A 55738-nucleotide genomic window follows, 5' to 3' on the forward strand; every position below is an offset into this window, starting at 1 on the left:
ATGAGGCGAAGCTCGTCGGCAAGGACAATGTCAACGGCTGGCCGTTCGACATCTACGTCGCGCACGGCGCCGGCGCCTATATCTGCGGCGAGGAGACCGCGCTGCTCGAAAGCCTCGAAGGCAAGAAGGGCCAGCCGCGCCTGAAGCCGCCGTTCCCGGCCAATGTCGGCCTGTTCGGCTGCCCGACCACCGTCAACAACGTCGAGTCGATCGCGGTTGCGCCCGACATCCTGCGGCGCGGCGCGGCCTGGTTCGCCGGCATCGGCCGTCCGAACAATGTCGGCACCAAGCTGTTCTGCATCTCGGGTCATGTCGAGCGGCCCTGCAACGTCGAAGAGGCCATGGGCATTCCGTTCCGTGAGCTGATCGAGAAGCATTGCGGCGGCATCCGCGGCGGCTGGGACAACCTCAAGGCCGTGATCCCCGGCGGCTCGTCGGTGCGCATGGTACCGGCCGAGCAGATCATCGACACGCCGATGGATTTCGACAGCTTGAGCAAGCTGCGCTCGGGCCTCGGCACAGCGGCCGTGATCGTGATGGACAAGTCGACCGACCTGATCCGCTCCATCGCTCGCATCTCCTATTTCTACAAGCACGAGAGCTGCGGCCAGTGCACGCCGTGCCGCGAGGGCACCGGCTGGATGTGGCGCGTCTTGACCCGCATGGCCGATGGCCGCGCCCACAAGCGCGAAATCGACATGCTGCTCGAAGTCACCAAGCAGGTCGAAGGCCACACCATCTGCGCGCTCGGCGACGCAGCCGCCTGGCCGATCCAGGGCCTGATCGCGCATTTCCGTCACGAGATCGAAGCGCGCATCGACCAGTATTCGCACAAGGCTGACATCGACGATATCGGCGTCCGCGATCCCGTGAACATGGTCGCGGCGGAGTAGAGAGAATGACCAAGCTCATCATCGACGGCAAAGAGATCGATGTCCCCGCCGAGTACACGCTGCTCCAGGCGTGCGAAGCCGCGGGCGCCGAGATTCCGCGCTTCTGCTATCACGAGCGGCTGTCGATCGCCGGCAATTGCCGGATGTGCCTCGTCGAAGTGAAGGGCGGCCCGAAGCCGGTCGCAAGCTGCGCCTGGGGCGTGCGCGATTGCCGTCCGGGCCCCAAGGGCGAGCCGCCGGAAATCTCCACGCGTTCGCCGATGGTGAAGAAGGCACGCGAAGGCGTGATGGAATTCCTTCTCATCAACCATCCGCTGGACTGCCCGATCTGCGACCAGGGTGGCGAGTGCGACCTTCAGGACCAGGCGATGGGCTATGGTGTCGACACCAGCCGCTTCGCCGAGAACAAGCGCGCCGTCGAGGACAAGTACCTCGGCGCGCTGGTCAAGACCTCGATGAACCGCTGCATCCAGTGCACGCGCTGCGTCCGCTTCTCGGCGGAAGTCGCCGGCGCGCCCGAGATGGGCGCCACCGGCCGCGGCGAGGACATGGAGATCACAACCTATCTCGAGCACGCGCTGACGTCCGAATTGCAGGGCAATCTCGTCGACATCTGCCCGGTCGGCGCGCTGACCTCGAAGCCCTATGCTTTTGCGGCTCGCCCGTGGGAGCTCGGCAAGACCCAGTCGATCGACGTGATGGACGGCCTCGGCTCGGCGATCCGCGTCGACACCCGCGGTCGTGAGGTGATGCGCGTGCTGCCGCGCATCAACGAGGCCGTGAACGAGGAGTGGATCTCCGACAAGACCCGTCACGTCGTTGACGGCCTGCGCACCCAGCGCCTCGACCGGCCCTATATCCGCGAAGCCGGCAAGCTGCGGGCGGCGAGCTGGCCCGAAGCCTTTGCCGCGATCGCTGCGAAAGCGGCGCGCACCGACGGCAAGCGCATCGGCGCGATCGCCGGCGACCTCGCCGGCGTCGAAGAGATGTTCGCGCTGAAGGACCTGCTGGCCAAGTACGGCTCGAACAATCTGGCAGTGCAGGGCGGCGACGCCTTCGATCCCGCGCTCGGTCGCGGCTCCTACATTTTCAATCCGACGCTGGTCGGTGTGGAGCAGGCCGACGCGTTGCTCATCATCGGCGCCAATCCGCGCAAGGAAGCGGCCGTGTTCAACGCCCGCATCCGCAAGCGCTGGCGCGGCGGCGGCTTCAAGGTCGGCGTGATCGGCGCCAAGGTCGATCTCACTTACGACTATGACCACCTCGGCGCAGGCACCGAGACGCTCGGCGAGCTCGCGGCCGGCAAGCATTCCTTCATGGATGTGCTGAAGAACGCCAAGCACCCGATCATCCTGGTCGGCGCAGGCGCAGCCTCGCGTCACGACGGCGCCGCCATTCTCGCCGCCGCCGCCAAGCTCGCGCTCGATGTCGGCGCGGTGAAGGACGGCTGGAACGGCTTCGGCGTACTGCACGAGACCGCCTCGCGCGTCGGCGCACTCGACATCGGCTTTGTCGCCGGTGCGGGCGGGCTGAACGCCGCGCAGATGACGACCTTCGGCACGCTGGACCTGCTGTTCCTGCTCGGCGCCGACGAGATCAAGCCGTCGGACGGCACCTTCGTCGTCTATATCGGCACCCATGGCGACCGCGGCGCGCATCGCGCCGACGTCATCCTGCCGGCGGCCGCCTACACCGAGAAGTCCGCGATATACGTCAACACCGAAGGCCGCGTGCAGATGACCGGCCGTGCCGCGTTCCCGCCGGGCGAAGCCCGCGAGGACTGGGCGATCGTGCGGGCGCTGTCGGAGGCGCTCGGCAAGAAGCTCGGCTACGACTCGCTGTCGGCACTCCGCCAGGCGATCTTCAAGGCCGCGCCGCACCTGATGCGTCTCGACCAGATCGAAGCCGGCGCCGCCGACCAGATCAAGAAGCTGGCGGGGAAGGGCGGCTCGCCGGAGAAGGCGCCGTTCAAGCCGGCGATCGAGGACTTCTATTTGACCAACCCAATCGCGCGTGCATCCGCCGTGATGGCGGAATGCTCGCGGCTTGCCTCCGGGCAGATGCTGACCGCAGCGGAGTGAGCCGATGGAATTCTTCGAAAGCGCATTCTGGACCGGTTTCCTCTGGCCGCTGATCATCATGGTCGCGGAGAGCGTCCTGGTGCTCGTCGTCCTGCTGGTCGCGATCGCCTACATCCTGCTCGCCGACCGCAAGATCTGGGCGGCGGTGCAGATCCGCCGCGGCCCGAACGTGGTCGGCCCCTGGGGCCTGCTGCAGTCCTTCGCGGACCTGCTGAAGTTCGTGCTGAAGGAGCCGATCATCCCGTCCGGCGCCAACAAGGGCGTGTTCCTCCTTGCTCCCTTGGTCTCATGCGTGCTCGCGCTCGCGGCCTGGGCGGTGATCCCGACCAATCTCGGCTGGGTGATCTCCGACATCAATGTCGGCGTGCTCTTCATCTTCGCGATCTCGTCGCTGTCGATCTACGGCATCATCATGGCCGGCTGGTCGTCGAACTCGAAATACCCGTTCCTGGCCGCGCTGCGCTCGGCGGCGCAGATGGTGTCCTACGAGGTCTCGATCGGCTTCGTCATCATCACCGTGCTGCTCTGCGCCGGCACGCTGAACCTGTCGGCCGTGGTCGAGGCCCAGCATGCCCGTGGCCTTGCCAGCCTGATCGGGTTGCCGCAGCTCACCATCCTGAACTGGTATGTGTGGCCGCTGTTCCCGATGTTCGTGATCTTCTACGTCTCGGCGTTGGCGGAAACCAACCGTCCGCCGTTCGACCTCGTGGAAGCTGAATCAGAGCTCGTCGCCGGCTTCATGGTCGAATACGGCTCGACGCCGTATCTGCTGTTCATGCTCGGCGAGTATGTCGCGATCGTCACGATGTGCGCGCTGGCGACGATCCTGTTCCTCGGAGGCTGGCTGCCGCCGGTGGATCTGCCGCCCTTCAACTGGGTGCCGGGGATCATCTGGTTCTCGCTCAAAGTGTTCTTCATGTTCTTCCTGTTCGCGATGGCAAAGGCGATCGTGCCGCGCTACCGCTACGACCAATTGATGCGCCTCGGCTGGAAGGTGTTCCTGCCGCTGTCGCTGGCGATGGTGGTCGTGGTGGCCGGTGTGCTGCATTTCGCCGGCATCGCGCCGAAGTGAGGGCCGTCATGGGTATCAATGTCAACGCCACTGCACGCTCGCTCCTGCTGTCGGAATTCGTCTCGGCGTTCTTCCTCGCCATGCGCTATTTCTTCCAGCCGAAGCCGACGCTGAACTATCCCTTCGAGAAGGGCCCGATCTCGCCGCGCTTCCGCGGCGAGCATGCGCTGCGCCGCTATCCGAACGGCGAAGAGCGCTGCATCGCCTGCAAGCTGTGCGAAGCCATTTGCCCGGCGCAGGCCATCACCATCGAGGCCGGCCCGCGCCGCAACGACGGCACCCGCCGCACCGTGCGCTACGACATCGACATGGTGAAGTGCATCTATTGCGGCCTCTGCCAGGAGGCCTGTCCGGTCGACGCCATCGTCGAAGGTCCGAACTTCGAATTCGCGACCGAGACCCGCGAGGAACTGTTCTATGACAAGGCCAAGCTGCTCGCCAATGGCGACCGCTGGGAACGCGAGATCGCGAAAGCGATCGAGCTCGACGCGCCGTACCGGTGAGATGAGAGCATGATCCTTCCCGCGCTGTTCTTCTATCTCTTCGCCGGCGTTTGCGTCGCTTCGGCGGTGATGGTGATTGTCTCGCGCAATCCCGTGCACTCCGTGCTGTACCTGATCCTGGCCTTCGTCAACGCCTCCGGCCTGTTCGTGCTGATGGGCGCCGAATTCCTCGCGATGATCCTGATCGTCGTCTATGTCGGCGCCGTCGCGGTGCTGTTCCTGTTCGTGATCATGATGCTCGACGTCGACTTCCTCGAGCTGCGCGAGGGCTTCATCGAGTACCTGCCGGTGGGCCTCGTGATCGGCGGCATCTTCCTGTTCGAGCTGCTGCTCACCGTCGGCTTCTGGGTCATCAACCCCGGCGTCTCCAAGACGATCACGGCGGCGATCCCGACCAATGTCAGCAACACCGAGGCGCTCGGGCTCGTGCTCTATACGAAGTACATCCACTACTTCCAGCTCGCGGGCATGGTGCTGCTGGTCGCCATGATCGGCGCCATCGTGCTGACGCTGCGCCACAAGGCGAACGTGAAGCGGCAGGACATCAACGTTCAGAATGCACGCACGCCCGAGATGGCGATGGCGATGCGCAAGGTGGCGTCGGGGCAGGGGCTCCAGGACAGCGACGCGGCGGAGTGGGTGAAATGACGATCGGGCTCGGACATTATCTGGCGGTCGGCGCGATCCTGTTCACGCTCGGGATCCTCGGCATCTTCCTGAACCGCAAGAACATCATCGTCATCCTGATGTCGATCGAGCTGATCCTGCTCTCGGTCAACATCAACCTCGTGGCATTCTCGACCTTCCTCGGCGACATCGTCGGCCAGGTCTTCGCATTGCTGGTGCTGACGGTTGCGGCTGCGGAAGCCGCGATCGGTCTCGCCATCCTGGTGGTCTATTTCCGCAACCGCGGCTCGATCGCGGTTGAGGACGTCAATCTGATGAAGGGCTGAGCTCAGTCATGGTTCAGGCAATTGTCTTTCTGCCTCTGCTGGGCGCCATTCTGGCCGGGCTTATCGCGCTGTTCGGCGCCCATGCCCGCAACCCCTCGGGTGACGAGGTCGAGCATCACGGCGATCATGGCCACGGCGACGCCCACGCGGCGGTCGCCCATGATGATCATGGCCACGACGATCACGCGCATGACGACCATGGCCCGGTCGAGCCGCCGGCCGCGGGCTCGCGCGGCGCCGAGCTGATCACGACCGCGCTGCTGTTCGTCTCGGCAGCGCTGTCCTGGATGACGCTGGTCGATGTCGGCTTCATGCACCACGACATGCGGATTCCGCTGTTGCCCTGGATCATGTCGGGCGACCTCCAGGTTTACTGGACGCTGCGGGTCGACACGCTCACCGCCGTGATGCTGGTGGTGGTGACGACCGTGTCCTCGCTCGTGCACCTCTATTCCATCGGCTACATGGACGAGGATCCGTACCGGCCGCGCTTCTTCGGCTATCTCTCGCTGTTCACCTTCGCCATGCTGATGCTGGTGACGGCCGACAACCTCGTGCAGCTGTTCTTCGGCTGGGAAGGCGTCGGTCTGGCGAGCTACCTGCTGATCGGCTTCTGGTACCAGAAGCCGTCGGCGAACGCGGCGGCGATCAAGGCCTTCGTGGTCAACCGCGTCGGCGATTTCGGCTTCGCGCTCGGCATCTTCGCGATCTTCATGCTGACCGCCTCGACCGATTTCGAGACCATCTTCCACCAGGCGCCGAGCCTGACCGGCAAGACCATCGACTTCCTCGGCTGGCATGCCGATGCGCTGACCCTGACCTGCCTGCTGCTGTTCATGGGCGCGATGGGCAAGTCGGCGCAGTTCCTGCTGCACACCTGGCTGCCGGACGCGATGGAAGGCCCGACCCCGGTCTCCGCGCTGATCCACGCCGCGACCATGGTCACCGCCGGCGTGTTCATGGTGGCGCGGCTGTCGCCGCTGTTCGAGCTCGCCCCGAACGCGCAGGCCGTCGTGATGTTCTTCGGCGCCACCACGGCGTTCTTCGCCGCGACCATCGGCCTCGTCCAGAACGACATCAAGCGCATCGTCGCGTACTCGACCTGTTCGCAGCTCGGCTACATGTTCGTGGCGATGGGAGCAGGGGCCTATTCGGTCGGCATGTTCCACCTGTTCACGCACGCCTTCTTCAAGGCGCTGCTGTTCTTGGGTTCCGGCTCGGTGATCTACGCGATGCACCACGAGCAGGACATCCGCAACATGGGCGGCCTCTGGCGCAAGATCCCCTACACCTATGCGGTGATGGTGATCGGCACGCTGGCGCTCACGGGCTTCCCGCTCACGGCGGGCTATTTCTCCAAGGACGCCATCATCGAGTCCGCCTACGCCTCGCATAATCCGTTCGCGATGTACGGCTTCCTGATGACGGTCGTCGCCGCCGGCCTGACCTCGTTCTACTCCTGGCGCCTGATCTTCAAGACCTTCCACGGCGAGCCCCATGACGAGCATCACTACGAGGCCGCGCATGAGGCTCCGCTCTGGATACTGATCCCGATCGGCGTTCTCGCGGTCGGCTCGATCGTCGCGGGCTTCCCGTTCAAGGAGCTGTTCGCCGGTCACGGCGTCGAGGAGTTCTTCCGCGAGTCCGTGAAGATGAACCCGCACATCATCGAGGAGATGCACCACATCCCCGAGACCATCGCCATCCTGCCGACGGTGATGATGGTGCTGGGCTTCCTGGTGTCGTACCTGTTCTACATCCGCCGGCCGTATCTGCCGGTCGAGCTCGCGAACACGCAGCCGATGCTGTACCAGTTCCTGCTCAACAAATGGTACTTCGACGAGCTCTACGATCTCATCTTCGTCCGCCCGGCGAAGTGGATCGGCTATCAGCTCTGGAAGAAGGGTGATGGCTTCATCATCGACGGCCTCGGCCCCGACGGTATCTCGGCCCGTGTGCTGGACGTCACCCGCAACGTGGTGAAGATCCAGACCGGCTATCTCTATCACTACGCGTTCGCCATGCTGATCGGCGCCGCCGGCCTGATCACCTGGTTCATGTTCGGCTTTGGAGGCCAGTAAATGACAACCTGGCCAATCCTTTCGGTCACGACGTTCCTGCCGCTGGTTGGCGCGCTGATCGTCTATCTCAGCCGAGGCGATGACGAGGCGGCCCGGCGCAATGCGCGCTGGATCGCGCTGTGGACCACGCTGATCACCTTCGCGGTGTCGGTGATCCTGGTGATGCGCTTCGATCCGTCGAGCGCCGACTTCCAGTTCGTCGAGAAGGCGAACTGGCTCGCCACCGGCATCACCTACCACATGGGCGTCGACGGCATCTCGCTGCCGCTGGTGATCCTGACCACCGCCATCATGCCGTTCTGCATCATCGCGAGCTGGAAGGCGATCACCAACCGCGTCCGCGAATACATGATGGCGTTCCTGATCCTGGAAACGCTGATGATCGGCACCTTCTCGGCGCTCGATCTCGTGCTGTTCTACCTGTTCTTCGAGGGCGGCCTGATCCCGATGTTCCTGATCATCGGCGTCTGGGGCGGTCCGCGCCGGGTCTACGCGTCGTTCAAGTTCTTCCTCTACACGCTGCTCGGCTCGGTGCTGATGCTGCTCGCCATCATGGCGCTGTACTGGAATGGCGGCACCACCGACATCCCGACCCTGATGCACACCGCCGTGCCGCGCTCCCTGCAGACCTGGGCGTGGCTCGCCTTCTTCGCCTCGTTCGCGGTGAAGATGCCGATGTGGCCGGTGCACACCTGGCTCCCCGACGCCCACGTCGAGGCGCCGACCGCGGGCTCGGTGGTTCTGGCTGCGATCCTGCTGAAGATGGGCGGCTACGGCTTCCTGCGCTTCTCGCTGCCGATGTTCCCCCTGGCCTCGCACGACTTCGCGCCGCTGATCTTCACGCTCTCGGCCATCGCCATCATCTACACCTCGCTGGTCGCCCTGATGCAGGAGGACATGAAGAAGCTGATTGCGTACTCGTCAGTGGCGCATATGGGCTTCGTCACCATGGGCATCTTCGCCGGCACCATGCAGGGCGTCGCCGGCGGCATGTTCCAGATGATCTCGCACGGCATCGTCTCCGGCGCGCTGTTCCTCTGCGTCGGCATCGTCTACGACCGCATGCACACCCGCGAGATCGCGGCCTATGGCGGCCTCGTCAACCGGATGCCGCTCTACGCGCTGACCTTCATGATCTTCACCATGGCCAATGTCGGTCTGCCCGGCACCTCCGGCTTCGTCGGCGAGTTCATGACGCTGCTCGGCACCTTCAAGGTCTCGATCCCGACCGCGTTCTTCGCGACCTTCGGCGTGATCCTGTCGGCCTGCTACGCGCTGTGGCTGTACCGCAAGGTCGTGTTCGGGGCGCTGGTCAAGCCGTCGCTGGCGAGCATGAAGGATCTCACTTTCCGCGAGTGCGTGACGCTGTTCCCGCTGATCGCGCTGACGATCCTGTTCGGCGTCTATCCGAAGCCGGTGCTCGACATGTCGGCCGTCTCGGTCCAGCAACTCGTCAATAATTACAACACCGCTGTGACGGCCGTGAAGGCCGCCGCACTGCTCCAGTGATCGGGCAGGTCAGGATATCGCCATGAGCTTTGAGACTGCAGGTTATCAACTGGCGCCGGTGCTGCCCGAGATTGTGCTCGCGGTCGGCGCCATGGCACTCTTGATGCTGGGGGCCTATCGCGGGCAGGAGACCACCAAGACCGTCACGACGCTTTCGGTCCTGCTGCTGGTCGTGGTCGGCGTGCTCGTCTACGCACAGCCTGCGGGCAAGCACGTCACCTTCGGCGGCAGCTTCATCGTCGACGATTTTGCCCGCTTCATGAAGATCCTGGCCCTGATCGGCTCGGCGGTGACGCTGGTGCTGTCGACCGAGTTCCTGTCGGACCCGTCGCGCCGGATCTTCGAATACGCCATCCTGGTGCTGCTCTCGACGCTCGGCATGATGGTGCTGATCTCGGCCGGCGACTTGATCTCGCTCTATCTCGGCCTCGAGCTGATGTCGCTCGCGCTCTATGTCGTGGCGGCCTCGAACCGCGACAACGCCAAGTCGACCGAAGCCGGCCTGAAGTACTTCGTGCTCGGCGCGCTGTCCTCGGGCATGCTGCTCTACGGTTCCTCGCTGGTCTACGGCTTCACCGGCACGGTCAGCTTCACCGGCATCGCGGCGGCCGCGACGGTCTCGAATATCGGCCTGGTGTTCGGCCTGGTCTTCCTGCTCGCCGGCCTCTGCTTCAAGGTCTCGGCCGTGCCGTTCCACATGTGGACGCCTGACGTCTACGAGGGCGCCCCGACCCCCGTGACTGCCTTCTTCGCCTCGGCGCCGAAGGTGGCCGCGCTCGCGGTCTTCACCCGCGTCACGCTGACCGCATTCCCCGGCATCGTCTCGCAGTGGCAGCAGATCCTGGTGTTCGTGGCGATCGCCTCGATGGCGCTCGGCTCTTTCGCCGCGATCGGCCAGACCAACATCAAGCGCCTGATGGCCTATTCCTCGATCGGCCACATGGGCTTTGCCCTGGTCGGCCTCGCCTCCGGCACGGTCGAGGGCGCGCAGGGCGTCTTGATGTACATCGTGATCTATGTGGCGATGACGCTCGGCTCGTTCTCGGTCATTCTGGCGATGAAGCGCAACGGCCAGGCCGTCGAGAAGATCAGCGATTTCGCCGGTCTGTCGCGGACCAATCCGCTGCTCGCCTTCATGTTCGCGATGCTGCTGTTTTCGCTCGCCGGAATCCCGCCGCTCGCCGGCTTCTTCGCCAAATGGTACGTCTTCGTCGCCGCCATCAAGGCGAACCTGTTCACGCTCGCCGTCATCGGCGTGTTGACCAGCGTCGTGGGCGCCTACTACTACCTGACCATCGTCAAGACGATGTACTTCGACGAGCCGGCCGGTCAGGTCGATCCGGTGCGCGTCGAGGTGAAGACTGTGCTGGCTGTCTTTGGCCTGTTCAACATCCTCTTCGCGCTGTTCGCGGGCCCGGTGGTGAGCGTCGCCTCCGCCGCGGCAAAGTCGCTGTTTTAGGATGGGGTTCGCGCTCGGTCCTCGCGCACTCTCGGCGGGCTACAAGCTCGCGGCTTTCGAACGGACCGGCTCGACCAACACCGACGCCATCGAGCACGCGCGGGCCGGCGAACGCGGCCCGATGTGGTTCGTCACCTCCGACCAGACCGCCGGTCGTGGCCGGCGCCAGCGCGCCTGGATCGCGCCAAAGGGCAATCTCGCCGCGAGCGTCCTCGAGGTGCTGGATATTGCGCCTGCAGTTGCCGCCACCATCGGGTTTGCGGCGGGGCTTGCGGAAGAGGCGGCGCTGGAGAAGGTCAGCCTCGAGGCCGCGCTCCGGCTTGGTCCTGAGCGACCCAGATACGCCCTGAAATGGCCGAATGACGTCCTCGCGGGCGGCAAGAAGCTGGTCGGCATTGGCCTCGAAGCCGAGGCCGTCGGCGATCGTCTCGCCGTCGTCGTCGGCATCGGCACCAACGTCGTGGCGGCGCCGGAGAGGACGCCGACGCCGGCCGTGTCGCTGGCCGCACTCGGCGTCCAGATCAGCGCGGAAGAGCTGTTCTCGGCGCTGTCCGACGCCTGGGTCGAGTTCCTCGGCATCTGGGACAATGGCCGCGGCTTTGCGGAGATCCGCAAACTCTGGCTAGAGCGCGCCTGCGGCCTCGGCGAACGGGTCGCGATCAACACGGGAACGATGACGCTGGAAGGCATTTTCGACACCATCGACGACACCGGCTGCCTGATCGTCCGCACCGTTGACGGCCGACGCCTCCCGGTGGCGGCCGGCGAGGTGTTCTTCGGCTCGGCCGCCTCCGTGGGAGCTGCGTGATGGCGAAGCCTGACGAACTGGTATTTGCGCCGCTCGGCGGCGTCGGCGAGATCGGCATGAACTTGTCGATCTACGGCCTCGGCAACCGTCAGCAGCGCGCCTGGCTGGCGGTCGATCTCGGCGTCTCCTTCGGCGACGAGGAGCATCTGCCGGGCATCGACCTGATCATGCCCGACATCAGCTTCCTGGAGAAGGAACGCAAGAATCTGATGGGCCTCGTGCTCACCCATGCCCATGAGGACCATTTCGGCGCCATCATCGACCTCTGGCCGAAGCTGAAATGCCCGATCTATGCCACGCAGTTCAGCGCGGCGCTGTTCGAGGCCAAATGCGCCGCCGAGCGCAATGCGCCGAAAATCCCGGTGACGGTGGTGCCGTCGGGCGGCCGCGTCGATATCGGCCCGTTCAACGTCGAGTTCATTCCCGTCGCGCATTCGATTCCCGAGGCGCACGCGCTGGCGATCCACACTGACGTCGGCACGGTGCTGCACACCGGCGACTGGAAGATCGACCCGACCCCGACGCTCGGGAGCCCGACCGACGAGAAGCGGTTGCGCGAACTGGGCGAGGAGGGCGTGCTCGCCCTGATCGGTGATTCCACCAACGCCGTGCGTGACGGCCGCTCGCCCTCGGAAGCCGAGGTCGCGCGAACCATCATCGATCTGGTCAAGGCCGCCAAGGGCCGCGTCGCGGTGACGACCTTCGCCTCCAACGTCGCGCGCATCAAGGCCGTCGCCGCCGCGGCCAGGGCTGCCGATCGCGAGGTCGTCGTGGTCGGCCGCGCCATGGAGCGCGTGGTGCAGGTCGCGCGCGAGACCGGCTATCTCGACGGCGTGCAGAACTTCCGCTCGCCCGAGGTCTACGGCCATCTTCCGCAGGACAAGGTGCTGGCGCTGTGCACCGGCAGCCAGGGCGAGCCGCGCGCGGCACTGGCGCGCATCGCCAATGACGACCATCCCGAGATCACGCTCAACCGCGGCGACAGCGTGATCTTCTCCTCGCGCACCATCCCGGGCAACGAGAAGGCCGTCGGCTCCATCATCAACAATCTGGTGCTGCAGGGCGTCGAGGTCCTTACCGACCGCGACCATCTGGTCCACGTCTCCGGCCATCCCCGCCGCGACGAATTGCGCGACATGATCGCCTGGACCAAGCCGCAGCTCCTGATCCCCGTCCATGGCGAGGCGCTGCACCTGAACGAGCATGCCAAGCTCGCGCGCGCCGCCGGCGTGCCGCGCGTCCTGGTCGTTCGCAACGGCGACCTGATCAAGCTCGGCCCGGGTGATCCCGGCATCATCGGCGAGGTGCCCTCCGGCCGGATCTACAAGGACGGCACGATCTTGGAGGACTCCAAGTCCCGCGCCGTGGTCGAGCGTCGCCGCATGGCTTTCTCCGGCTGCGCCTTCGTCGCGGTCGCGATGACGGAGCAGGGCGAGCTTGCCGACGATCCCGAGGTCGATCTCGTCGGCATTCCCGAGAAGAACCGGGACGGCGAGCCCTTCGACGACATCGTCTTCGACGCCGTGGTCTCCACCATCGAGGGCCTGCCGAAGGCGCGCCGCCGCGATGCGGATGCCCTGGCTGAGTCGGTGCGACGCGCTGTCCGGGCCGTCATCAACGAACATTGGGGCAAAAAGCCCCCCTGTCTGGTACACGTCCTGACGGTGTAGTTGAGCATGGTCTTCGGATCATGCGCTGAGGGAGAAGAAACATGCTGGGTCGCCTCAACCACGTCGCGATCGCGACCAAGGACGCCGTCAAGTCCGCCAAGATCTATGGCGCCGCGTTCGGGGCGCAGATCTCGGAGGCGGTCGCGCTGCCCGAGCATGGCGTCACCACCGTGTTCGCGACGCTGCCCAATACCAAGATCGAGTTCATCGAGCCGCTCGGCGAGGCCTCGCCGATCGCGAAGTTCCTCGAGCGCAATGCCGACGGCGGCATCCACCATATCTGCTACGAGGTCGTCGACATCATCGCCTCGCGTGACACGCTGGTGAAGGAGGGCGCGCGGGTGCTCGGCGACGGCGTGCCGAAGATCGGCGCCCACGGCAAGCCGGTGCTGTTCCTGCACCCGAAGGATTTTTCCGGGGCGCTGGTCGAAATCGAGCAGGCGTAGGGCGCCGGATCATGGCCATCCAGATATCGACCGCGCTTGCGATCTACTTCGTCATCTGGTGGATCGCGCTGTTTCTGACGCTGCCGTTCGGCGTGCGCAGCCAGCACGAGGACGGCGTCGGCGCGCCCGGCACCGACCCCGGCGCACCGGTTCTGACGCGGATGAGAGGCAAGCTGATCTGGACCACGATCATCTCGGCGATCATCTACGGGATCGGCATCGCGGCCTATCATGCCGGCTATCTTTCGATCGAGCGCTTGTCCAGATTGATGGGAATGCCGTTCTAGACGTTTTTGCCGGCAATATTGTTTTGGGGGAAACGAATGACTTTTCAGCGGATCGTCATCGCGCTTCTGGTGCTGATCGTCGCCGGCCTTGGCGCCATCGGCTATTTCGAATGGAAGATGGCCGTGCAGGTCCGAACGCTGAAGGCGTTCGTCGAGGGCTCTGTCTTCAACGAAGCCGTGATGGCCTGCGAGCAGGCCAAGAGCTCGACGCCGTTCAAGTGGAACGGGGGCAAGAGCACCTCGGTGATCGGCCTGAACTCGGTCAAGCTGGACAAATACACCGTCAGCGCCAGCTACACGCTGGTGGCGGACAGCGTCTATTGTGATTACGATCCCATCAAAAGAAAGGCCGAGATCGGCTCGAGCTTCCTGGAGCGGGAGTAACGATCCGGCCATGCCAAGAGCATGATCCGGAAAAGTGCGAAGCGGTTTTCCGATAAGATCGTGCTCAAATATCATGGGGTGGGATCGTCATGGCCGACGCGGGGGACTACCGGATTCTGCATGAGGCGGCCTTGCGGGACCATCTCGCGGGTATTTCCGACCTGAAGGCACTACTCGGTGGCGAGCCGGCCGCCTGGGGCATCACCGAGGTCGGCGACGGCAATCTCAATCTCGTCTTCATCGTCAAGGGCGCGCGCGGCGGCGTCGCCGTGAAGCAGGCGCTGCCCTACGTCCGCCTCGTCGGCGAGAGCTGGCCGCTGCCGCTGTCGCGGGCCCATTACGAATATCTCGCCTTGTCGAAGCAGGCCCAGCTCGCGCCCGGTCTCGTGCCGGCGCTGCTGCACCACAACGAGACGCTGGCGCTGACGGTAATGGAGCTGCTTGAGCCCCACATCATCATGCGCAAGGGGATGGTCGCCGCAACGCAATATCCCGGTTTCGTGGACGACATCACCACCTTCATGGCGCGCACCCTGTTCTTCACCTCCGACCTCGCGCTGTCGGCGGCCGAGAAGAAGCAGGGCATCGCCGCCTTTGCCGGCAACCACGCGCTCTGCAAGATCACCGAGGACCTGATCTTCACCGATCCCTACCGCATTGCCGAGCAGAACCGGTGGACTGCGCCTTATCTCGACCGCCTGGCCGCAGGGCTGCGCGATGACATGGAGCTGCATGTCGCGATCTCCCGGCTGAAGCTGAAGTTCATGGCAAGTCCCGAGGCGCTGCTCCACGGCGATCTCCACACCGGCTCGATCATGGTGACGGAGAGCCAAACGCGGGTGATCGACCCCGAATTCGCGTTCTACGGCCCGATGGGATTCGACGTCGGCGCCGTGCTTGCGAACCTCCTGATGGCCTATTTCGCCTCCGCCGGCCACGAGCGCACGCCGGGTGAGCGGCAGGCGTTCGAAAGCTGGGTACTGGAGACGGTCGAGCAGGTCTGGAACGAGTTCGCCCGCAAGTTCCTCGATCTCTGGCGCGCTGGCGCCACCGGCGATGCCTATCCGGCATCGCTCTTTGCCGGCGAGAAGGGCGCTGCATGCCTGGAAGCCGAGCGGCAGGCTTACATGCAGCGGCTATTCACTGACACCGTCGGCTTCGCTGCCGCCAAAACCCTCCGCCGTATCTTCGGCCTGGCCCACAACATCGACTTCGAGCTGATCGAGGACCCGCGGAGGCGGGCGATCAGCGAGGCGCGCGCGGTGCGGCTGGCGAGGGCGATGATGGTGGAGGCGGGGGCATTTCCGAACATCTCGGACGTCACCGGCGCAGCGCGAAAACTGCGGGACTGGATGCCTGAGTTTGCGAACGGCTAGGGGGCGATGCGCATCAATAAAGCCGCATCGGCAGCAGGACGCCGTCCGTGCCGGCCAGCAGGCCCCAGGTCTCGTTGGCCGCGACCTCGAACTCCCGGCTCTGGACCGTGCCGCCCTCGACCTTGAGGGTGACCTTGTACTTGCCGGGCGGCAGATCGATCTTTTGGCCGTCAGGTATTTCGGCTGCGGCAGAGTCGGAGTGCGCCAGTTTCTCGCCGGCGTGCGCCGCCAGCTTGATGGTCTGGTCGGCGACGGTGATGACCGCCACCTCGTCCGACTTGTTGCCGAGCATCAGCTTTGCCTGCCTCGGCCTCGGCAGGAGGCCGGCATTCGCGATACCCGGCTTGCGCAGCGAAAGTTCGGCGATTGTCCTGTCGTCCTGACGGGAAAGCCGGACCAGGACCGGTCCACGGGCCGTCGTGAAGGTGATCACGGCCCGGTCCGGTTCGACCACCGTCTCGATCCAGCCACGCTTGCCGAGCTCGGCGCGATAGAAGCCGAGCACCGCCGTGAGATCGCGCGGGGTCTCGGCGTAGACTGACGCGATGAACGGCGAATTCTTCGCCGTAGCGATGCTCCAGCTCTCGGGCAGTGGCAGGCCGGTGCCCTGGGAAACCCTGGCTTCGAAACCCGTACGTGCGCCCCGTGCGACCGCTCCGACAGGGATGCTGAGCAGTCGTTCGACGAAATTATCCGGAGTGTCATGGCCCCGGACCGCCCACCACGTTTCGTCAAGATAGTCGTTCACGCCGGTGGTGCGGCTCCAGCTGAACCGGATGCTGTCCGCCTCGCTGTACCGGCCGAGGCTGGCCGCGACCGGGCTTGCCAGCACCGCCGTGGCGGCGACCAGTCCGCCCGCGAGCAAGATACCTAGCGTTCGGCGATTCATTTTTTCCGCGATCCCTGGGGCTCAGATAATGATCCTGAACTTGGTCGCGTTGATCACGAAAAATGTTCACTGCTCTTGGTCGCTCATGATGCACCGCAATCGGCGGCTTGCACCGCTTGGGACGCAACCTGGCCTCCGAGGGTCTCGCGAGCGCCGCGTTCCGGAACCCGTCGCCATCAAAACGAAGCTTGCGTTCGACGGGTTACGAATGATCAAATCCCTAATCGGAATACCTGCGTTGTTGGGGGACACATGATGTTCAGGATGATCGCGATCGTCGCTGGTTTGGGGCTGGCGCTCGCCACCTCGGCGGAGGCCCAGGCGCCGCGCAAGGGCGGAACCATCCGCATGACGGCGCCCTACGGTTCGAGTTTCACGAGCCTCGATATTCACACCACGCAGCGCGCCCAGGACGAGATCTACGCCAAGGCGCTGCACCGGTCGCTCTACATCTGGAATTCCGCGGAGGGCAAGCCGGTTCTGGAGCTCGCCAAGGAGGACGTGGTCTCGGGCGGCGGTCTCGTTCACACCTTCAAGCTGCGCGACGACGCCTATTTCCACAACGGCCGCAAGATGACGGCCGACGACGTCATCTGGTCCTACAACCGCATCATGGACGGCACCAAGGCCTATCCCGGCGCGCGCTTTGTCCGCATGATCGAGGGCGCGGCCGCGGTCGAGAAGGGCCAGGCCAAGGAGATCTCCGGCCTGAAGAAGATCGACGACTTCACCCTCGAAATGAAGCTGACCGAGAAAGTCGATCCGGGATTCTACTTCTTCACCGCGCTGACCTCGATCTATCCCGCCGACGAGGCCGCCAAGGAGAGCTTCATCCAGAAGCCGATCGGTCTCGGGCCGTTCAAATTCGTCGAGCACGTGCCGGGATCGCGTATCGTTCTGGAGCGGTGGGACCGGTTCTACAAGCCCGGCAAGCCCTACGCCGACAAGGTCATCGTGTCGATCATGGGTGAGGCCGCGGCGCGCGATGTCGCCTTCCGCAACAAGGAGATCGACACCTCGGTGCTCGGGCCCGCCCAGTATGTCGCCTATCAGTCAGACGCCGACCTCAAAGGCACCATCGTCGAGGTCGCCGAGGTCTTCACGCGCTATATGGGTATGAATCCCTCGTTCAAGCCGTTCACGGACAAGCGCGTCCGGCAGGCGATCAATTACGCGATCGATACCGACCTGATCATCAACAAGCTGGTCAAGGGCAAAGCCTATCGCGCCACCAGCTGGCTGCCGTTGACATCTCCAGCCTACGACAAGGCGATGAAGCCGTACCCCTACGATCCCGCCAAGGCCAAGCAGCTGCTCGCGGAGGCCGGCTATCCCCAGGGCTTCGAATTCGAATGGACCACCAGCCAGAATGAAAGCTGGGGCCTGCCCATCGTCTCGGCCGTGATCCCGATGCTGGACAAGGTCGGCATCAAGGCGAAGGTCAAGCAGGTCGAGACCGCGGTGCTGGCCGAGGTGGTGCGCAGCGGCGACTATCAGGCCTTCATCTATTCCCAGGCGACCGGCCCGGATCCCCAGGCCGCGCTCAAATGCTTCCACTCCTCGACGCCGCAGCCGGCCTGCAACTACATGAACTACAAGAATGCCGATTTCGACAAGCTGATCGATGCGGCAGGGCAGGCCGACGATCCCGCAAAGCGCACCGAGCTGCTGCAAAAGGCCAATGCGCTGCTCTATGAGGAAGCGCCGGTCTGGTTCTTCAACTACAACAAGGCGGTCATGGCGGTGCAGCCGTGGCTCAAGGGCGTTCAGCTCAATGCGACGGAGCTGACCCATCAGAACGTCGAAGACCTCTGGGTCGACGAGACCTCGCCCGCGAAGTGACACGCGCTCTCGCGCTCCCTCCATCGCGACGAGCGGTGGGGGGAGAGAGGAAAAGCCTGGATGCTCTCGTTCCTGCTCCGCCGTCTTCTGCAAACCATTCCGACCGTGCTCGCTGTCGTGCTGCTGGTCTTCGTGCTGTTCAGCGTCGTTCCCGGCAGCATTGTCTCGAGCATGAGCGACGACAGCGATCCCCAGGTCGAGCTGCGCATGAAGAAGCAGCTCGGCCTCGACGATCCCCTGTATTGGCGTTTCGGCGCCTACATCGCCAAGCTCGCGACCGGTGACTTCGGCACCTCGTTCCGGACCCGCGAGCCTGTCACGACCATGATCGCCAAACGGGCCTGGCCGACGCTGCAGCTCATCTTCACGGCCATGACGTTTGCGATTTTGATCGGGGTTCCCCTTGGTTTCATCGCGGCGCTGAAACCCGGGGGAATCGTCGATACGCTCGCCATGGTGCTGGCGGTGTCGGGCCTTTCCATTGCCAAATTCTGGCTCGGATTGGTGCTGATGTATCTGTTTGCATTGAAGCTCGGCTGGCTGCCGAGCTTCGGCTATGGCGATGGAGGGCTGAAATATCTGCTTCTCCCAGCCGTGACGCTCGGCGTCTCGCCGATGGCGCTATTTGCCCGCACGACGCGCGCCGCGGTCCTCGAGATCATGACCGCTGATTTCGTCCGCACCGCGCGCTCGAAGGGCATGAGCGAGACGCGTGTCGTGAAGTGGCATGTGATGCGCAACGCGCTCGTCATCATTCTCACCACCGTCGGCCTTCAGTTCGGCGGGTTGATGGGGCAGGCGGTCGTGGTCGAGAAATTGTTCTCCTGGCCGGGCATCGGTTCGCTGCTGGTCGACAGTGTGCTCCAGCGTGACATTCCCGCCGTCCAGGGCTCCATTCTCGTGGTGGTGCTGGCCTTTCTCGCGATCAATCTGCTGATCGACGTGCTCTACGGCGTGATCGATCCCAGGATCAGATACGCATGAAGCTCCGCGCCAATCTCATCATCGGCGGCGCGCTGTTCGCGCTCGCGATCCTGGTCGGCCTGCTCGCGCCCTGGCTGGCGCACACCGATCCCGTCCTGGACGCCAACCTCATGAACGCGGAGGAGCCTCCGAGCTGGACCTGGTGGTTCGGCACCGACGACCAGGGCCGCGACATCTATTCCCGCGTCGTCTACGGCGCGCGCGTCTCGCTGACCGTCGGTATCGTCTCGCAGCTCATCAACAGCGTCATCGGCGTCGCGCTGGGCTTGAGCGCGGGCTATTGGGGCGGCTGGTGGGACGATGTCGTCAACGGCCTGACCAACCTGATGCTCGCGATCCCCTCGCTGATCTTCGCGCTCGCCATCATGGCAGTGCTTGGCCCCGGCCTCACGAGCCTGCTGATCGCGCTCGGCCTGACCAACTGGTCCTTTACCTGCCGGATCGCACGGGCGTCGGCGCTGTCGCTGAGGAGCCAGGGCTATGTGCAGGCGGCGACCGTGCTCGGCTACGGCGATCTGCGGATCATGGTCACGCAGCTCTTGCCGAACATGTTAGGGCCGATCGTCGTCATCGGCACGCTCGGCATGGGCAGCGCGGTGCTGTCCGAAGCCGCCTTGTCGTTCCTCGGCCTCGGCGTCCGCCCGCCGTTTCCAAGCTGGGGCAGCATGTTGTCGGATGCGCGCGAGCAGATCACGACGGCGCCGTGGCTCTCGGTCTTTCCGGGCCTTGCCATCTTCCTGACGGTGCTCGGCCTGAACCTGCTCGGCGACGGCCTGCGCGACATTCTCGATCCCCAGTCGCGGAGCCGGCGGACATGACCGGCGCGCCGCTGATCGAAGTCGAGGATTTGCGTATCGATCTCGACGACGGAGCGAGGTGCGTTGCGGCGGCCGAGGGCATTTCATTCCGCATCGATCGAGGCGAGACATTTGGGCTGGTCGGCGAATCCGGCTGCGGCAAGAGCATCACGGCGCTCGCCTTGATCGGCCTGTTGCGGCAACCGTTGTCGATCGGCGGCGGCGTCATCCGGTTTGAGGGGCGGGAGATCCAGCACCTTTCCGCGGCCAGGCAGCGGGACCTGCGCGGCAATCGCATCGCCATGATCTTCCAGGAGCCGATGACGGCGCTGAACCCGGTCTCGCCGGTAGGACGGCAGATCGCCGAGATGTTCGTGCTGCACAAGGGCAAGAGCTGGCGGGAAGCCAACCAGCTCGCGGTCGAGGCGCTGGCGAGCGTCCGCGTCCCCGCACCGGAGCGGCGCGTCAACGATTACCCGCACCAGCTGTCCGGCGGCATGCGTCAGCGCGTCATGATCGCCATCGCCCTCGCATGCGGTCCGGACCTCCTGATCGCCGACGAACCGACCACCGCGCTCGACGTGACCGTGCAGGCCGAAATCATCGAGCTGATGCGCAATCTGTGCGCCGAGAGGGGGACGGCGATCCTGATGATCAGCCACGATCTCGGCCTCGTCGCCAATGTCTGCCGCCGTGTCGCCGTCATGTATGCCGGCCGCATCGTCGAGGAGCGCGGCTCCGCCGATATTTTCCGGGCGCCTTCGCATCCCTATACGCAGGGCCTGGTCGCCTCGCTGCCGCGGCTGGGCAGTCGGGCCGCGCTTGGCCGCACCAGGCTCAAGGAGATCGCGGGCGTGGTTCCAGCCATCACGAATTTCCCGGATGGCTGCCGGTTCAATCCGCGCTGTACGCAGGCCACCGAGATCTGCCGCACGGTTGCGCCGCAAACGGATTTGCTGGAGGCCGGCGGTTTCGTCCGGTGTTACCACCATGCATGAGCCGCAAGCCATGCAAGGGGAAGCGAGGCCGGACGACGATCTCATTCTCAGCGTCGAGGATATCGCGGTTCATTTTCCGATGGGGGGCGGCTGGCTCGGCCGCGGCCGGCGGGTGCTCCGTGCCGTCGACGGTGTCGATCTCAGGCTGAGACGAGGCGAATGCCTCGGCCTCGTCGGCGAGTCCGGCTCGGGCAAGTCGACGGTCGCATTGTCGATCCTGGGTCTGTTGACGCCGACGCGCGGCCGCATCGTGCTGGACGGGCAGGTGGTGACGAACAGGCAATCCGGCGACCGAAAGTCGCTGGCCCGCACCGTGCAGATCGTCTTTCAGGATCCCTACGCCTCGCTCAATCCGCGCCAGACCGTCCGCCGCACGCTGGAAGATCCCCTGCGTGTGCATGGCGTGACCGCAAAAAGTGAGATCGAGGACCGTGTTGCGACGATGCTGCGGCACGTCGGCCTGCGGCCGGAACAGGCCGACCGCTATCCGCATGAATTCTCCGGCGGCCAGCGCCAGCGCATCGGGATTGCGCGCGCCCTGATCCTCAATCCCAGGATCGTCATCTGCGACGAGCCCGTGTCGGCGCTCGACGTCTCGATCCGCGCCCAGATCATCAACCTGCTGCTGGAATTGAAGGACACGCTCGGTCTTTCCTACATCATGATCAGCCACGACCTCGGCGTCGTCGAGCACATGAGCGACCGCGTCGCCGTCATGTATCTTGGCCGCATCGTCGAGAACGGCCACTGGCGCGAAATCTTCGAGCGGCCGGCGCACCCCTATACGCAAGCCCTGATCGCGGCCATCCCCGATCCGCTGCGTCATGCGCCGCTAGCAACGACAGGGGGCGACCTTCCCAACCCGCTCAATCCGCCGAACGGATGCGCCTTCAGCCCGCGTTGCCGGTACGCGGAGGCCGTGTGTCGCCACGAGCCCGGTCCGGTGCTGGAAACGCGCGCCGATGGACATGAGGTGAGGTGCTGGCGGGCTGACGAGATTGCGGGGCAGGCGGCATTGGCCTCGACCGGAGGCGGGCATCCCTAGGGATGGAAGACGCGTCCGTCGAGGTCAAAAGCGTCGCTCCAGTGGGCCGCTAGTCACGTCCGGTCTGTCCTGACAGGCGGACGATTTTTGGGATCCGCCCATAGGCCATCGCCTGGGGGTTGATCCTTGGCGCGGTCCAATCGCATACCGCCCCATTTTCATGTGTGCTACATGGTTGGGTAGCAAGATGTAGCAGGAAAGGCAGATCATGACTGACGATCAGGTCAATCTCGTCGTTCAGCACCTTTGCGAGCAATTGCACTTGGCGCTCCGGTTGAAGGGCAGCGAAGCACATCCACCAAACGCCAAAGATATTGGATTCGATCCGGCCTCTGTGAGAACCGTATTGCTGACCGGCTTGCGTTCGGCGGGTGTCACGACCCACCACGAGGCGGTCGGGAAGAGCGAAGAGCCGCCGTGGTCCTAAACACAAAACGCGGGACAGAAGCCCCGCGCCGATGTCTCAGCTGGGTCAGCAGCAGACAAATCCACGACAGCGTCCATAGGTCCGTTAAGGGCCAACAACCGACGTTCGATATATCGTCCGTTCGCATCTCGGAACCGCGTCGCGGACGCCGTAGTTAACTGCTCGATTGTATTCGCTTGACAAACGGCGGTCTCCACTGACCATCGAGGATGTTGCTCCCGCCCAGTAGACGCGGATGTAAAGCGAGAACTGGCCACTCGCAGGCGGCCAGTTGCTCTCTTTGTCTACGCTCGGTGATTTTGGGACCGGCGCGCAGCGTCAACGAACCGTCCCGACATTGAACGTTCGCTTCGCAGGGAACGTTGGCGGCATCTTGCCGCTCGCCTCAGCGCCAGGTTGCCGGTTCGCAGGGAGGCCTATTGAACGGACCTCCGGCATAACTGCCGACGTCTGGAGCCCGGACACAGTGAACGACGTTGGAGGTAGGGACGACTGCACCGCTTTTGTCGCGCCACGCCGACCTACGCCAGCTTGCCGGTTCGCAGGGAGGCTTATTGAACGGCCCTCCGGCAAAACTGCCAACGTCTGGAGCCCGGATGCAGTGAACGACGCGGGACGGATGGACGGCTGCGCCGTTTTGGTCGTACCACGCGGCCATGGCCGGATTAGCGAACATGGCCGCGGCGATCAGTCCTACCGAAGCAAGCTTCCTCATTTGCGCGTCTCCTTATGTGTCAATGATTGAACGACTGACTATCCTTTGCGGCTCATTCCTACCGAAGAGACTGCAAGCAACATTTGGCGGTATCGACTATGCACATCATCAAGGTTGATCTATATCAACTTCGCCCGAATACGGCGGCTGATGACCGTTCTGGGTCAAACTACGAAAAACTCAACCTGAGCAAATTCAGTCCGCTATGCCCTATTGATCGGACCTCAATGAGGCGTGCCGTCACTTCGCTGATGGGCCCAATTGCAGACAAGCTTTGTTGAGGAGCCTTCGAGAAGCTCATCAAAAATCAGCGCCGAGGTCATGCGCTACGGCAGCTACCGACCGCCTCGCCACGCAGTTAGGCGCGGGATCCAACGCGGCACATTGATGCAGAACGCTTCGTATTCCGCGCCGAATGACCTTTTCAGCGTCGGCTCTTCGTAGCCCACGACAAAAAGGTGGAAAGCGAGCCAGACGACTGCGCCGTAGGCGAATAGCCCCCAATCGCCGAACAGGAGCGCCTGGCCGAAAATGACGACGGCGACCGCCACGTAGATTGGATTGCGCACATAGCGATAGAGGCCGGTAACGACGAGATGTTGGGGCGGGGCGATCGGCGCCGGCGTGCCGAGCCCCTGCAGTGCGAAACGCGCGAATGAATCCACGAGCCCGGCTAAGCCGGCAAGAATTAGCGCGGCGCCGACGAAGCGCGTGAGCTCGACGCCGAGAAACGGCAACCTGAACTCCCAGCGTGAAATCCACCACGGGACCACCCCAGCCACCACGCAGGGCGCGAACACGAAGAAGATGGCGGTGCCGATGACAGCAGCAGTTCTTGGCATAGACACGATCCGTTCCCTGCTATTTTAACACACCGCACCGGGAGCGCGTCAGGTCCGCCTTGGGTCATGAACGACAAAGCTTGAACTGAGCACAATAGGTCTGCTTTCGGGCAAATTGCCACCAATCCGCGCTCGTTGTCCTGACAATGAGTGCAGCTAGCGCGCTACGGCGCGGAAGGCCCGGCGCGGACAACACCGGTGTTTCTGCTATAGTGCGATGTTCGAACTTGCGGGGCGGCTGCTTCAAGGGTTGAAATCATGCACAGAGCATCTGGATCATTACTACTTGCCTTCGTTTTTATTCTATTTGCTCCGCAAGTGCGGGCGCAGCAGATTCCGGCCGAAACCGTTCAGGGAATGCTTGCGGCCCAGATACGCACGCAAGGATTCACTTGCGAAAAGCCACTCGGCGCAAAGAAGAACACGAAGGCGTCTCGACCTGATCGCGACGTTTGGGTTCTTAGATGCAGCAACGCCATGTATAAGATCACGCGGGTTCCCGATATGGCGGCGAAGGTCGAACCGCTGCCGTGAGCTCGGTGGTCTCTACGGGACCAGCGCCATGATGGACTTGTGCCGGTGTTTTGCCTGACGTCTCAAACGTCCTAGCGGCGAGGGCTCAAGCCATGCCTCACGGTCGCCTTAGCTTCCGCTGATGCCGACCAGACGCGGGCGGCGGTTTGCAAGCGGGTTCTCGGCTGGCAGGGCGCGCAGCCAGTCGCGGAAGCTGACGATCTCGGGGCAATCCGCGGTGCCTTCAGGCGCGATCAGCCAATCACCGAGGCCTGATCCCTCATTGACCCGGTCGCAGCGATAGCCTGGATGGCGGCCGAGACCGCGGGCGATCAAGAGGTCGACCTTGCCCTCGACCAATTCGTGCAGGCCGGCCGGCTGCAGCACCCGCAAACCGATCTCCGCATGCGCGCTGCGAAACTCCGCCAATTCGAGCCGGCGCAGGTCGAAGCTGCCATGGACCCCCAACTGCAGCAGCACCGCGCCCGCCGGCTTCAACTGCGAGGTAGCCTCCGCAATGTGACGAAAACCTTCGGAGACCCCGGGCAGATAGGCCTGACCGGCCGCGGTGAGAATGAGCTGCTTATGCAGCCGCTCGAACAGCTGCACGCCGAGGCGTGCCTCCAGCGCCTTCACCTGCTGTCCCACGGCGGCAGGTGTCACGTGCAGCTCGTGCGCGGCCAGCTTGAAGCTGAGATGCCGGGCGGCGGCCTCAAAAGCGCGGAGCGCGTTGAGCGGGGGAAGGGCGTAGGTCATCGCAGCACAGTTTGACACCGATGGGCCTTGGCCTTGCAATAGATTTTCTTGCGCTGAACCGCAGCAACAATGCTTTGATCGGCGCCGTCATCGCCGGATACGGTCGGCCCGCAATCCGGAGACTCCCCATGCCCCGTCGTTTAGATCATCTCGTCATTTGCGTCCGCGATCTGGAGCAGGCTGCGCTGGATTGGCAGCGGCTTGGCTTCAACCTCACACCGACCGGTGTGCATCCGTTCGGAACCAGCAACCGCCTGGCGCAGTTCGCCGACAATTTTCTGGAGTTGCTGGCCGTCACCGATAATGCGTTGGTGCCGCCAGCCACGCCGGGCCATTTCAGCTTCGCGGCCCACAACCGCGATTTTCTTGAGACCGCCGAGGGGATGTCGATGCTGGTCTTGCACAGCACCGACGCCCATGCCGATGCCGTGCGTTTCAGGGCCGACCGCATCGGCGATTATGCGCCGTTCGATTTCGGCCGCGACGCGGTGCTCCCGGGCGGAGGCACGGCGCGCGTCGCGTTTTCGCTGGCCTTTGCCACCGATCCCGCCATGCCCGGGATCGCGTTCTTCACCTGCCAGCAGCGTCACCAGCCGGAATTGTTCTGGAAGGCGCAGTATCAGCGTCATCCCAACGGCGCCCTCCGCGTGGTCGAGGTGGTGATGTCGGCGGCGGAGCCGGCGGCGCACCGCGATTTCCTCGAGCGCCTCACGGAAGGCACGGCCGAGCTTGCGCCCGGGCGGCTGACGATTGGTGAGCGCGGCAATCAGATCACCTTGCTCGGCCCGTCCGAACTGGCGCGCCGGCTACCGGGCCTCGCGAACAGCGCTTCGCCGCGCTTTTGCGCGGCGCGTCTGGCGGTCGCTGATCTGGATGCGACAGGGCGAACACTGAAACACAACGGCGTCGGCTTTGCGATGACCGGTGCCGTGCTGTTGGTGCCACCCGCCACCGCGCATGGTCTGGCGCTCGAATTCGTCGAACAGGAGGCAAACTGACATGGCTCACATCGTCAACCACAATCCCGCAACGGTCCATCCTCCCGCCGGCGGTTACAGCATGGGACTTGAATTGACGCAGCATCGCCGTCTGTTGTTCATCAGTGGTCAGGTGCCCGAGAAAACCGACGGCACCGTGCCCGAAGGTTTCGAGGCGCAATGCGCGCAGGCCTGGCGCAACGTGATCGAGGTGCTCGCCGCCGCGGGGCTTGGCGTCGAGCATCTGGTCAAGGTCACCACGTTCCTGACTGACCGGACTCAAGTCGTGACCAACCGCACCATTCGCAGCAAGGTGCTCGGCGAACATCGGCCCGCGCTGACGGTCGTGGTCGTCGAGACCGTTGACAGCAAATGGCTACTCGAGATCGAGGCGATTGCCGCGGAATGAAGGCAGCTTCGCCAACCCTGCAATGAGCCCTCAGGTGTCCAATGGCTGAGAACATCCATCCCTTCTACCACACGCATCGGAGCGCAATGGAGGTCGCCATGCGCGATCGACTCGACCTTGCCGAAGCGATGCTGCGCGAGCGCACGCATCTCACCGACATCGACGGGATCAGGCGGGAGGTGATGGAGGAATTCGAGATTGTCCTCACCCAAATGCCCTATGTCGGCGGCGCGGCAAGCCGCATGAGCGATTTCTTCATGCGCCTGATGGGGTTCATGGCCATCAGCCGGGTGCTGCGACGACACGGCGTGCCGGTGCCTGTGATTGGCGAGATCGAGCGAGACACCTACAAGGCGCAATTGCTGACCGTATCAGAAGCGGAGCGTCTCGCCTCGGGGCGACAATTCATGTCGCCGGAGAACCAGGCCTTGCTGCGCGAGCAGGCGGCAAGGAGCGTTACAAAAGCTCATCAGGAAGAGTTTCCGGAAGACTTCGTCTACGATTTCGTCGAGCCGGGTCCGCAAGACAGCTTCGAATTCGGCATCAACTACAAGGCCTGCGGCTTCTGCAAGCTCGCAGCGCGCCACGGGGACAAGGACATCCTGCCGAATATCTGCGGCCTCGATTTCGTCGCCTACGCAGCGCGCGGCATCCGCCTGGAGCGGACACAAACATTGGCGGGCGGCGCGAGCCACTGCAATTTCCGCTTCTCGCGGCTCCCGCCGGATGAGGCCGCGAACCCATAAATCGGCCGCGCTGACGGCTCGCGAAACTCCGCTATGCCCCGGTAGCGATCAAATTGCGCATCGCATGCTTTGAGCCAGATCAAGGTAGAACTCCAGGCCGGCCATATCCTCAATGCTTGCCGACGTGGCGATGCAAAATAGCTGCAAAAGAGTGCCCGTCCTTGCGCTGGATCACGACATTGCAAGGAGATCGCCGATGATGGAGCCGCGCAATCGAGTTGTTCAAGTCAGCCTCTTCGGTGATCCCGAGAGGCTGGAGGTGGTCGACGCTCCCTTGCCGACCGCCAGCCGGGGCGAGCTGCGGGTCCGTGTACTTGCGTCGAGCCTCAACTACACCGAGGTGTTGATCAGGCGCCATCTATACCCGCAAACGATGGGCCTCCGGCCGCCGTTCGTAATGGGCTACGACGTGGTCGGGGCAATCGATCAGCTCGGTGAAGGCGTGCATGACTTTCAGATTGGCGACCGCGTGGCCGACATGACGGTGGTCGGGTCAAACGCTGACTACCGCACGCTTCGGGCGAACGACGTGGCCCGCGTGCCGGAGGGCGTAGACGCGGCGGAGGCGGCCACACTGATCTTGAGCTGGACGACCGCGTACCAGCTTCTGCACCGCGCGGCCCGGGTCCAGCGAGGCCAGCGCGTGCTCGTGCACGGCGCCGCCGGCGCCGTCGGCCAGGCGCTGCTCATGCTCGGGAGATTGGCCGGCATCGAGCTGTGGGGCACCGCGCGCGGCGAGCACATGGCGCTCGTCCGAGAGCTAGGGGCAACGCCGATCGACTACAAGCATGATGACTTCACGCGGGTCCTGCCGGGCGGGTTCGACGTTATCGTCGACGGCGTTGGCGAAGACGGCTATCGCCGCTCATACGCGGCGCTCAAGCCAGGCGGCCTGCTCTGTGCCATCGGTTTCTCGGCGAGCGTGCAAGCACAGCGTCGCATGCTCCCTATCGTGATGGAGATCGCGCGCCTTTACCTGTGGAGATTGTTGCCCGGCGGCAAGCGGGCCCGGTTTTACTCGGTAAATGCCATGCGGGCGCGACATCCCACCTGGTTCAAGGAGGACTTGGAGCGTCTGTTCGGGCTTTTGGCAACTGGTGCCATCCGGCCGCGCATCGCCGAGCGGATCTCCTTCGACGAGGTCGCCGATGCTCACCGTCGCCTCGAGACTGGTGGCCTCGAGGGCAAGCTCGTGCTGTGCCCGGATCTCTCGTCGCGACACAACCAGCGCGCCGCCTGAAACGGCGCTCCAGACATGTATCCGCGGATAGATTCCTGGATTGCTTCGCTGCGCTCGCAATGACGGAGTTTGGGTCGCGGTCCTGAGCCCATCGGCCTTAAAGGCACGGCGCCATGATGACGTTGTGCTCCTGTTTTGCCCGACGTGTCAAACGTCGTTGCGGCGGGGGCTCAAGCCACCTCGCGCCAAATTCTTCAATGATTTGTACTGTGCATGGGGTTGTTTTCGCGTTTTTTGTTTTGAGGGCTGCCTACTCCGCTGCTTTTTCCCTGAGCCGTTGCGCGTAGACGTTGATGACCAGCGCCGTCAGCAGGATCAGGCCGCGGATCAGGATCTTCAGGAAGCTGTCGATGTTGACGTGGTCGAGGCCGTTATTCAGGACACCGAGAACGAACAGCCCGACGATGGTGTTGCCGATGCCGCCGCGGCCGCCGAACAGGCTGGTGCCGCCGACGACGACGGCGGCGATGGAGTCGAGCAAATAGGTGTCGAACTCGTTCTGCTGCGCGCTGCCGAAATGGGCGACGCCGAGCATGCCGCCGATGCCCGAGCAGACCGCCGAGATCACCATGACGGCGCCGAGGATGAGCTTGACGTTGAGGCCGGAATATTCGGCCGCCTCGCGGTTGCCGCCGACCATGTAGACGTAGCGGCCGAAGCGCGTGTAGGTCAGCACCAGATGGCCGCCGAGCAGCATGATGGCCGCGACGATGACGATCCAGGGGATGCCGCCGATCGAGCCCGAGCCGAGCGTGGTGATCAGGCCGGGCACCTTGTAGGCGATCTGGCCGCGCACCAGCAGCGCCGAGACGCCGGCCGCGATCTGCATCATGGCCAGCGTCATGATGAAGGAGGGGATGCCGATCACGGTCAGTCCGAGCGCGTTGACGAGGCCGAGCAGCGCGCAGAGCAGGATCGACAGGATGATCGCGACCGCGCCGGGCAGGGGAATGTTGGCGATGTTGACGTAGGATTCCTGCAGCGTGAAGTAGGCGACCGCGATGCCGGTGACGTTGGCGATGCTGGCGATCGAGAGGTCAATCTCCGCGCAGAGGATCACGAAGGTGAGGCCGACCGCGATGATACCGGTGACCGACACCTGCGTCAGGATGTTGCCGAGGTTGTCCAGCGTCGCGAAGGAGGGGCTGGCAAGGGCGAAGAAGGCGGAGAGGAAGATCAGGGTGAGGAACGGCGCGATGTTGCGCATCTGCGAGCGCAGGAAGGGCGCAACGCCGCGCGGCCGCTGACCCGCCGCCAAAGCCGTCTCACTGCTCGCCATGGTGCTTCTCCGTCACGCCGCTTCCAGCAGGCGGTCCTTGCTGACCGGCTCGTTCTTGAATTCCCGCACCAATGCGCCGCGCTTGAGCACGAGGATGCGGTCGGCCAGCGACAGCACCGTTTCCGGCTCGGTCGACAGCACGATGACCGCGAGCCCCTTGGCGCGGAGATCGCGGACGATGTTGATGACGTCGTTCTTGGCGCCGACATCCATGCCGCGGGTCGGCTCGCACAGCACCAGCAGCTTCGGCGGATAGGTCAGCCATTTTGCCAGCGCGACCTTCTGCTGGTTGCCGCCGGAGAGCATGCCGAGGTCGAGACCGACCACCGGCGGCCTGATCTGCAACTGCTCGACCTGGCGCTTGGCGATGTCGCGCTCCCGCGCCGGCTTGAGCAGCAGCGACGAGATGCGGTCCAGGATGCTGATCGAGATGTTCTTGTAGACCGGCTCCTGGTGGAACAGCATGGCACGCCGGCTCTCCGGCACCAGCGCCACGCCGGCGCGCCGCGCCGCCGCCGTGCTGGCGAAGGTTTTTGGCTTGCCCTCGACCGCGAGCGTGCCGCCGTCCGGCTTCAGCTTGCCGAACAGGATGCGCGACAGCTCCTGCTGGCCGCAGCCCATGAACCCGTAGATGCCGAGCACCTCGCCGGCGCGCGCCTCGAAGGAGATGTCCTTCAGGCTGCGGGCCAGCGACAATTGGTCGACCTTCAGAACCACGGAGCTGTCGCTCGGCCGTGGCAGCATGAGGTCATCGGTGTAGCTGTGCTCAAGCGCTTCGCCGCCGCGGCCGATCATGGCCTCGATCAGAGCGCCCTTGCTGGTCGCAGTCGCGGCCGTCTCGGCGACCTTCCGCCCGTTGCGGAACACGGTCACCGTGTCGGACACGAGCAGGATGTCCTCGATGAAATGCGAGATGAAGACGATTGCAGTGCCTTCCTCGCGCAGCCGCCGGAGCGTCGCGAACAGCCGCTCGACCTCGGGCGGGGAGAGGGCGGATGTCGGCTCGTCCAGGATGACGATGCGGGCGCCGGAGAACAGCACGCGGGCGATCTCGATCAGCTGCTGGAGCCCGATCGGGAGGTCGCCGAGCCTGGACATCGGATCGACGTCGATGCCGAAGCGGGCGAGCTGCTCGCCGGCCTCACGCGCCATGCGCCGCCATTGCACGAGGCCGAACCGGTTGGTCGGCTGGTTGCCCAGGAACACGTTCTCGGCGACGGTGAGATCGGGCGCGACGCTGAGCTCCTGATGCACCATGGCGATACCGGCCGCGTGTGCATCGCGGGCGGAGCGGAAATGCGTCTCCTTCCCGTCGATCAGGAAGCGGCCGGAGAATTCGCTGTGCACGCCGGCGATGATCTTCATCAGCGTGCTTTTGCCGGCGCCGTTCTCGCCGACGAGACCGTGGATCTCGCCGGGTGAAAGCGCGAAGTCGACACCACGAAGCGCCTCGACGCCGCCGAAGCTCTTCGTGATGCCTTGCAGTTCCAGGATGGGCGAACGAACCTCAGGCATGGAGGCTCAGATCAGGAAGTGATCTTCCATCCATTGCATGCCGGCGGCGTTGGCCTTGGTCACGACCGGGCCGTCGGTGATGACGTGCTTGGGAATGCCCTGTCCGCTCTTCTCGCCGCCGACCACGGCGGAAACACCCGCGATGATCGCGCCGCCATGGATGCGGCAGGACGGATTGCGCACGGTCGCGAACATGCGGCCCTCGCTCACCGCCTGGATCGCCGGTGGCATCGCGTCGACGCCGCCGATCAGGATGTTGGTGCGATTGCGCGCCTTCATGATGTTGGCGGCGGCGAGCGCCATGTCGTCATTGTGGAAGAACGCCGCGTCGATCTGAGGATATTTGGTCAGGTAGGTTTCCCAGAGGCGCGCGGTTTTCGACACGTCCCAGTCGGCAGGCTGGGTGTCGAGCACCTCGATGTTCGGGAACTGCTTGACGACGGTATTGAAGCCTTTGGCCCGCCCTTGCGCCCCGGTATGGCCGAGCGCGCCTTGCGTCATGATGATCTTGCCTTTGCCGCCCATGGCGTTGCACAGCGCCTGCGTCACCGAGGCGCCCATGAACTCGTTGTCGGGGGCAAGGAAAGAGTGGACGTTGATCTGGTCGAGCGGGGCAATCAGCGTGTCCATGTCGATCACCGGCGTGCCGGCATCGATCATCTTCTGCACGGGCTGGGTGAGGGTGCCGATACCGAAGGCCTGGATCGCGACGAAGTCCCACTTTTGCGAGGCCATGTTGTCGATCGCCGCGCGCTGCTTGACCGCATCGAGCTGGCCATCGAACCAGGTCACCTCGACATTGAACAGCTTGCCCCAGAATTCCGCCGCCTGCTTGCCCTGGGCGCACCAGGTGGCCTGGAGGCCCGCATTGGAGAAGGCCGCCTTCAGCGGCTTCTCGGATCGTCCGACCTCAGCTGCAAGGGCGGGGTTTATGCCCATGCTGCCGAGAAGGGCAGCCCCGGCGCCGGCGGTCGCCGCCGCCTGAAGAAGATCGCGCCTCGTCGTCGAGAAATCTTTCGTCCCGGACATCGCTCGCTCCCATAAAATTTTCGTCGGCGCGTCATTGATTGCGCGACCGATGTCCGAAAGTCTCTCACAAGAGTTCCTGCCACTCAATCTGCAATCGATCGCGAGATCGCCGCAGCTCGTGTTGGTGCAGCGCAAAGCGTCAGGCCGGAATGGTGGCGAAGGCGTCGATCTCGACGAGCAGCTGGTCCCAGGCCCGTGCGATTTCCGGCGACCATTCGTCGCCGAGGAGGTCGCGCAGCGCATCCCTGATGACGGCGAAGAACGCGATGAACAGCTCGCGCGGGGTGCCGTAGCCATCGTGCGAGGTGACCTCGCAGGCGATCAGCCTGAAATGGCCCCGACGCTCACCGGCGAAGTCGAGGATCGCCTCGATCGTCAGCGCAAGCATTGATCCCATCACCAGCTCGCTGCCGTGCGAGCGGAACATGGTCTGCGTTTCGGGATGCTGTTCGAACAGCCGTTGGTAGACGAGTGGCGTGAGATCCGCGCAACGCGAGGCTGCGAGTTCGAAGCTGTTTTCGATTGGATTAGAGGGAGCGCTCATCGGCATCGAAGCCATGCGGGCAAAAGAAGCCTTGCGGGCAAAAAAAGAGCGGGGCCCTAGCCCCGCTCGAAAATTGTGTCGACCCTATTATCCCCGATTCTAAGATTTGCTCTTGATTGACGGGGCGACGCTGCGTTTTGCGCGCCAGGGGCTCCTCCCGAGACTTGGACCACCAGACTTCGACCTCGCGGCCAGCCTGAGCAAGAGGGATGCTAGATCAACTTTTCTCACTTGTCATCATTTTCGGCAACGATTGTTCAAAATTAGAGCAGCTGACGAAATGATCGGGCTGTTTGCCCCGTAAGCATATGACAAATATAAGAAATCTGTGGACGAGGCGGGTTGCCGGACTGCCTCAAATGCCGGACGTCCCATCCCGTGGGGCGGCAGGAGCACAGTTTTCGAGAAATTTGCGCTGCGCCAAGAAGCCGGCGGAACTGACCTCGACTCAGGTCTCGGCGAGGTGTTTAGTTCGTAGGCGAACGAATGGCTCGGCGGATGCGCGCACGGCTGCAAAAATTCCTACCCCTGGTCCTGCTCGCTTTGGCGATGCAGGTGCTGGCGCCGATTGCCGCCTGTCTGGCGGCCGGCCAGGCCGTGGCCGATCCGTTGTCTGCCGGCGTCATCTGCCACAGCGCCAGCGAGCAGGGCGGTCTGAACGACCAGACCGGCGCGCCGACCGCACATGGCGCCGCGTGCGCGCTGTGCTGCCTGGCGCAGGCAGGCGCATCGCTCGATTCGCCGCCGCACGTTGCACTCGCCATTCCCTTCCGCCACGCCGCGCGCGTGGTGTGGCATGCGGCGGATGTATCCGCCGTCGCGATCCATAAGGGCACAAGCGCCCAGGCGCGCGCACCACCTCAATTTTCCTGACGACCCTCGTGATTGCCGCGGTCCGTCCGCTGGCGATCGATGCTGTCGAAGGGCCGGAGAGAAAGCCGGCGTCAGGAATGCCCCATGTTACGTTGTCATGCCCGCCGTGGCGTGAGCGTCGTCGCGGTCCAGGCCGCGCTGCTTGCGTCGTCGAGCGGAGTCTTTGCCCAAAGCACGAACACGGAGCTGCCGGCGGTGACCGTTGAGGCGCCGCAGACTGCCCGTGCCAAACCAGTCACCCGGCCTTCGCAACCGCGATCCGCTTCGGCCGGCCGCGTAGCGAGGCCCGTTTCGCCGAGTGCGAGCGTCGGCGCGTCGACCCCAAACCGGGCCGTGACGGCCAGCGCGGCGCGAGACGGTCTCAATCAGGCGCCAACCGGCCAGACCGAGACGACCATCTATCGCAGCCAGTTCGACAACCGGCCGGCGGTTACCGTGGCCGACGTGCTGCGCGAGAGCCCCGGCATATCGGTGAAGCAGGGCAACGGACCCCGCGATATCGGCATCTCGATCCGCGGCTCCAACGCCCGCAATGGCTTCGGCATCCGCAATCTCGTGATCTTCGACGACGGTTTTCCGGTGACGCAGCCGGACGGCCTGTCGCGCAGTGACCTGATCGATCCGCGCGCCTATGCCGCCATCGACGTGATCCGCGGCCCCTCGTCGGCGCTCTACGGCAATTACGCGACCGGCGGCGCGCTCAATTTCCGCACACGGCCGGGCGGCGCGATCGACGGCGTCGAATATGGCGTCGACGGCGGCAGCTACGGCTATCTCAACAATTATCTCGCGGCCGGCAAAAAGGTCGGGAACTTCGAGGGCTCGCTGTTCGCAAGCGACACGCGAGGCGACGGCTATATCGGCAATAGCTGGTTCAATACGCAGACCGTCAACTTCCTCGGCACGCTCAAGGCGACGCCGGACGATCGTTTCACGGTCAAGATCATCAACAACGATCTCAGCACGCGGCTGCCGATCCGGCAGTCGCTGAACCAGTACTATCAAAACCCTTTCCAGCAGGGCTGTGCGACCGGCGTCTCGGCCGCCGCCGGATGCGGCACGGTCACACTGTTCAACAACGGCTTCAATGCAACCGCTGGAACCGACAAGGAGACGGCCGTGCAGGCCGGGCTTGGCCGCAACGACCGCCGCACCATCGTCGGCGGCCGCTGGGAGCACGATTTCGACAACACCACGACCTGGCGCAACCAGTTCGTGTTCGACGACAGGAACATCAATCAGCCGACCGGCACGACCAGCGCGATCGGAGATTTTCCCTCGTACAATTTCATGAGCGACGTCACCAAGCGGGGCGAGATTCTCGGCCTGGAATCGACCACGTTCTTCGGTGCCTTCTACAACACCCTGACGGCCTCGAGCGACACGCGGAACGTCATGCCGGGGGGCAATGCCACACTCGGCAGTCTGTCGAGCAATCTTTATAGCCAGACGACCAATTACGGCGTTCGCGCGCGGGAAGAGCTCAAGCTGACGACATCCTTGACGGCTGTCGCAGGCATCGGCTGGGAAACTACCGTTCTCAAGGGGATCAACACTGCGTATGCGTACGCTGGCCCCACTGGCATTACCACGACGACGCTGACGACCGCGGACAGGCAATTCCAGAACACTGCGCCTGAACTAGCGTTGCTCTATACGGTGAACAACGAGTGGGTGCTCAGGGGGCGGGTTGCTACGGGGTACGGCACTCCGCAGGTTTCGAACCTGTTTGTCCTGCCGAGTGGGCTGTCGGGCAACAATACCCAGCTCCAGGCTCAGAAAAATCTGGGCTACGACCTCGGTTTCGACTGGACACCGAACAACACGCTCAAAGTCAGCGCGACGGGCTTCTACGAGTTCTTCCGCGACGAACTTGTATCGCAGGCAACACCTGTCAATTCACCTAACCCGAGCTACACGTTCAACGCGCCGCGCTCGGAGCATCGCGGCATCGAGCTTGCGGCCGATTGGAAGTTCTATCCGGGCTGGAGGTTCATGGCGGCGTACACCTACCTCGACGAGGTCTATACCGAGTATGTCGAGAACATCACCAATGGCGCAGTGTTCAGCTTCAACCGGGCCGGCAACAAGATCCCCGGCATTTCGCCCAACGAGCTGACAGCCCGCGTTGGCTACGACGAGTTTGCGGGGCCACTGGCAGGTCTCGGTGGCTTTGTTGAGGTCCAGTGGAAGGACTCCTTCTACATGGACAATGCAAATCTGTTGAAGGCGCCGGGTTATGAGCTGGTCAATCTGAACGTCCACTACAAGACCGATCTGGTGTCCGACACTTTCAGATCCCTGAACCTGTTCCTCGAAGTCAGGAATGTTTTCGACCGCACCTACGTCGCGTCGGCAAACAACATCGCCAATACGGTGACGGCGGCCGGCCTTCAAAATCCTGCGAGCGTGCTCGCAAACACGACGGGATCGATCTACGCGGGCTCGCCGCGCCTGTTCGTTGCGGGTATGAAGGTGGCATTCAGATGATCCGGGCTCTCGAAGGGAATAGGGCCATGGTCCGAAGTGGCTTGCTTGGGATAGTCGCTCTTGCATTCCTGCAAGGGGCGGCGCTCGCGCAGATGCACGGCCAACATGCCTCCGAAGCGGCGTGCGAGGAGCCGACGCTGCGCTGCGCAACCAAGGTGACGCCCGCATTCGGACCGGACGGAACGCTGTGGCTGGCCTGGATGGCGGGCGGGCAGGTGTCGGTTGCGAGTTCGCCGGATGCGGGGCGCAGTTTCTCGGCGCCCACCCAGGTCACGACGAAGCGGCTGAACCTTGATTGGGGACCGGATGCGCGGCCTAAGATCGTGGTCGACCGCAAGGGCGGCATCGCGCTCGCATTTTCGATCTTCAGGGATGAGGCCTTCAACGGACAGGTGCTCTACACGCGATCCAGCGACGGCGGGAAGAGCTTTGCGGAGCTGAGGCCCATCACCGCCAACAATGAGAGCCAGCGCTTTGAGGCGCTGGCGCTCGATCAGGACGGAACGGTCTTTGCGGCATGGCTGGACAAGCGCAATCGCGTTCCCGCGAAGGAGGCGGGACGGAGGTACGAGGGAGCGGGGCTGTTCTTCGCCTCGTCGCGCGATGGCGGCGCCACCTACGCGGAGGCGAAGCTTGCGCGTGACAACACTTGCGAATGCTGCCGGTTGGGGCTGACATTCGCGGCGCCCGGGCGGCCGGCCGTGATCTTCAGAAATATCTTCGAGGGCGGCGTGCGCGATCACGCGGTCATGACCTTCGCCGACGTCTCGACGCCGGGGGAAATCCATCGGGTCAGCAATGACGACTGGCAGATCAACGCCTGCCCGCATCACGGACCGAGCCTCACCGTTGCGCCGAACGGGACCTATCACGTCGCCTGGTACACGAACGGCAAGGCGCGCAAGGGACTGTTCTACGCCCACTCGCGCGACGAAGGCCGCACCTTCTCTGCACCCATGGCGCTGGGGCAGCCGGGCCGCAATCCGACGCGTCCTTACGTGCTCGCAAGTGCTGTGGGAACGGTGATGGTCTGGAAGGAGTTCGACGGCGAGAAGACCTCGGTCCAGATGATGATTTCCCGCGACGATGGCGAAAGCTGGTCGCCGCCGAAGACGATATCGAGCACGACCGACACATCCGATCATCCCTTGCTCGTTTCCAATGGCCAACAGGTCTATTTGTCATGGATGACGAAAGCGGATGGCTATCGGCTCACAGCAATCGAGGACCAGCCATGAGACGTCGATTTGCAGGCATTCTGGGTCTGGGTCTCCTGATCGCGTCAACGGCTACGCTGGGAGCAGCGCCGGCCCTGAAACCGTTCGAGCGCGGCACCTGGCAAGGCGTCCTTAGGGGTCATGCGGGCCGCCCGACGCTCGTGCATTTCTGGGGCGTGACCTGCGGGCCCTGCAAGGTCGAGCTGCCGCTGCTCGGGCAGTTTGCGAAGGACCATCCCGGGATCGACGTGGTCACGATCAGCGCCGATCTCGTGCCGAACTTGCCGGCGGCAACGCAGTCGATGCTTGACAAGGCGGGGCTGTCGTCGACCGAGAACTTCATCTTCAACGACGGTTTTGTCGAGCGTTTGAGGTTCGAGATCGACCCCGCCTGGCAGGGCGACATTCCCCGGACCATGCTCATCTCCCGCGACGGGACAATCACGACGATCGAAGGCTCGGCCGAGATGGCCGATCTCGAAAAATGGTCGGGCCAACAGCTCGCCACACACTGAAATTCAATCTGCAAACGGGAATACCGATATGAAGACCATGTTGAAAGATGTGCTGCTCGCAGCGTTCGCTCTCGCACTCTGCGCAGCACCAGCGGCGGCCGAGGACGTCAAGGCCGGCGATCTCGTCATCTCGCAGGCCTGGAGCCGGGCGACGCCGGGCGGCGCCAAGGTCGCCGGCGGCTATCTCACCATCGAGAACAAGGGGACAACGGCGGACAGGCTGGTCAGCGTTTCCGCCGACATCGCGGGGAAGACCGAGGTCCATGAGATGGCGATGGACAACGGTGTGATGAAGATGCGTCCGCTCGACAAGGGGCTCGTGATCGATGCCGGCAAGACGGTGAAGCTCGCGCCCGGCGGCAATCATCTGATGCTCCAGGAGCTGAAGGGTCCGTTCAAGCAGGGTGACAAGGTACCGGTGACGCTGGAATTCGAGAAGGCCGGCAAGGTCGCCGTCTCCCTCGACGTCCAGGGCGTCGGTGCGCAGGCGCCCGGTGACGGCGGGCACATGATGAAGAAAATGCCGGATCATTCGGGAATGAAGATGTGATGAAACAGATCAAGTCTCCGATGACCTCGCGTCGATCCCTCACAGGCCTTGCGCTCGCGATGGCTGCGTTGCTGTCGGTTGCCGCCACACCGCTTGCGGCGGCGACGGACGACGACAGCTTTTTCACGCACCTGCACACCGAGAAGGCCATGGCCAATGTCACGGTCTCGCCGGGCCGCGCCGGCCCGGTCGAGATCGCCATCCAGCTCGAAACCACGGACGAGACGCCACTCACGGCCAAAGCCGTGTCGGTGACGCTCGTGGACACGCAGTCCGGCCGGAAGCTCGCGCCGGTCGAGGCTTCGCGCGACGGCGAGGACGGCTGGCACGTGAAGGTCGCGCAATTGACGCCCGGACGCTGGATGCTGGGTCTCGGAATTTCGATCTCCGAGGCCGATCATGTCAACGTGGAATCGCCGATCCTGATCAAATGACGAAGTCGAAGGGGCCAAACATGTCGAAGAAATCCTGCCTGTTCCTGATCGCCGCCGCGCTGGCCGTGCCGCCTGCATCGGCGCATATCACGCTCGAGACCAAGCAGGCGACGGTTGGTTCCTACTACAAGGCCGTCTTCGCCGTGCCTCACGGCTGCGCGGGTTCGCCCACGGTGAAGATCAGGGTGCAGATTCCGGAAGGCGTGATTGCGGTGAAGCCGATGCCGAAGGCGGGCTGGAGCGTCGATGTCGTCGAAGGCAAGTACGCCAATGAATACGACTATCACGGCAACAAGCTTGCCTCCGGCGTCAGGGAGGTCGCCTGGTCCGGCGGCAAGCTGCCGGACCACAATTACGACGAGTTCGTCATCAGCAGCTTCCTGACAGACAGCCTGAAGCCGAACACGACGCTGTATTTCCCTGTCGTCCAGGAGTGCGAGACCGGCGTCAGCCGCTGGATCGAGATCCCGGCGGACGGGGCAGGGCATTCGCATGAGGGCAAGTCGCCGGCACCGGGCGTGAAGCTCCTGCCAAAGCCCTGATGCGCTTTCTCGCCGCGCTCGCGACGCTCCTCTGCGTTGTCGGCTTCACGACCGGCGCGTCTGCGCATGCGGCGCTGGTCGCAGTCGAACCGACGAGCGGCAGCATGCTTGCGAGCGCGCCGAAGGCGGTGGAGCTGCGCTTCAACGAGGCGGTGACGCCTGGTGCAATCCGCTTGATCGACGGCGCGGGCAGGGCGCGGGACGATGCGCGCGTCAGCGCGTCGGGCGAAACGATCTCGGTCGTGATGCCGCCAGACCTGCCGCAGGGCACTGCGGTCGTCAGCTACCGCGTGATCTCGCAGGACGGCCATCCCGTCGCGGGATCGGTGATCTTCTCGATCGGCATGCCGACGGGGACGCAACCTCCCGCCAATGCCGATCGCGGGTTGAACGTGCTGATCTGGCTTGCGCGGGTCGGTCTTTATCTCGGGCTGTTCGTCGGTGTCGGAGGCGTGTTCTTTGCGCGCTGGGTTGCGTGGTCGACGACGGGCATGACCGTTCCACGCGTAGCGCTCGCCATCGGCATTCCGAGCGCCGCTGTCTCTCTCGGGGTGTTAGGCTTGGATCTTCTCGGGCTGCCGCCAGCGGCTCTCGCGACGGCCGCCCCCTGGAAAGTCGCGTTCGCGACCAGTGCCGGCCCCGCGCTGCTGGTTGCGATTGCTGCGATGCTGTTCGCGTTGATGGCGCTGCGCAGCGCATGGTACGCGCGCGCTCTTGCGATCATCGCGCTGGTCGGCGTCGGCCTGTCGCTTGCCATGACCGGGCACGCCGCAACGGCCCCGCCGGAGGCTTTGACCCGGCCGGCGATCTTTCTCCACGGCCTCGGCGTCACCATCTGGATCGGTGCTCTCGCGCCGCTGGTCGCGCTGGTGTCGAAGCCGACGACTGCGACGCTCCCCGTCGTGAACCGCTTTTCCCGCATCGCTGCGCTGGCGGTCGGCGTGCTGGCCTTGACCGGCCTCGCACTCGCGATCGTTCAACTCGAAAAGCCGGTCGCGCTGGTCGAGACCCGCTACGGACTCATCCTCTCGATCAAGCTTGCATTGGTCACGGGGTTGCTGGCCCTTGCCGCGCTCAATCGGTTCAGGCTGACACCGGCCCTGGCCCTGGCCCGGGACGAGACAGGGACGCCCGCGCTCAAGCGCTCGATCCTGCTGGAAGGCGCGATCGCACTCGCCATCCTTGCCGTCGTCGCCGGCTGGCGCTTCACCCCGCCGCCGCGGACGATCATTCCCGAGACGCCTTTGGCGATCCACATCCACAGCGACAAGGCGATGTTCCAGGTTCTGGTGTCTCCTGGGAAACCCGGCGTCGACGATTTCGTGCTCCAGCTCATGACCGGCGAGGCCACGCCGCTGATCGCGAAGGAGGTGACGCTGACCCTGAGCCTGCCGGAGCGCGGCATCGAGCCGATGGAGCGGGGCGCCTCGCTCGAGCCGGACGGCTACTGGCACGTGCGCAAGGTCGAGCTTCCCTTCGCGGGCCGCTGGCATGTGCGGATCGACGCGCTGGTGACCGATTTCGAGAAGGTCACGCTGGAGGACGAGCTCGATCTGGGGCTACCTTAAAGCGCGCCGGTGCAGTTCATGCTGAACCTGAAGGCAACGGAAAAATGACAGGAATTTCGTCGCCTTAGCGGCTTTTCCTCATTCCCGGTCTTGTGTTTTCGTTCCCAATCCGCTTTCACTGCAGGCGATCACTGATTCCCAGAGTATTGCCATGCGGCTGTCGCGATTCTTTCTGCCCATCCTGAAGGAAAATCCGAAAGAGGCGGAGATCGTCTCGCATCGGCTGATGCTGCGCGCCGGCATGATCCGGCAGGAGGCGGCCGGTATCTATGCCTGGCTGCCGCTTGGCTTCCGCGTGCTGAAGAAGATCGAGCAGATCGTGCGCGAGGAGCAGGACCGCTCCGGCGCGCTGGAACTGTTGATGCCGACGCTCCAGCTGGCCGACCTCTGGCGCGAGAGCGGCCGTTACGACGCCTACGGCCCGGAAATGCTGCGCATCGCCGACCGCCACAAGCGTGAGCTGCTGTACGGGCCGACCAACGAGGAAATGATCACCGAGATCTTCCGCGCCTACGTCAAGTCCTACAAGAACCTGCCGCTCAACCTTTATCATATCCAATGGAAATTCCGCGACGAGCAGCGTCCGCGTTTCGGCGTGATGCGTGGCCGCGAGTTCCTGATGAAGGACGCCTATTCCTTCGACCTCAACGAGGCGGCTGCGCGGATCTCCTACAACAAGATGTTCGTCGCCTATTTGCGCACCTTCGCGCGGATGGGGCTGAAGGCGATCCCGATGCGCGCCGAGACCGGCCCGATCGGCGGCGATCTCAGCCACGAGTTCATCGTACTTGCGGAGACCGGTGAATCCGGCGTTTTCATCAATCGCGACGTGCTGGACCTGCCGGTGCCGGGCGAGGACGTCGACTATGACAGCGACCTGACACCAATCATCAAGCAATGGACCTCGGTCTATGCGGCGACGGAAGACGTGCACGACGCCGCGCGCTTCGAGCAGGAAGTGCCTGCGGACAAGCGGGTGAACACCCGCGGCATCGAGGTCGGGCAGATCTTCTATTTCGGCACGAAGTATTCCGATGCGATGAAGGCACTGGTTGCGGGCCCCGACGGTGTCGATGTGCCGATCCATGGCGGCTCCTACGGCGTCGGCGTCTCGCGCCTGCTGGGCGCCATCATCGAGGCCTGCCATGACGATGCCGGCATCAAATGGCCGGAGGCGGTGGCCCCGTTCCGCGTGTCGATTCTCAACCTCAAGCAGGGCGATGCCGCGGTCGATGCGGCCTGCGAGAAGCTCTACGCCGAGCTCACCGCCAAGGGCGTCGACGTGCTCTACGACGACACCGACCAGCGCGCCGGCGCCAAATTCGCCGCCGCCGACCTGATCGGCATCCCCTGGCAGATCATGATCGGGCCGAAGGGCCTCGCCGAAGGCAAGGTCGAGATCAAGAAGCGCAGTGACGGCTCCCGCGAGACGATGTCGCCTGCGGACGCGGTCGCCCGGCTGGTCGGCTGAATATTGTTCATCGCGCGATATCGCGGCCGCCAATCCGGCCACAATTGACCCCGAATCATGGGATTATCGAGCGATGGATGAGACCATGACCGAGACCAAGCAAACCGCGCCTTTTGCGCCATTCGAGTGGATGCTGTCGGCGCGCTATCTGCGGGCGCGCCGCAAGGAGGGATTCATCTCGGTCATCGCCGGGTTCTCCTTCCTCGGCATCATGCTCGGCGTGGCGACGCTGATCATCGTCATGGCGGTCATGAACGGCTTCCGCAAAGAGCTGCTCGACAAGATTTTGGGCCTCAACGGCCACATCCTGGTGCAGCCGCTGGAATCGCCGCTGACCGACTGGAAGGACGTCGCCGACCGCCTCAGCCAGGTCCAGGGCATCCGGCTGGCAGCGCCCGTGGTCGACGGCCAGGCGCTGGCGTCCTCGCCGTGGAACGCCTCGGGCGTCCTGGTGCGCGGCATCCGCTCCGACGACCTCAACAACCTCACCTCGATCGCCAAGAACATCAAGCAGGGCTCGCTCGAGGGCTTTGACGACGGGCAGGGGGTCGCGATCGGCCGGCGCCTGGCCGACCAGCTCTCGTTGCATGCCGGCGACAGCGTGACGCTGGTGGCGCCGAAGGGCGCGGTCACCCCGATGGGCACGACGCCGCGCATAAAACCCTACAAGATCGTGGCGGTGTTCGAGATCGGCATGTCCGAATACGATCTCGGCTTCGTGTTCATGCCTCTGGCTGAAGCTCAGGCCTATTTCAACCGCAGCAACGACGTCACCTCGATCGAGGTGTTCACCACCAACCCCGACAAGATCGACGCCTTCCGCAAGGCGGTGACGGAGGCCGCGGGCCGGCCGGTGTTCCTGGTCGACTGGCGGCAGCGCAACTCGACCTTCTTCAACGCGCTCCAGGTCGAGCGCAACGTGATGTTCCTGATCCTGACCATGATCGTGCTGGTCGCCGCGCTCAACATCGTCTCCGGCCTGATCATGCTGGTGAAGGACAAGGGCAGCGACATCGCGATCCTGCGCACGATGGGCGCCTCGCAAGGCTCGATCATGCGCGTCTTCCTGATCACGGGCGCCTCGATCGGCGTGGTCGGGACGCTGGTCGGCTTCTTTGTCGGCCTCGTGATCTGCCTCAACATCGAGTCCATCAGGCAATTCCTGTCCTGGCTGACCAGCACCGAGCTGTTCTCGCCGGAGCTCTACTTCCTGTCGAAGCTGCCCGCCGAGATCGACGTCGGCGAGACCACGGCGGTCGTCATCATGGCGCTGACGCTGTCGTTCCTTGCGACGCTGTACCCGTCGTGGCGCGCCGCGCGCCTCGATCCCGTCGAAGCGCTGCGGTACGAGTGAGGGGCTGATGGAGAGCCAGCAGGGGGCGGAAGATGTACCGGTCATTTATCTCCACGAGATAAAGCGGCAGTACTTGCAGGGCGAGGTGCCGCTGACGATCCTCGACAACGCCAAGCTCGCGCTGTGGGCCGGGCAATCGGTGGCGCTGGTCGCACCGTCGGGCTCGGGCAAATCGACGTTGCTGCACATCGCAGGGCTGCTTGAGGCGCCCGATTCCGGCGAGGTCTACGTCAACGGCGCGCCGACCTCGCAGCTGCCCGACATCGAGCGTACCCAGCTCCGCCGCACCGATATCGGCTTCGTCTACCAGTCGCACCGGCTGCTGCCGGAGTTCTCGGCGCTCGAGAACGTGATGATGCCGCAGATGATCCGCGGCCTGAAGAAGTCGGAGAGCGTCAAGCGCGCCAAGGAGATCCTTGGCTATCTCGGCCTCGGCGACCGCATCACCCATCGGCCCGCGGAACTGTCGGGCGGCGAGCAGCAGCGCGTCGCGATTGCGCGCGCGGTCGCCAACGCGCCGCGCGTGCTGTTCGCGGACGAGCCGACCGGCAACCTCGATCCGCACACGGCCGATCACGTCTTCCAGGCCCTGATGCAGCTGGTCAAGGCGACCAAGGTCTCCATGCTGATCGCGACCCACAACATGGAGCTCGCCGGCCGCATGGACCGGCGCGTGTCGCTGTCGAACGGCCAGGTCGTCGAGCTCGAATAATAAAAACTGCGAAAATAACCCCATGCACAGTAGCCGGCCCGGGCCGGCTGCGATCGGGGTGACGCCTTTCAGCCATTTGACATGTCGGACCTATCGGCTGCGACGGCGCATCGCCGCAGCGGAGGGGCCGTTACGGCCTGATCACCGTCAATTTGAACGGTCCCGCATTGGCCGCGGCGTGTTCCACCGCCTCGTTGACGTGGTCGAGGTCGAAATCCGTCGTCGCGTATTCGTCGAGCCGCAACAATCCCGCGCGCACCAGTGCGATCAGGCGGCTCGCTGCATCCGGCGGATACATCCAGACGCCGTGGATGCTGATGCAGTTGCGCATGATCCAGGGGTAGGGCAGATCGAGGCCCGCGCCGCCCGCCATGCCGACGCCGCCCATCAGCACGACGCGGCCGTAAGCGCGTACCGTCATGATCGCCGCGCGTACGACGGTCGTGCTGACCGAGGGCGGCATGATGTCGAACACGCAATCGATCGGCCCCGGTGCGGCGCGCTTCATGCTTTCGCAGTCGTCGCTCTCGTTGCCGGTGAGTTTCACCGGCTTCACCCGATCGCCGAAGCGGCGGACGAGGTCGGCCAAAATCCTGTCGTTGCGACCGGGCGCGACCACGCAGGCCGCGCCCATCGCAAGCGCGACCGAGACGGCCGCGCTGCCGAAATTGCCGGTGGCGCCGCTTACCAGCACGGTCTCGCCGGGCTGAAGGTTGGCGGCGAGGAAGCCGCCATAGGGCACCAGCAGCGTGCCCAGCGCGCACCATTGCGTGGCTTCCGCGGACGTGATCGCGCCAAGCCGCTTCACATTCTCGGTCGGCACGCGCATCCGCTCGGCATAGGAGCCGTGGCGAAAATGCCGTTGCAGACGCATACCGCCGGGGCCGGCGGCCGTGAGCCCTTGCAGGGCGATATCGGGCGCCACGATGTCATCGCGCGAACGCACCGTCGGGTCGCAGAACACCCAGTCGCCAACGGCGAGCTTGGTCGCGTCCGGGCCGATCGCGCGCACCCGGCCGATGCCGCCGGGACCCGGGATGATCGGCAGGTCGAGCGCGTAGTTTCGTTCGCCGCTGAAAACCTCGTTCATGTAGGACAGGACGCGCGTGGCGACGACGTCGACGATGACCTCGCCGGTGCCGAGCACCGGCTCCGGCACATTCTCGATCACCAGCGGCGATCCGAAGGATTTGAGTATTGCAGCTTTCATGATGTTCACCTCAAAGTCGGGTGAAAAGGCATATGCGCCGCCCTGGAAAGGTCAGGAAGGCCTGGTATTATCCTAGTATTACAAGGGCCCTCTATCGGAGCACAACATCATGGCCGACCCGCGCCGCATCGAATTCGGCGACTTCCTGCGGTCCCGCCGCGAAAAGCTGACGCCGAAGACGGTCGGTCTTCCCACGGGCAGCCGCCGGCGCACCGCGGGCCTGCGCCGCGAGGAGGTCGCCCAGCTCGCCGGCATCGGTGTCGACTGGTACATCCGTCTCGAGCAGGGCCGCACCGTCAGCCCCTCGATCACCACCGTCGATGCGTTGGCGCGCGCACTTCGCCTCAGCAAGACCGAGCACGCGCACCTGAAGGCCCTGGCGCGCGACGGCGACAGGCGCACCTTCACGCGCGAGATCGTGCCGCCGCCGATCCTGCGGCTGATCGAGAGCCTGCCGCATCCGGCCTATATCACCGGGCGGCGCTGGGACGTGCTGGCCTGGAACGAGGCCGCCGAGCAGGTCTTTGCGTTCGGCCGGTTGCCGGAGGAGGATCGCAACACGATGCTCCTGATGATGACCAACAAGCAGACGCGCAAGGCTTACGGCGCGGGCTGGGCGGAGGTCGCCAAGCGCATGGTCGCGATGTTTCGCGCCACCCACGACGTCTGGGCCGGCGATCCCGCCTTTGCGGAGTTGCTGACACGGCTGCGGCAGGGCAGCCCGGAATTCGTCAAATGGTGGGAAGCCCACGAGATACGCAGCACCGCCTCGGGCCTCAAGACGATGTCTCATCCAACTCTGGGCGTGCTCCATTTCGAGCACACGAGTTTTCAGGCCAACGACGATCCCGCGCTGAAGCTCGTGATCTATACGCCGGTCGGGGCGTAGAACGCAGTCATCAGATCGGGAAGGCCACCGGCATATGTCCGGCGGCCTCCGCGCTTATTGTGGTTTGCGGGGCGGCGCCCCGACTAGAGATCGATGCTGACGGCGATGTTGCGGCCCTGCAGTTCGGCAATCTTCATTCCATCAGCCTGCAGCTGCGCGAACTCCGGGTCCTTTGCCACGGCCTCCTGCACCTTGCCGTAGACTTCCCAATTGGAGTAGCGCGTCGTAACCAGCAACTCTCCTGCCCAGTGACCGGTGTGGAAACGGGAGAGCCGAAGAAACTCGGCACCGTGTTTTTCAAAGATTTTCTTCGCCTGCCGGATGATCTGGACCGTTTCCTCGACCTTGTCGGTTTTGAAGCGAGTAAATTGAACGATCGGCATGGGCTACCTCCATAGCTGTGTAAACTGTCCAAGAGGCATGTATCGAGCGACGTTTGAGGAGCGAACCTCCCGTTCGATCTCGATGAAGGTTCGTCTTCGGCGGCGTGATCCTGGTTCAGGCTTCGCGAGCGGAATCAACTCTGCCCCTTCTCGGGCGCTTTAAATGCGCCGCGCGTGCCTTGCCCAGCCGGGCTCCCTTGGCATTGTCATTGCTGCCGGCCAACGGTTTCACTATCGACCCGCTTGATGGCGGGTGGATTCCACACGCCGGTCAATGCCTCCGACTTTGGCGCATAAAGACGCATGGTGAGGTTGAACGGGCTTTTGTGCGCGGGCAGCCAGTTGGCTTCGCGATCGCCGCCCGGATTGTCATTCTGGACGTAGAGCGTGAGCGATCCGTCGGCGTCGCGCTTGAACGGCATCCAGCTGCTCACCGCAAAGCGATTGAGTGGATTGGCAACCTGGAAGCCTTCATCGTCATACAGGGTGATTGACCAGAATGCCTCGACCGGCGGCACCGCGTCCTTGGCAAAGCGGACGATGTATTTGTTTGCGCCGTCGAGCGGCTTGCCGTTTTCATCGCCAACACTGTTCGGGTAGATCGCGTCCTCCGGCAGATTAGCGCCGAGTCCGAGCTGCGCGACGATCGCGCGCTTCAAGTAGTAGTTCCCGTAAACGCCCATCGTGTCCGTGTTCATGGACCAGTGATTTGCGACGCGTGCCAGCGTTGGGATTTTCCATGCCATCAGTTTTTGCGCCTGAGCCGGCGCATCCTCGATAGCTTTCCGTACCGTGGCATCGGCTTTGGTCATATCGAAGTTCTTGCCCGGTTCGAGACCTATCCGCGCCATGCGCGCGATGATCGGCTCATCTGTGATGTGTGGCGGGTGGACTTTGGATAGCTCCGCCGCATAGGCAAAAAACTTATCGCCTGCCATCGTGTCGACTTGCAGCTTCGGCGGCGTCTTGACGTCAACGTTGGGATCGATGGTCTGTGTCACGGCGACCGGGGGCTTACCCCATCCAGATAGCGGTGTGATCTTGTACCCCTTCTGTACCTCGTGAACCGCAGCATAGTCGGCAGGACCATCGGTCTTGGTGCGGCCGATGATCCAGACATAAGGCGTCGGCGCGTCGATACGCGCGAAGCCCGCCGGCACGTTTCCGTTCCAGCCCGGCGGCACGACCAGGAAATTCGCTGCCTTGGTGCCTGTCGTACGCCATCCCGGCGACGCGAACACATCGGTCCACATGTCGAGCATCGGCAGCAGGTAGTAGCGGCCACCGGTATCAGGAACCGAAACGACCATGGGTTCGCGGGTTAGGTCGAGCCAGGCGCTCGAATACAGCGTGTCGAAATTGGGCCGCACCACCGCCTTCATGTCTGCGGTCGGGTAGGCCTGGATATTGTCGAACGTGTTGGGAGGGCCGCCTATTGCCGCAGTTTTGGGATCGGAATTGATGAGCTGCTTGCGCGTCAGGTCCATCGTCACAAGCGGATAGAAGTAAACATACGCCTCTGCAGCGATCGCTTGTGCCTCTTCCGCAGAAATCGATTGAGCGGCGCTCGGGGTCGATGTCGATACGATGAGACTCAAACCCGACAGGATCGCAGCAAGCGACAACAGATGCTTTTGCATAAGGGTACTCCTGAAAATTCGCTGCATTGGCCGAGTGGGGCGATGTAGTGCCCCACTGCGGGTGTTTTCCTATCTCCTTCCAACTCAGGCAAAGGAGGATGAGCCAGCTAAGCGGCGAAGCCCCGCGTTCTGGTTGATCTAGATCAAGGGACGTCCGCCGACGGGTCACGAGCGGCGTTGCTCTGACGGATCGCTGCGCTCCGCTTGGCCCTCAAAAGCGGACGCCAGGCGATCTTGAGCCGACGCCCGAGACCGGCGTTTAGATGACGAGCTTCAGCGCCGGATCGTCATTGGATTGCAACCTCGTGTGCTCGAAATGGAGCAGCTCTTCATCCGATGATTCATCGTCTTGAGGTCGGACGCTGACGATGTGAGCCCATCTGCCGAGAATAGCTCGATGAATACTCCGGCGTCTGCGCGCGGTCGATTGTGATAGGCACAGGGATCGTCACGTTGCCCGGTGAAATACGGAGTGGCGATGCGGGCGAGGGCGCGGCCGACGGACGCGCGATGGCGCGATCGCGCGATTGTCGCCGATGAGCTTGCGGCGAACAGTCGCGGCTTGTGACCTATGACAAACGACTGCGGCCTCAGAGTGGTGTTCGCGGCGAAGCGCGATCGAGTGATCGCAATGCACGCTGGTGGGCGGAGTTGCTGATTGTACCGAGGGACTCGTGGTGCTACGTTTGAGCACGTCATTCCGTTTCGGTTTGATGCGGCGGGCGATCGGGCTTACGGACCGCCGCCCGTTTATTTGAAGTTGGAATAGTTGAGCCAATCGTGTCCCGCCTCCGGCCCCCCTTTTGAGTGCGGTCGGACGATGTTTTTCATTGGCCTCCGTTCTTCCCATTGACTCGGAGGCGGGCTTTTTTCAGTTGAATTTTGCAGTAAGTCGATCTTCGACATGTGCATACTGACAAGCCACGCGGATCGTGCCGCACCACATCACCATCTGAACGCGAGGTGGGGCAGCCATTGCTTGATGGTTGCATTGCTCTGTGCCGCTTCCTTGTTTCAGTTCGCGCCCAGGGCGTGGGGACAATGCTCGGCGCGCGACGTGTTACAGAATCAACTGAAACTCGGCAAAGTTCGTGCAGTTGATTTGCCGCAAAAACTCATCGGGTCCGCCCGCGACGTTCCGACTTGGAAGACGATTGCGGTCGGCACTTTTGGCAACTCCTTCGCGTTGCGCAATGCATTGGATGCCGTGGGTTGCAATATCGGCGGGTTGGCCGCGGAAGTTCTCGCTCGACCGGCATTTACCGTCAGTTCTAACAAGATGGACGTGGAGCTTTTGGCGGTATCCGCGGTCCAGCTCGGCTTTAAAACCGATAGCGTGCCTCTGGCCGTCGTTTACGCGCGGGCCCGGCAACTTGGCTTTGAACTTGCGGCAGCGGAGGTCGGTCCGCAATTGCGCCTTCAATATCTCGATCAGCCCATGGGTGAATTCCTCATCGTGGGAATGCAGCCGATCAAGACGTGGAGCGGAGAGCCCGTGGTTCTCAACGTGGCAAATGGCGGAGCCGGATTGATCCTGATCGGCCAGGACGGCCGAGATGACGCTGAAATACCGGCGACCTCCCGTTTTCTTTTCGTGCGGCCGCCTGACCTTAGCGGCGGAATCGCGGCCGCTCTGCTGCCACCATGAAGACGAACAACCAAGTTTCGAGCAGCGCTGACTGCGGAGAAAAATTCCTTGCGTCAGATCAAGGGAGACTTCCTGTCCATGGAGAACAACGAGGCTGCCGGCTCAAGTGCAGCGGCGTCGGGAGTTCACGGGGATGGAGGCAGGCCTCGTCTCAAGTCTCGTCTGGAGCGGCGTCAACAGTAGGGAGTGACATCATGCGCGGATTCGGAGCTGTTTGTATCTCGCTGTTACTATCGGCAATTCCTGCGACTGCGTCAGATCAAAATCTCAAGGAAGAACTTGGAAAGATAGGTTCAGCATACGAGCAGTACTTCAGCAACAAGGACGCTGCCGGGATTACTTCGCTTTACACCAAGAACTATATGCGTGTGACGGAAGACGGCGTCGTGGACAATGCCAGATACTATGAGAACGCTTTCAAGGCGGGAGTTAGTCGCCTCGAGGTCAAGACGACCGAGGTTCAGTCATTGTCAGAAAGCATGGCTCTGGTCACCGGCGAATCTCGCATTACCGGCAACAGCGAGACAGGCGCTCCTATAGACTTCACCGTTGTTTGGACCGCTCTCGATGTTCGTGAAGACGGGCAATGGAAGATTCGCATGCTCACGTCGGTCCCCAAACCGCCGCCGCCCCAGCCGCAGCAGGCCGCAAAATAACTCAAGGCATAGCCTGCTCTGCCCGCAATCGTTCTCTGCGCCACCTCAAAGGGAGTCAACGATGGCCATTTTGCACGCAAGCCTCGCATTGCTTTCAGTCGCATCGGTTCTGGCAACGACGAGTGTCCAGGCTCAGAGCATGCCGCCGGAGGGCCCCGTCTCGGTCATATTCACCGCGACGCCGATTCCTGCTCCCAAGCCGATGGCGATCGGCGGCGGCAGAGAATTTGCTGTCATGAACCAAGCCATGGCAGCCTCAAACGAGGCGGGAAATCCTGTACTCAACAACATGGGTGGACGTTGTCAGCTCAGCCGCCTGACGGATCCGTCTGCGAAGACCGCCGAAATTCACGGGTTCTGTACTTACGTCGACAAGGACGGCGACCAGTTGTTCGAGCAATGCGACTGGATGCCCGCATCCCCCAACAATTGCAACATAACGGGTGGGACCGGCAAATTCGAAGGTCTCCAGGCCGCGCTCGTCGTCACCATCGACCCTCTCAAGAGCAACTTCGATGGCATCAGTCAGGTCATTGGCCACAAGAAGGGGACGTACAAGTTCGTCAAGACGAACTAGGTTCGTTTCCAGCAGCCGCGAACGGCCTCGATTGCTGCAGTTCGGGATGCCGAAGGCAGCAACGTCTTCTGAACGGTTTGCCCGGCGCCCACGTCCGCTACCACGCCCTAGCGACGTGGTTCCGTCGTCTGCTGAACGGCCGGCCGGTGTCCCGGTGAAGTACGAGGCACGCCGCTCGCCCGCATGTTCGGTGACCGGCGGCGTTGTGAGTTCTTTGGGTGTGAATGGGTTCACAACGACATGGCCAGGCGAATGCTATGTTCCAGCCATTCAATTGCCGACTGATTTTTTGAAGAGTGTCTTTTTCGGACAGCCTCTGAGGAGAGGGTCATGTTCAAGCAATTCCTCTTGGTCGCGGCGATAGCCTCCCTAACGTTAGCCACATCCTCTAAAGCCGATTGCGAATATGCTTTGGAGCGCGGCGCGTCCGCCGAGTCGCGTTCGGTTTCGTTGCATTCTGATGCAGCTCAACTTGCGGAAGCCCTGTTGGATGACATTGTGACTTGGCTCTCATCGAATTTCGACCTGCCTGCCATCAAGCAGCGTCCCGTCGTTGAATTTGCGTCGAAGATGGAGCTTGCGAGGTTGCGTGCAAGGGACCGTACTTCTTCGCAAGGCTTCATGGAAAGCGATGGGCAACTAGCTCAGCGCGAGGTCGTTGCACTTTACGACAACGAGACGAGAACGATCCTGCTTCCTGATGATTGGGGCGGCACTTCGCCAGCCGATCAATCGGTCCTGGTACACGAAATGGTCCATCACCTTCAGAATGTTGGAGGGCTCAAATTTGTCTGCCCACAGGCGCGAGAGAAGTTGGCCTACCTGGCTCAGGATAAATGGCTGGAGCGGTTCGGGCTTAGCCTGGAGAACGAGTTCGACGTCGACATGTTCACGGTGCTGATTACTTCAGCATGCATGTATTGAGTGTGACCGGTCGATCCAAGTCGCTGTCGAACGGTTGCCTTTCCAAAGGAGCGCAAAGCCAAGCTCATCTCGTACGTACCAACAAGATCTTCAGCGGATTTGATTGATGGCCAGACTCTTGGCGGTCCTCGCAATTGCATTGGCGATCCTGGCGATGGCTCGGGGGCAGCAGAATCAGTTTGTACCGCTGCCGACAGGACTAATGCCAGCGGTGCTTGTTCCCTGAGTTCTCTTGAGGTGACGGGTTCATCCATTCAGCCGGTGGCGCACAGGTCCGCTCGTGGCCCGCGGCGATCTGCAAGGCGGACGGGCGCCGGCATCCGCACGCTATTCAGGCGTCAGCCCCAATGCCTTCACGGCAGCCAACAAAGGAGGCGTTTCGCTGTCGTACAGCTTTCTGAACGCGACATGTCCTTGAGCGGACTCATCGATGCCGTACGAGTCGAGCAGCTTCTGTATCTTGTCGGTCTTGCCAGCTTCTACCATCAGGCCGGAAACACGCTCCACGATGTCCTGCGGCATGCCGATGGGACCGGCAAGAAAGACGTAACCGGTCATAGCAAAGAGCTCGGACTCGGCACCCTGCTCGAAGAATGTGGGAACGTCGGGAAGCTTTCTGCTCCGCGTCCTCGTCTGCACGGCGATTGCCCTCCCAACTCCGGATTCCAGCGCGTTGACGGCATTGGCGTAACTCCCCATCGCCGCCTGGAGCACGCCGGCCGCGAGGTCCTGCCACATCGGCGCTTCGCCGCGGTAGTGCACGGCTTTCATCTGCAGCCCGTACTGCTTGTTGAGCTCTGCAACGACGATATGAGGGTAGGAGCCTGCGCCGAAGGTCCCGACGTTGGTCACGTTCCTGCGGGCGTATTCGACGAACTCCTTTAAATTGGTGGCGTTGGTCGCCTTATAGGCGACCAATGGCAGATATCCTGCCGACATGCTGGAAATGAGCGCGAAGTCCTTGTCGGCGTCGTATGGCAAAGTCTTAAATAGCACGCGGCTTTGCACCAGAGTTGCGGTGATGGCGAGGAGTAACGTGTAACCGTCCGGTGGCGATTGCTTCACGGCTGCTGCAGCGATCGAACCGCTGGCACCCGCCTTATTCTCAACTATCACCGGCTGGCCGAGCTTCTGGGAGAGGTATTCGCCGTAGACGCGCGCGAGGGTGTCCGCAAGTCCGCCGGCGGGATAGGCGCAAACAATCTTGATCGGCCGGGAGGGCCAGGTCTGCGTCCACCCGCTATCATGATACGACAAAGCGATGGTGGCTGCGCCGGTTGCGATGAAGGCGCGGCGCGTGATCTTCAATGCCATCACGGTCTCCATCATGTTTGTATTCCGAGGACGCGCGTCGTGGCGTTGCTGCCAGTCCTTCAAGCGGACGGCCCTACGTTGAATCCTGAGCCGCTGCTCGGGGCACTGCTGCGCGGTACGGCAAGCCGTTGGTCGTGCTCATGGATTGCTTCCTGAGCAAATTGTGCCGTCCCGAGGATGGTAGCAGGCCATGGGCGGGCGCTCTTGACATTCTGCTTACATTCTCTTCACCGCCGGCTTATTCTTGCGCTGCAACCGGCGCGAGAGTTCGACGGGGGAAAGCCACCCAGGGAATTGCCAGCTTGCGGTATCTCTTCGACGAGTACGCATTCGACACCGACCTTCGCGAGCTTTACCGCGGGGCGCACGTGGTCTCGGTTGCGCCGCAGGTGTTCGACCTGCTCGACTACCTGATCCGCAACAGGGAACGGGTCGTAAGCAAGGACGACCTCATCAAGACCATCTGGAACGGCCGTGTCGTGTCCGATGCGGCACTGACGACGCGGCTGAACGTCGCTCGGAGTGTGATTGGCGATTCCGGCGAAAAACAGCGTCTCATCAAAACCCTGCAGCGCAAGGGCTTCCGTTTCGTTGGAACGGTGCAGGAAGTGCAGAGGTCCGCAGACGCGGCGCCCACAGCCGATTCTGGTGAACAGTTTCAGGGTACCGCTGATCCAGATCGGTCCGATGCCGCGACAGTTGCGATGTCGATTCCTGCGCCACGCCTTTCCATCGTCGTACTGCCGTTCGCGAACTTCGGAGGCGATCCCGAGCAGGACTATTTCGTTGATGGCGTGACCGACAGCCTGACCACGGACCTTTCGCGCATCAGTGGCTCATTCGTGATCGCGCGTAACACCGCTTTCACCTTCAAAGGCAAAGCCGTCGATGTAAAGCAAGTCGGACGCGAGTTGAAAGTCCGCTATGTGCTCGAAGGTTCCGTGCAACGAGGCGGCAATCGGCTTCGGGTGAATGTTCAGCTGATCGATGCCGAAACCGGCAATCACCTATGGGCCGAGAGGTTCGAGAAACCCGTCGCCGACCTGTTCGACATGCAGGACGAGATCGTATCGCGGCTCGCAAACACGCTAAATGCCCAGCTCATTCAGGTTGAAGCGCGGCGAGCGGAACGTTCAACCCATCCCGATGCAATGGACCTGTATTTCCAGGGCTGGGCTTACGAGAACAATGGGACGACCCCGCAATACATGACGCAAGCGCAGGCCTTTTTCGACCGCGCCCTGGCACTCGATCCCGACAATATCGAGGCGCTGGTCGGCTCGGCGCGGGTTGAAGCGGCGCTTGGGGCCAATCTTGTCACCGACGACTGGAAAGCGCACTTGGCGGCGGCCGAGGCAGCCTCAACCAAGGCTCTGTCCCTTGCGCCAAACCATGCTCGGGCCCGTAGCATCCTGGGTCTGGTCCAATCATTTAGCAACCCGGCCCGAGCCATCGCTGAATGCGAGCGGGCGTTGGCACTGGATCACAATTTGGCCGACGCTCATGCCTTCATCGGTCTCGCCAAGTTTTTTCTCGGTCGCAGTAGCGAGACCGAGGCCCATATCCGCGAGGCGCTTCGCCTCTCTCCTCGCGATTCCTACGCCTACCGGTGGTTCATGTTTGTCGGTCTCGCCAAATTGTTTCTCGGCGCCGACGTGGAAGCGGTTGCCTGGCTGCGCCGGAGCATCGAGGCCAACCGAAA

At 63.3% G+C, this 55738-nt stretch carries 54 protein-coding genes (2 of these 54 only partly in view); 43 read left to right on the forward strand and 11 right to left on the reverse strand.

Annotated elements, in window-relative coordinates; all coding sequences use genetic code 11:
* The 15 genes from nuoF to mtnK form a co-directional block, all read left to right on the forward strand.
* Positions 1-893, forward strand: the 3' portion of a protein-coding gene (gene nuoF, locus AB7Z56_RS20140) for an NADH-quinone oxidoreductase subunit NuoF (protein WP_014494861.1). It extends 433 nt beyond the left edge of the window; the window shows 893 of its 1326 coding nt (coding positions 434-1326); the start codon falls outside the window, past its left edge; it ends in the stop codon at positions 891-893.
* 5 nt (positions 894-898) lie between these two features.
* A complete protein-coding gene (gene nuoG / locus AB7Z56_RS20145; protein ID WP_283016693.1) occupies positions 899-2974 on the forward strand; it encodes an NADH-quinone oxidoreductase subunit NuoG in 2076 nt (691 codons plus the stop codon).
* Between the two features lie 4 nt (positions 2975-2978).
* Positions 2979-4046, forward strand: a complete 1068-nt coding sequence (gene nuoH / locus AB7Z56_RS20150) for an NADH-quinone oxidoreductase subunit NuoH (RefSeq protein ID WP_063982981.1) — start codon at positions 2979-2981, stop codon at positions 4044-4046.
* Between the two features lie 8 nt (positions 4047-4054).
* Positions 4055-4549, forward strand: coding sequence for an NADH-quinone oxidoreductase subunit NuoI (gene nuoI, locus AB7Z56_RS20155; RefSeq protein WP_014494864.1), 495 nt, complete (start codon positions 4055-4057; stop codon positions 4547-4549).
* A gap of 9 nt (positions 4550-4558) precedes the next feature.
* Positions 4559-5197 carry an NADH-quinone oxidoreductase subunit J gene (locus tag AB7Z56_RS20160; RefSeq protein WP_028149057.1) on the forward strand — a complete coding sequence of 213 codons (639 nt, stop codon included), beginning with the start codon at positions 4559-4561 and terminating at the stop codon, positions 5195-5197.
* Positions 5194-5502, forward strand: coding sequence for an NADH-quinone oxidoreductase subunit NuoK (gene nuoK, locus AB7Z56_RS20165; protein WP_008547737.1), 309 nt, complete (start codon positions 5194-5196; stop codon positions 5500-5502). The genes AB7Z56_RS20160 and nuoK overlap by 4 nt, the downstream gene beginning before the upstream one ends.
* A gap of 8 nt (positions 5503-5510) precedes the next feature.
* A complete protein-coding gene (gene nuoL / locus AB7Z56_RS20170; RefSeq protein WP_283016692.1) occupies positions 5511-7583 on the forward strand; it encodes an NADH-quinone oxidoreductase subunit L in 2073 nt (690 codons plus the stop codon).
* Positions 7584-9092 carry an NADH-quinone oxidoreductase subunit M gene (locus tag AB7Z56_RS20175; protein ID WP_071913375.1) on the forward strand — a complete coding sequence of 503 codons (1509 nt, stop codon included), beginning with the start codon at positions 7584-7586 and terminating at the stop codon, positions 9090-9092.
* A 22-nt stretch (positions 9093-9114) separates the two neighbouring features.
* The gene (gene nuoN, locus AB7Z56_RS20180; protein ID WP_283016691.1) at positions 9115-10551 is read left to right on the forward strand and encodes an NADH-quinone oxidoreductase subunit NuoN; all 1437 of its coding nucleotides are present in this window, start codon (positions 9115-9117) and stop codon (positions 10549-10551) included.
* A 1-nt stretch (position 10552) separates the two neighbouring features.
* Positions 10553-11359: a biotin--[acetyl-CoA-carboxylase] ligase gene (locus AB7Z56_RS20185; protein ID WP_283016690.1), complete on the forward strand. Its 807-nt coding sequence runs from the start codon at positions 10553-10555 to the stop codon at positions 11357-11359.
* Positions 11359-13029 (forward strand): ribonuclease J, encoded by a 1671-nt coding sequence (locus AB7Z56_RS20190; protein WP_354131588.1) that lies wholly within the window; start codon positions 11359-11361, stop codon positions 13027-13029. Before AB7Z56_RS20185 ends, AB7Z56_RS20190 begins: the two co-directional genes overlap by 1 nt.
* A gap of 41 nt (positions 13030-13070) precedes the next feature.
* Positions 13071-13475 (forward strand): methylmalonyl-CoA epimerase, encoded by a 405-nt coding sequence (gene mce, locus AB7Z56_RS20195; RefSeq protein ID WP_028149063.1) that lies wholly within the window; start codon positions 13071-13073, stop codon positions 13473-13475.
* Positions 13476-13486: 11 nt separating this feature from the next.
* Positions 13487-13762, forward strand: coding sequence for a DUF1467 family protein (locus AB7Z56_RS20200; protein ID WP_063982987.1), 276 nt, complete (start codon positions 13487-13489; stop codon positions 13760-13762).
* A 36-nt stretch (positions 13763-13798) separates the two neighbouring features.
* Entirely contained in the window at positions 13799-14146 is a 348-nt protein-coding gene (locus tag AB7Z56_RS20205) for a hypothetical protein (RefSeq protein ID WP_014494873.1), read from the forward strand.
* An 89-nt stretch (positions 14147-14235) separates the two neighbouring features.
* Positions 14236-15522, forward strand: coding sequence for an S-methyl-5-thioribose kinase (gene mtnK, locus AB7Z56_RS20210; protein ID WP_354112914.1), 1287 nt, complete (start codon positions 14236-14238; stop codon positions 15520-15522).
* 13 nt (positions 15523-15535) lie between these two features.
* On the opposite strand, the gene AB7Z56_RS20215 is transcribed toward mtnK, so the two are convergent.
* Positions 15536-16411, reverse strand: coding sequence for a hypothetical protein (locus AB7Z56_RS20215; RefSeq protein ID WP_283016688.1), 876 nt, complete (start codon positions 16409-16411; stop codon positions 15536-15538).
* 252 nt (positions 16412-16663) lie between these two features.
* Between AB7Z56_RS20215 and AB7Z56_RS20220 the strand changes: the two genes are divergently transcribed.
* The 6 genes from AB7Z56_RS20220 to AB7Z56_RS20245 all read left to right on the forward strand — a co-directional run bounded on the left by AB7Z56_RS20220 (position 16664) and on the right by AB7Z56_RS20245 (position 22504).
* Positions 16664-18253 carry an ABC transporter substrate-binding protein gene (locus tag AB7Z56_RS20220; RefSeq protein ID WP_094184000.1) on the forward strand — a complete coding sequence of 530 codons (1590 nt, stop codon included), beginning with the start codon at positions 16664-16666 and terminating at the stop codon, positions 18251-18253.
* A gap of 60 nt (positions 18254-18313) precedes the next feature.
* Positions 18314-19237, forward strand: a complete 924-nt coding sequence (locus AB7Z56_RS20225; protein ID WP_063982990.1) for an ABC transporter permease — start codon at positions 18314-18316, stop codon at positions 19235-19237.
* Entirely contained in the window at positions 19234-20055 is an 822-nt protein-coding gene (locus tag AB7Z56_RS20230) for an ABC transporter permease (RefSeq protein ID WP_283016687.1), read from the forward strand. The genes AB7Z56_RS20225 and AB7Z56_RS20230 overlap by 4 nt, the downstream gene beginning before the upstream one ends.
* A complete protein-coding gene (locus AB7Z56_RS20235; protein WP_063982991.1) occupies positions 20052-21032 on the forward strand; it encodes an ABC transporter ATP-binding protein in 981 nt (326 codons plus the stop codon). The genes AB7Z56_RS20230 and AB7Z56_RS20235 overlap by 4 nt, the downstream gene beginning before the upstream one ends.
* Complete coding sequence (locus AB7Z56_RS20240) at positions 21025-22077, forward strand: ABC transporter ATP-binding protein (RefSeq protein ID WP_283016686.1); 1053 nt, start codon at positions 21025-21027, stop codon at positions 22075-22077. Before AB7Z56_RS20235 ends, AB7Z56_RS20240 begins: the two co-directional genes overlap by 8 nt.
* A 208-nt stretch (positions 22078-22285) precedes the next feature.
* Positions 22286-22504, forward strand: coding sequence for a hypothetical protein (locus tag AB7Z56_RS20245; RefSeq protein WP_063982993.1), 219 nt, complete (start codon positions 22286-22288; stop codon positions 22502-22504).
* Between the two features lie 1050 nt (positions 22505-23554).
* On the opposite strand, the gene AB7Z56_RS20250 is transcribed toward AB7Z56_RS20245, so the two are convergent.
* Positions 23555-24061 (reverse strand): methyltransferase family protein, encoded by a 507-nt coding sequence (locus tag AB7Z56_RS20250; protein WP_283016685.1) that lies wholly within the window; start codon positions 24059-24061, stop codon positions 23555-23557.
* Between the two features lie 258 nt (positions 24062-24319).
* Here AB7Z56_RS20250 and AB7Z56_RS20255 point away from each other — a divergent pair, with 258 nt between their 5' ends.
* Positions 24320-24595: a hypothetical protein gene (locus tag AB7Z56_RS20255; RefSeq protein WP_167767920.1), complete on the forward strand. Its 276-nt coding sequence runs from the start codon at positions 24320-24322 to the stop codon at positions 24593-24595.
* Between the two features lie 108 nt (positions 24596-24703).
* Here the strand turns inward: AB7Z56_RS20255 and AB7Z56_RS20260 are convergent, their stop codons facing one another.
* Entirely contained in the window at positions 24704-25330 is a 627-nt protein-coding gene (locus AB7Z56_RS20260) for a LysR family transcriptional regulator (RefSeq protein ID WP_208087122.1), read from the reverse strand.
* 20 nt (positions 25331-25350) lie between these two features.
* Between AB7Z56_RS20260 and AB7Z56_RS20265 the strand changes: the two genes are divergently transcribed.
* The 4 genes from AB7Z56_RS20265 to AB7Z56_RS20280 all read left to right on the forward strand — a co-directional run bounded on the left by AB7Z56_RS20265 (position 25351) and on the right by AB7Z56_RS20280 (position 28702).
* On the forward strand, positions 25351-26328 hold the full coding sequence (locus AB7Z56_RS20265) for a VOC family protein (RefSeq protein WP_283018882.1): 978 nt from the start codon (positions 25351-25353) through the stop codon (positions 26326-26328).
* Position 26329: 1 nt separating this feature from the next.
* The gene (locus AB7Z56_RS20270) at positions 26330-26716 is read left to right on the forward strand and encodes a RidA family protein (RefSeq protein WP_166096980.1); all 387 of its coding nucleotides are present in this window, start codon (positions 26330-26332) and stop codon (positions 26714-26716) included.
* Between the two features lie 41 nt (positions 26717-26757).
* Positions 26758-27462 carry an L-2-amino-thiazoline-4-carboxylic acid hydrolase gene (locus AB7Z56_RS20275; protein ID WP_283016684.1) on the forward strand — a complete coding sequence of 235 codons (705 nt, stop codon included), beginning with the start codon at positions 26758-26760 and terminating at the stop codon, positions 27460-27462.
* Between the two features lie 196 nt (positions 27463-27658).
* Positions 27659-28702 carry a medium chain dehydrogenase/reductase family protein gene (locus AB7Z56_RS20280; RefSeq protein ID WP_166096979.1) on the forward strand — a complete coding sequence of 348 codons (1044 nt, stop codon included), beginning with the start codon at positions 27659-27661 and terminating at the stop codon, positions 28700-28702.
* A gap of 250 nt (positions 28703-28952) precedes the next feature.
* Here the strand turns inward: AB7Z56_RS20280 and AB7Z56_RS20285 are convergent, their stop codons facing one another.
* From AB7Z56_RS20285 to AB7Z56_RS20300, 4 genes are all read right to left on the reverse strand, one after another.
* The gene (locus tag AB7Z56_RS20285; protein WP_441256405.1) at positions 28953-29981 is read right to left on the reverse strand and encodes an ABC transporter permease; all 1029 of its coding nucleotides are present in this window, start codon (positions 29979-29981) and stop codon (positions 28953-28955) included.
* A gap of 12 nt (positions 29982-29993) precedes the next feature.
* Entirely contained in the window at positions 29994-31496 is a 1503-nt protein-coding gene (locus AB7Z56_RS20290) for a sugar ABC transporter ATP-binding protein (RefSeq protein WP_283016683.1), read from the reverse strand.
* 6 nt (positions 31497-31502) lie between these two features.
* Positions 31503-32525, reverse strand: coding sequence for a sugar ABC transporter substrate-binding protein (locus AB7Z56_RS20295; protein ID WP_283016682.1), 1023 nt, complete (start codon positions 32523-32525; stop codon positions 31503-31505).
* A gap of 139 nt (positions 32526-32664) precedes the next feature.
* Positions 32665-33069: a globin gene (locus AB7Z56_RS20300; protein WP_283016681.1), complete on the reverse strand. Its 405-nt coding sequence runs from the start codon at positions 33067-33069 to the stop codon at positions 32665-32667.
* A gap of 498 nt (positions 33070-33567) precedes the next feature.
* Here AB7Z56_RS20300 and AB7Z56_RS20305 point away from each other — a divergent pair, with 498 nt between their 5' ends.
* The 11 genes from AB7Z56_RS20305 to AB7Z56_RS20355 all read left to right on the forward strand — a co-directional run bounded on the left by AB7Z56_RS20305 (position 33568) and on the right by AB7Z56_RS20355 (position 44795).
* Entirely contained in the window at positions 33568-33942 is a 375-nt protein-coding gene (locus tag AB7Z56_RS20305) for a DUF2946 domain-containing protein (protein ID WP_028155966.1), read from the forward strand.
* Positions 33943-34026: 84 nt separating this feature from the next.
* On the forward strand, positions 34027-36432 hold the full coding sequence (locus tag AB7Z56_RS20310) for a TonB-dependent receptor family protein (RefSeq protein WP_283016680.1): 2406 nt from the start codon (positions 34027-34029) through the stop codon (positions 36430-36432).
* Positions 36433-36458: 26 nt separating this feature from the next.
* Positions 36459-37670 carry a sialidase family protein gene (locus AB7Z56_RS20315; RefSeq protein ID WP_354123704.1) on the forward strand — a complete coding sequence of 404 codons (1212 nt, stop codon included), beginning with the start codon at positions 36459-36461 and terminating at the stop codon, positions 37668-37670.
* Positions 37667-38164, forward strand: coding sequence for a TlpA family protein disulfide reductase (locus AB7Z56_RS20320; protein WP_071913412.1), 498 nt, complete (start codon positions 37667-37669; stop codon positions 38162-38164). The genes AB7Z56_RS20315 and AB7Z56_RS20320 overlap by 4 nt, the downstream gene beginning before the upstream one ends.
* 28 nt (positions 38165-38192) lie before the next feature.
* The gene (locus AB7Z56_RS20325) at positions 38193-38714 is read left to right on the forward strand and encodes a copper chaperone PCu(A)C (RefSeq protein WP_063983006.1); all 522 of its coding nucleotides are present in this window, start codon (positions 38193-38195) and stop codon (positions 38712-38714) included.
* Positions 38714-39148: a hypothetical protein gene (locus AB7Z56_RS20330; protein ID WP_283016678.1), complete on the forward strand. Its 435-nt coding sequence runs from the start codon at positions 38714-38716 to the stop codon at positions 39146-39148. Before AB7Z56_RS20325 ends, AB7Z56_RS20330 begins: the two co-directional genes overlap by 1 nt.
* 20 nt (positions 39149-39168) lie before the next feature.
* Positions 39169-39690, forward strand: coding sequence for a YcnI family copper-binding membrane protein (locus AB7Z56_RS20335; RefSeq protein ID WP_283016677.1), 522 nt, complete (start codon positions 39169-39171; stop codon positions 39688-39690).
* Entirely contained in the window at positions 39690-41258 is a 1569-nt protein-coding gene (locus AB7Z56_RS20340) for a copper resistance CopC/CopD family protein (protein ID WP_283016676.1), read from the forward strand. The genes AB7Z56_RS20335 and AB7Z56_RS20340 overlap by 1 nt, the downstream gene beginning before the upstream one ends.
* Positions 41259-41409: 151 nt before the next feature.
* The gene (proS, locus tag AB7Z56_RS20345) at positions 41410-42729 is read left to right on the forward strand and encodes a proline--tRNA ligase (protein WP_283016675.1); all 1320 of its coding nucleotides are present in this window, start codon (positions 41410-41412) and stop codon (positions 42727-42729) included.
* Positions 42730-42802: 73 nt separating this feature from the next.
* On the forward strand, positions 42803-44083 hold the full coding sequence (locus tag AB7Z56_RS20350) for a lipoprotein-releasing ABC transporter permease subunit (protein ID WP_014494909.1): 1281 nt from the start codon (positions 42803-42805) through the stop codon (positions 44081-44083).
* Between the two features lie 7 nt (positions 44084-44090).
* Positions 44091-44795: an ABC transporter ATP-binding protein gene (locus tag AB7Z56_RS20355; protein ID WP_028153958.1), complete on the forward strand. Its 705-nt coding sequence runs from the start codon at positions 44091-44093 to the stop codon at positions 44793-44795.
* Between the two features lie 130 nt (positions 44796-44925).
* Here AB7Z56_RS20355 and AB7Z56_RS20360 read toward each other — a convergent pair whose 3' ends face one another.
* Positions 44926-46005 (reverse strand): zinc-binding alcohol dehydrogenase family protein, encoded by a 1080-nt coding sequence (locus AB7Z56_RS20360; RefSeq protein WP_283016674.1) that lies wholly within the window; start codon positions 46003-46005, stop codon positions 44926-44928.
* 109 nt (positions 46006-46114) lie between these two features.
* Between AB7Z56_RS20360 and AB7Z56_RS20365 the strand changes: the two genes are divergently transcribed.
* Positions 46115-46894, forward strand: a complete 780-nt coding sequence (locus tag AB7Z56_RS20365) for a helix-turn-helix transcriptional regulator (protein WP_283016673.1) — start codon at positions 46115-46117, stop codon at positions 46892-46894.
* Positions 46895-46977: 83 nt separating this feature from the next.
* On the opposite strand, the gene AB7Z56_RS20370 is transcribed toward AB7Z56_RS20365, so the two are convergent.
* Together AB7Z56_RS20370 and AB7Z56_RS20375 are read right to left on the reverse strand one after the other, a co-directional pair.
* Positions 46978-47277, reverse strand: coding sequence for a hypothetical protein (locus AB7Z56_RS20370; RefSeq protein ID WP_063983013.1), 300 nt, complete (start codon positions 47275-47277; stop codon positions 46978-46980).
* A gap of 206 nt (positions 47278-47483) precedes the next feature.
* Positions 47484-48917 (reverse strand): DUF1254 domain-containing protein, encoded by a 1434-nt coding sequence (locus AB7Z56_RS20375; protein ID WP_283016672.1) that lies wholly within the window; start codon positions 48915-48917, stop codon positions 47484-47486.
* Between the two features lie 982 nt (positions 48918-49899).
* Here AB7Z56_RS20375 and AB7Z56_RS20380 point away from each other — a divergent pair.
* The 4 genes from AB7Z56_RS20380 to AB7Z56_RS20395 all read left to right on the forward strand — a co-directional run bounded on the left by AB7Z56_RS20380 (position 49900) and on the right by AB7Z56_RS20395 (position 52722).
* A complete protein-coding gene (locus AB7Z56_RS20380; RefSeq protein ID WP_283016671.1) occupies positions 49900-50565 on the forward strand; it encodes a hypothetical protein in 666 nt (221 codons plus the stop codon).
* Between the two features lie 194 nt (positions 50566-50759).
* Positions 50760-51221 carry a YybH family protein gene (locus AB7Z56_RS20385; RefSeq protein WP_283016670.1) on the forward strand — a complete coding sequence of 154 codons (462 nt, stop codon included), beginning with the start codon at positions 50760-50762 and terminating at the stop codon, positions 51219-51221.
* A 61-nt stretch (positions 51222-51282) separates the two neighbouring features.
* Positions 51283-51798 (forward strand): hypothetical protein, encoded by a 516-nt coding sequence (locus AB7Z56_RS20390; protein ID WP_354077680.1) that lies wholly within the window; start codon positions 51283-51285, stop codon positions 51796-51798.
* A gap of 330 nt (positions 51799-52128) precedes the next feature.
* On the forward strand, positions 52129-52722 hold the full coding sequence (locus AB7Z56_RS20395) for a DUF6647 family protein (RefSeq protein WP_283016668.1): 594 nt from the start codon (positions 52129-52131) through the stop codon (positions 52720-52722).
* A gap of 327 nt (positions 52723-53049) precedes the next feature.
* On the opposite strand, the gene AB7Z56_RS20400 is transcribed toward AB7Z56_RS20395, so the two are convergent.
* Positions 53050-54051 carry a Bug family tripartite tricarboxylate transporter substrate binding protein gene (locus AB7Z56_RS20400; RefSeq protein WP_283016667.1) on the reverse strand — a complete coding sequence of 334 codons (1002 nt, stop codon included), beginning with the start codon at positions 54049-54051 and terminating at the stop codon, positions 53050-53052.
* A 287-nt stretch (positions 54052-54338) separates the two neighbouring features.
* Here AB7Z56_RS20400 and AB7Z56_RS20405 point away from each other — a divergent pair, with 287 nt between their 5' ends.
* A protein-coding gene (locus AB7Z56_RS20405) for a winged helix-turn-helix domain-containing tetratricopeptide repeat protein (RefSeq protein WP_283016666.1) crosses the window boundary here: on the forward strand, positions 54339-55738 show its 5' portion. Its footprint extends 214 nt past the window's final position; 1400 of the gene's 1614 nt are visible here — the first part of the coding sequence; the start codon lies at positions 54339-54341; the stop codon falls past the right edge of the window.

This window comes from Bradyrhizobium sp. 482_C4_N1_8 (assembly GCF_052075965.1).
Taxonomy (GTDB): Bacteria; Pseudomonadota; Alphaproteobacteria; order Rhizobiales; family Xanthobacteraceae; genus Bradyrhizobium; species Bradyrhizobium barranii.

What these genes read in the sequence shown, in the direction of transcription:
- nuoG (WP_283016693.1), top strand. Translation starts at nt 899, where the DNA reads ATGACCAAGCTCATCATCGACGGCAAAGAGATCGATGTCCCCGCCGAG.
- nuoH (WP_063982981.1), top strand. Translation starts at nt 2,979, where the DNA reads ATGGAATTCTTCGAAAGCGCATTCTGGACCGGTTTCCTCTGGCCGCTG.
- nuoI (WP_014494864.1), top strand. Translation starts at nt 4,055, where the DNA reads ATGGGTATCAATGTCAACGCCACTGCACGCTCGCTCCTGCTGTCGGAA.
- AB7Z56_RS20160 (WP_028149057.1), top strand. Translation starts at nt 4,559, where the DNA reads ATGATCCTTCCCGCGCTGTTCTTCTATCTCTTCGCCGGCGTTTGCGTC.
- nuoK (WP_008547737.1), top strand. Translation starts at nt 5,194, where the DNA reads ATGACGATCGGGCTCGGACATTATCTGGCGGTCGGCGCGATCCTGTTC.
- nuoL (WP_283016692.1), top strand. Translation starts at nt 5,511, where the DNA reads ATGGTTCAGGCAATTGTCTTTCTGCCTCTGCTGGGCGCCATTCTGGCC.
- AB7Z56_RS20175 (WP_071913375.1), top strand. Translation starts at nt 7,584, where the DNA reads ATGACAACCTGGCCAATCCTTTCGGTCACGACGTTCCTGCCGCTGGTT.
- nuoN (WP_283016691.1), top strand. Translation starts at nt 9,115, where the DNA reads ATGAGCTTTGAGACTGCAGGTTATCAACTGGCGCCGGTGCTGCCCGAG.
- AB7Z56_RS20185 (WP_283016690.1), top strand. Translation starts at nt 10,553, where the DNA reads ATGGGGTTCGCGCTCGGTCCTCGCGCACTCTCGGCGGGCTACAAGCTC.
- AB7Z56_RS20190 (WP_354131588.1), top strand. Translation starts at nt 11,359, where the DNA reads ATGGCGAAGCCTGACGAACTGGTATTTGCGCCGCTCGGCGGCGTCGGC.
- mce (WP_028149063.1), top strand. Translation starts at nt 13,071, where the DNA reads ATGCTGGGTCGCCTCAACCACGTCGCGATCGCGACCAAGGACGCCGTC.
- AB7Z56_RS20200 (WP_063982987.1), top strand. Translation starts at nt 13,487, where the DNA reads ATGGCCATCCAGATATCGACCGCGCTTGCGATCTACTTCGTCATCTGG.
- AB7Z56_RS20205 (WP_014494873.1), top strand. Translation starts at nt 13,799, where the DNA reads ATGACTTTTCAGCGGATCGTCATCGCGCTTCTGGTGCTGATCGTCGCC.
- mtnK (WP_354112914.1), top strand. Translation starts at nt 14,236, where the DNA reads ATGGCCGACGCGGGGGACTACCGGATTCTGCATGAGGCGGCCTTGCGG.
- AB7Z56_RS20215 (WP_283016688.1), bottom strand. Translation starts at nt 16,411, where the DNA reads ATGAATCGCCGAACGCTAGGTATCTTGCTCGCGGGCGGACTGGTCGCC.
- AB7Z56_RS20220 (WP_094184000.1), top strand. Translation starts at nt 16,664, where the DNA reads ATGATGTTCAGGATGATCGCGATCGTCGCTGGTTTGGGGCTGGCGCTC.
- AB7Z56_RS20225 (WP_063982990.1), top strand. Translation starts at nt 18,314, where the DNA reads ATGCTCTCGTTCCTGCTCCGCCGTCTTCTGCAAACCATTCCGACCGTG.
- AB7Z56_RS20230 (WP_283016687.1), top strand. Translation starts at nt 19,234, where the DNA reads ATGAAGCTCCGCGCCAATCTCATCATCGGCGGCGCGCTGTTCGCGCTC.
- AB7Z56_RS20235 (WP_063982991.1), top strand. Translation starts at nt 20,052, where the DNA reads ATGACCGGCGCGCCGCTGATCGAAGTCGAGGATTTGCGTATCGATCTC.
- AB7Z56_RS20240 (WP_283016686.1), top strand. Translation starts at nt 21,025, where the DNA reads ATGCATGAGCCGCAAGCCATGCAAGGGGAAGCGAGGCCGGACGACGAT.
- AB7Z56_RS20245 (WP_063982993.1), top strand. Translation starts at nt 22,286, where the DNA reads ATGACTGACGATCAGGTCAATCTCGTCGTTCAGCACCTTTGCGAGCAA.
- AB7Z56_RS20250 (WP_283016685.1), bottom strand. Translation starts at nt 24,061, where the DNA reads ATGCCAAGAACTGCTGCTGTCATCGGCACCGCCATCTTCTTCGTGTTC.
- AB7Z56_RS20255 (WP_167767920.1), top strand. Translation starts at nt 24,320, where the DNA reads ATGCACAGAGCATCTGGATCATTACTACTTGCCTTCGTTTTTATTCTA.
- AB7Z56_RS20260 (WP_208087122.1), bottom strand. Translation starts at nt 25,330, where the DNA reads ATGACCTACGCCCTTCCCCCGCTCAACGCGCTCCGCGCTTTTGAGGCC.
- AB7Z56_RS20265 (WP_283018882.1), top strand. Translation starts at nt 25,351, where the DNA reads ATGGGCCTTGGCCTTGCAATAGATTTTCTTGCGCTGAACCGCAGCAAC.
- AB7Z56_RS20270 (WP_166096980.1), top strand. Translation starts at nt 26,330, where the DNA reads ATGGCTCACATCGTCAACCACAATCCCGCAACGGTCCATCCTCCCGCC.
- AB7Z56_RS20275 (WP_283016684.1), top strand. Translation starts at nt 26,758, where the DNA reads ATGGCTGAGAACATCCATCCCTTCTACCACACGCATCGGAGCGCAATG.
- AB7Z56_RS20280 (WP_166096979.1), top strand. Translation starts at nt 27,659, where the DNA reads ATGATGGAGCCGCGCAATCGAGTTGTTCAAGTCAGCCTCTTCGGTGAT.
- AB7Z56_RS20285 (WP_441256405.1), bottom strand. Translation starts at nt 29,981, where the DNA reads ATGGCGAGCAGTGAGACGGCTTTGGCGGCGGGTCAGCGGCCGCGCGGC.
- AB7Z56_RS20290 (WP_283016683.1), bottom strand. Translation starts at nt 31,496, where the DNA reads ATGCCTGAGGTTCGTTCGCCCATCCTGGAACTGCAAGGCATCACGAAG.
- AB7Z56_RS20295 (WP_283016682.1), bottom strand. Translation starts at nt 32,525, where the DNA reads ATGTCCGGGACGAAAGATTTCTCGACGACGAGGCGCGATCTTCTTCAG.
- AB7Z56_RS20300 (WP_283016681.1), bottom strand. Translation starts at nt 33,069, where the DNA reads ATGAGCGCTCCCTCTAATCCAATCGAAAACAGCTTCGAACTCGCAGCC.
- AB7Z56_RS20305 (WP_028155966.1), top strand. Translation starts at nt 33,568, where the DNA reads ATGCGCGCACGGCTGCAAAAATTCCTACCCCTGGTCCTGCTCGCTTTG.
- AB7Z56_RS20310 (WP_283016680.1), top strand. Translation starts at nt 34,027, where the DNA reads ATGTTACGTTGTCATGCCCGCCGTGGCGTGAGCGTCGTCGCGGTCCAG.
- AB7Z56_RS20315 (WP_354123704.1), top strand. Translation starts at nt 36,459, where the DNA reads ATGGTCCGAAGTGGCTTGCTTGGGATAGTCGCTCTTGCATTCCTGCAA.
- AB7Z56_RS20320 (WP_071913412.1), top strand. Translation starts at nt 37,667, where the DNA reads ATGAGACGTCGATTTGCAGGCATTCTGGGTCTGGGTCTCCTGATCGCG.
- AB7Z56_RS20325 (WP_063983006.1), top strand. Translation starts at nt 38,193, where the DNA reads ATGAAGACCATGTTGAAAGATGTGCTGCTCGCAGCGTTCGCTCTCGCA.
- AB7Z56_RS20330 (WP_283016678.1), top strand. Translation starts at nt 38,714, where the DNA reads ATGAAACAGATCAAGTCTCCGATGACCTCGCGTCGATCCCTCACAGGC.
- AB7Z56_RS20335 (WP_283016677.1), top strand. Translation starts at nt 39,169, where the DNA reads ATGTCGAAGAAATCCTGCCTGTTCCTGATCGCCGCCGCGCTGGCCGTG.
- AB7Z56_RS20340 (WP_283016676.1), top strand. Translation starts at nt 39,690, where the DNA reads ATGCGCTTTCTCGCCGCGCTCGCGACGCTCCTCTGCGTTGTCGGCTTC.
- proS (WP_283016675.1), top strand. Translation starts at nt 41,410, where the DNA reads ATGCGGCTGTCGCGATTCTTTCTGCCCATCCTGAAGGAAAATCCGAAA.
- AB7Z56_RS20350 (WP_014494909.1), top strand. Translation starts at nt 42,803, where the DNA reads ATGGATGAGACCATGACCGAGACCAAGCAAACCGCGCCTTTTGCGCCA.
- AB7Z56_RS20355 (WP_028153958.1), top strand. Translation starts at nt 44,091, where the DNA reads ATGGAGAGCCAGCAGGGGGCGGAAGATGTACCGGTCATTTATCTCCAC.
- AB7Z56_RS20360 (WP_283016674.1), bottom strand. Translation starts at nt 46,005, where the DNA reads ATGAAAGCTGCAATACTCAAATCCTTCGGATCGCCGCTGGTGATCGAG.
- AB7Z56_RS20365 (WP_283016673.1), top strand. Translation starts at nt 46,115, where the DNA reads ATGGCCGACCCGCGCCGCATCGAATTCGGCGACTTCCTGCGGTCCCGC.
- AB7Z56_RS20370 (WP_063983013.1), bottom strand. Translation starts at nt 47,277, where the DNA reads ATGCCGATCGTTCAATTTACTCGCTTCAAAACCGACAAGGTCGAGGAA.
- AB7Z56_RS20375 (WP_283016672.1), bottom strand. Translation starts at nt 48,917, where the DNA reads ATGCAAAAGCATCTGTTGTCGCTTGCTGCGATCCTGTCGGGTTTGAGT.
- AB7Z56_RS20380 (WP_283016671.1), top strand. Translation starts at nt 49,900, where the DNA reads ATGGTTGCATTGCTCTGTGCCGCTTCCTTGTTTCAGTTCGCGCCCAGG.
- AB7Z56_RS20385 (WP_283016670.1), top strand. Translation starts at nt 50,760, where the DNA reads ATGCGCGGATTCGGAGCTGTTTGTATCTCGCTGTTACTATCGGCAATT.
- AB7Z56_RS20390 (WP_354077680.1), top strand. Translation starts at nt 51,283, where the DNA reads ATGGCCATTTTGCACGCAAGCCTCGCATTGCTTTCAGTCGCATCGGTT.
- AB7Z56_RS20395 (WP_283016668.1), top strand. Translation starts at nt 52,129, where the DNA reads ATGTTCAAGCAATTCCTCTTGGTCGCGGCGATAGCCTCCCTAACGTTA.
- AB7Z56_RS20400 (WP_283016667.1), bottom strand. Translation starts at nt 54,051, where the DNA reads ATGATGGAGACCGTGATGGCATTGAAGATCACGCGCCGCGCCTTCATC.